Source organism: Campylobacter sp. LMG 17559 (assembly GCF_024723605.1).
Classification (GTDB): domain Bacteria; phylum Campylobacterota; class Campylobacteria; order Campylobacterales; family Campylobacteraceae; genus Campylobacter_D.
Window position 1 is genome coordinate 1 of sequence record NZ_JANQCZ010000003.1, and the last position, 57,671, is coordinate 57,671.

Consider the following 57,671-nt stretch of genomic DNA (forward strand, 5'->3'; position numbering starts at 1 on the left):
TTTTAAAAATCAAAAAGATCAAAAAAATCTACCGCCACTAAAGGCTTATGCAGACTATAAACACGCTCAAATAGCCAAAACACACTTGCCTTATCTTTTAGGTAATGCACTTTTACAAGCTTCAAGAACTCCTTTTAAAATAGGCTATTTAAGCTTGCCTTTTAAACTAAAAAAAATTGCAAAAAACTATAAAAAGAAAATTTAATCTAAACTAGTATTTTTGAAAAAATTCCCATTAACTTGGGTTTTATATATCACATAATTTCTAAATTTAGCGTGCAAAACCACATCAGGTTTATATGCTCTGCATTCTTTCCAAAAAGTATGCAAGCTTTTTTGATACGTTAGGCCTTCTATATCATAAAAGGCTTTTCCCATAACTTTTAAGGGGCTGTTGTGGTATAAAGCAGAAAGCCCTACTGTGCTATTTATAACTATAGTGCCTCTTGCATTGATTAAGAGTGTAGGTAAGTGTAAATCATGTACATATAAAATTCTACCCTCGACATTGTATTTTAAGCTCAAATCTTCTATAAGCTTAGTATAATCTCTATAACCACGATCCATAGGATGATGTTTAAAAACCAAATAAGACTTTGCTTTAGCATGATTAGCAAAAGAGATAATCACTTCTTCTATAAATTTTTCTGTAGTTTTTTTATAATGATGGGAGAGTTGAGTATCATTGTGCACTTGCAAAATAGCTAAAAAATACTTTTGTTTTAGAGAAAGAATTTTTTCATTTAAACTTTTTTCTGTGATTTTGTATTTATTTTTTCTATATACTGAGCAAAGCCAAGGTAAAAAGTCAAATAATTTTAAGCTTCTATGATGCAAAGAATTATTAAAATACCAAGAAAATAAAAAAGCAAAAAGCCAGTATAAAAACGAAGCAAAGGCCATATTTTTAAAAGTACTTGAGAAAGTTTTAAATTTAAAATCTTTATCAAATTTTTTCTGACTTAGATAAAATTCTTTTTCTCTTGGTAAAGTCGAATTTGCATTCACTCCATCTTTTTCAAAAGTAATGAAGTTTGGTCTTATATAGCCTTCTTCAAAAATCCATATTTCAATACCCATTTGTTTAGCAACATTAATGGCTATCTCATGTACTTTTCTACAATCATTATACATCAAGATAACTTGAATTTGTTTTTCTTCAAAAAGCTTTTTATAAAAGTCTTCAAGCTCGGTTAAGCTTTTAGTATAATTAATACTTTTAAAAGGGTAAAAGAAAAAATCTCCACCATTAAAATTTACTTTATAAACCTTAGCTTTTGGAATTTTTGTAGCAATTTTACGAAAAAATCCACCCACAGGTCCTTGGAGCAATAAAACATTTTTACCAGAAAATTTTTTTAACTTCTTACTTAAATTCATCTAATCAAAATAAATTCTATCAATCTTCTTATTTTTCTTAATATATAAATTCTTATATCTATAAACCAACGCAAATAAAATTTAGAAAAATAATCTTTTTGCATTTTTAACATTATATCTAATGCAAGCTCAACTTCACATAAATTTTTACTTTTTGGATGGATGTATCTTGGATAAAGGATCAAAACTCCCGCAACTAGTTCTTCTAAACTAAGCACTCTTGTACGTCTTGGGATTTCATGTAAATCGCTTGTCAAACCCCAGCCTGCATAAAAAGGCTTGCCATATACTACTACTTTTTTGCCACGCAAAAGAGCGTCAAAACCACTTGTGGAAGTTATAGTATGCACTTCATCACTTGCATTTATAGCGCTATCTATACTGACATTTTCTATAATTTCATCACAGTATTTTAAAATAATGCTTTTATCTTTTAAACCTTTACGGTTACCACTTAAAACATCAGGGTGAGGTTTAAAAACTATAAAGGCATTTTCATTGGCCTTTCTCACACTTTGTAGAAGTTTTAAAGTATCATAACCTGCACCACCTAAGATCATAGAAGCATCATCTTCTACTTGAGCAGGAATTAAAATAATTTTTTTATTGGTGTTAAAATTTAGCTTTTCATGCTTTAAGCCATTATACTTTGAAAATTTATTTTGCGTGATGGTGGTGATGAGTTTTTTAGCTCTTTGTGTTAAATTCTCATCAAAGATGTGATTTTGTAAAATATCTTCTAAATCGCTTGGCTTACTTGGATCAACATATAAGCCTTTGCTATCTATTATCAAAGAAAAAGGACGTGTAAGATCTGAACCCAAAAAAACTGAGCGTAAAAAGCCATCTTCTACTAAGAAAATTTCATTTTTAAAATCTCTAGCTAGTAAAGCTTTATCATATTTTTTACCCCAGATAAAAATTTTATCTTCAGGATTTAAATTCACTTTATAAAGCTCATCAAGTGAGTTTAAAAAAATGATTTTGTTGCTTTTGGCTTTAAAAAATGGCTTCATAAACCAACGCTTCCACAAAGTAAAACCTAAAAAATACAAAGTATTTGAATTAGCATGCTCTATCTTTTTATACTTTGCTAAAGTATGAATAGTATCAAAAATATCACTTTTTTGATTTAAGTAAGGATTAAAATATTCACTATATAAAACATAAGTAGCATAAAAAACCTCTTCTAAAGTTCTTTTTTTAAGCCTCCTTTTGCACGCTTGCTTATCTTGAGTTAAACCCCAGCCTGCATAAAATGGTACGCCATAGCACACGCATTCACATCCTAACATCAAAGCTTCAAACCCCATACCAGAAGTTTTAGTATAGACTTTTTTAAAATGACTTAGCAATTCGATGGGATTATAATTTTCTTTTATAACTACACATTTACTTGGTAAATCTTGTGCGTTAAAATCACTTTGCTTTTTACCACTTAATACATCAGGATGAATTTTAATGTATATTTTAGCATTTGGATTTTCTTTGATAGCATCATTTATAATATCTTGAGTTGAAAAACTACCAGCTAGGCCAAATTTAAGAGAAGCATCATTTGCTACTTGAGTGATGATTAATACGCGTTCTTCATTAGATCCAAAAAGCTCTCTTGGTATGCAAAGATTATTGTTATACTTGCTAAGTTTTTCTTTTTTTATGAGTTCTATGGCTTTTTTTGCTTGCTCTAATTCTTCAGAACTAAATTCGTAAGTATTTAAAATATTTTCAAGCTTAGATGGTGCAGTCGCATCGTAATAAATTCCTATATCATCTTTGACGATAGAAAAACTTGGGCTATTTTCTACACCTAAATTTAACGAACGCAAAAAACCATCTTCTAAAAGTAAAAATTTTACATTAAATTTTTTAGCTAGTTCTATAGCTTTTAAACCTGATTTTTTTCTACCCCAACCTACAAAAATATCTTTCTTTGTAATATTTTTATAGATACGATATAAAGCTATCTTATAAAAATTTTTAACATTTTCTTTTAGTTTTTTTGATATGGTATACAGTCTCATAATAGTTGTTTTATAATCATTTCAACTTTTTCATCTAAATTCTCTTGCATTGAATTATCTAGTACAAAATGCGCATTTGGTTCATCATATTTTATATCAACACCTACAACATTTTTAATTTCACCATTTAAGGCTTTTGTATAAAGTCCTTTTTGATCTCTTTTTATTAATTCTTCCATTGGACATTTAATATAAATCTCAAAATAATTTTTTAATTTTTCTCTATTGTATTTATAAATTTCATTAAACATAGATATGGTTGTTACAACTACTATCATACCTTGATCATTTAAAAATTTAGCAAATTGGGATCTTTTTAATGCTACATCTATACGACCTTGTTTATCATAGCTATAATGTCCTAGCAAATCTCTTAATTCATCTCCATCAAGATAGATAATGTTTTTATGTTCATTTTTGAATTTCTCATATAATGCTTTACCTATAGTACTTTTTCCACTACCTGCTAAACCTGTAAGCCAAATAATATATGGTTTTTTCATTCAATCTCCACTCTCAAATCGCTCATAAAATCTATCTCACACCAATTTCCATTGATTTTTATAGCTTTTGCATTTTTGTATTTATTAATTAAAATTTGTAAAAAACTTGTCATATACATATTTTTAAAATCTTTTTCATCATAAAGTAAAGTTCTATCAAGCTCATCATAAGTTTTTAAAACTTCTTTTAAAAAATGATGAGAAAATTTAAATAAGCCTATATATTGCCCTTGAATTTCATCATAACTTTTTGCTTTTTTGCCAAGCTCTACTATAAAATCATCATGTAATTTTAAAGTTTCAGCATCATCAAGTGGATTTTCAAACCTTTTTACCCATAGTTCTTTCCAAGCTTTATCCACAATAACAGCAAAATCATCTTTTGATTGTTTGAGTTTTTCTATACTATCCTTAAAATAAACTATATCAGCGTAAGAAATAATCAAATCTTGCTTATCTTCAATACAACTTTGTAAAAATTCTCTAGCGCAAAATAAAGTCTGAACCATATTAGTTTTATCATAATTTTCATTTTTATAAAATATTCCTAAATTATATTTTTCACTCACATAATCCTTTAAAACATCAAATAAATACCCACCAACTACACATATCTCATGAATGCTATTTTCTTTTAAAGCTTGAATTTCATAGTCTATAATTTTTTTATTTTTATATTCAACCATACATTTTGGATTATATTTTGTTAAAGGCATTAACCTTGAACCAAATCCTGCTGCTAAAATTATAGCTCTCATTTTATATCCTTTAACCACGCATTAAAAATACTTTTTTCACTCATACCGTTTTCTCTTTCAATATGCCACATTAGACCATAAATACTAAATTTTTTATGCTTAAAAGCTTCTATTGTTTCATCTTTTGCATTTGCTAACACCTCAAGCTCATTACCTAATGTTTTAATAGCAAAATTATGATATGAATTGACATTGATTATTTGATTATTTAAATATACTTCATGATTTCCAATATGATCTTTACAAGGACAAATGGTAGAATTAAAATAAGAAGCAATCATCTGTGCTCCTTTGCAAATTCCAAGCAAAGGGATATTATCTTGCATACAATGTTTTATAATGTTTTTCTCATATTCGTCTCTTTTTTGATTAACAAAAGAAGATTTGCAAGAATTTAAATCATTACCCCCACTTAAAATCACTGCACTAACATAAGGAATGTAGTTTTTAAAATCAATCTCATAACTTAACGGAAGTGGTAAAAAACCACTTAATTCGTTTTTTAAAAAAATCCCCCAATCAAGTGCTAGGCATTCTCTTAATTCATGATAATCTTGATTTTCTAAAATTCTTTGACTAATAGCTATAAATTTCATAGACAAAATATCTGCTCACTTTGACAATCAATTTTAATTTTTTTTGCCTGAAGATATTTTTTAAAATTCTCTTCACCTACACCAATAACAGCAGGCATAGCAAGTTCAGAAGCTCTAATAGCCATATGTGAATTTGCACCACCATAGCAAGTGATAAAACCTGCAATATCTTTAGTAAACAAATAATCATATCCAGGATCAGCTGCATAGATTAACACTATCTTGCCTTTTAAATCTTGTTCATTTTCTAAAGCAATATTAGCACTAATACTTTTTTGAGTGATAAAATTTGGATGAATATAGCTAGTAAAAAACCCAAATATTTGATGCGCATCAGTTAGCAAAGCCGGAAGTTTTATAGCTAAACTTAATTCATATTCTTGTTTGTTTTCATTAATTTCACTCAAAAATTTATCTTTTGGACTTTTTGAATACACACTAGAATATAAATTTAAAATACTCTTAATATCTAAATGAGCCATATCTTCTTTAGATATTCCATAATAATTTCCAAGATCTTCTATCAGCGATATAGCTTTGGACAAAAGTTTACTAAATTCAAATTTAACAAATTCTCGTCCTTCTATAGCTATTTTCAAAAAGCTAAAAAATTCTTTTGCATTAACTTCAATTCCATGCTCTTTTAAAATTTGATCAAGTTTTTGCAACTTATCATCGCCAATCTTAAATTCCTTTTCTTTTTGAATTTCACTTTTTTGTTTTAAATCAAAATACCCATCAAAATCCTCATCATATCTTGGAGATAAAATATTATAAGTCCCTGCTCTTAAATGGCCAAATTGTTTTAGAAAATCTTGTTTGTTATCTTCATTTAAAGTTGCTAATTCATTGCTCAAGGTCTTACTAACAGTGTGAAGAGAATTTAAAAATTCATTTTTTTCTTTTTTACTAAAAAATCCAATTTCCACCAAAGAATTAAGCATAGTCATAGCTACAAACGCAGCCCTTGCAACACCAGCAAATGGTAATGTTCCATATCTTTTACACTCTTCTAAAAGCCAATAAATTTTATCTAATAGTGAAAAATCTGAATGCATAATATTTTCATAATACGCAATCATTTGTTTTGATTTTTCTATATCTTTTAAACATAAGCCATTTTTAATATTAACAATAGAATTAGTAAGATTTAGTAAAGAAAATTCAATGCGTTTGATTTCATTTTTATTAAAACCATGATCTAATAAGCGTTCTAATTTATCAGCCATATGGAAATCATAACAAGAAAATACTATATCAAATTCTACTTTATCATGCAACTCGTGATTTTCATATAATTTATTTAAATAATAATTAACTAACTTTTTAGCAATATTCTCATCTAGTGTTTTTGGTATAAAAGAATTAAAAGAAAGTCTCACATCTACATAAGGAATACCCAAAAAAGAATGGATTAAAGGGTGTGATCTTAAATCTCTATAGCCATAGTTATCTCTTTGATAAGCCCAAATATTATCTGTAATGATTTCTTTATAAAGGCTAAAAGCTAATCTTTTTGGTCTAAGTCCTATAATTTCTGCTGGATTCCAATCAGGCATTACACCAAAAATAGCTTTATCTCCAAGCACTCTAGATCTTGGTTCTTGTAAAGATAAAAATCTTTTATAAAGTCTATGTAAAGCTTCTTTAGGCAGGTTATCAAAAAGATTGATTTTTTCTTGCATTATTAAAGGTCTAACTTGCAAGCAAAAAAGTTCATCTTGCTCATTAAAAGCAAATTCTACATCTAAAAAATTACAATCATATAAATTTTCAAGTTCTTTTAATAGCAAAATAACTTTTTGCATATATGGATCTTTTATATCTTCATTTTCACGGTAATGAAAATATGTTTTGGCATTTTTAGCACTTCCATCTGTGATAGAACTATTTGAACCATTTTCATCGTATTCTATACAAAAATATGGAGCAAAATTATCCTTATCTACACTAAAAGCAACACCACATTTTTTAATATCTAAAAGCATAGGTTGGATTAAAATTTCATCATTCTCACTAGGCATAGAATGACCTACTTTTTCCAAAGCGTTAAAAACTTGGCTTTTATCACTAATATCTACATTAGCCAAACTTAAAAAAGCTCCAGCATTGGAGCTTTTTAAACTATCTTCACTATTAGAAGAACTACGGATGATTAGTTTTTTCGCATTTAGGTTAGTAATTTTTTTAAGTACTTCTTCTTTATCTTGAATGATTTCTTTTAAAGAAGTGATAACTACATCTAAAACCTTTGCATTTTTAAGTATATTTTTTAAATTCTGTAAATTTCTTGCTTTTGTTAGAAAAACTAATCTATCCATAATATCACTCTTTTATATTTTTTTGCACTCCAAGCTCTTGTTGTATATTTAATATCAAATTCGCTTGGTAATTCTTGTTTTAACTTATCAGTGATTTTCTCAAAACTCATTGCCTTCTTTAGTCTCAAGATCCCAATAAGGATTTTTTACACTTTTCCAAGCATTGATGTAATTATCTACACTTTGATGAAAGTAAAAATCTTCTTCCAAATAAATAATATTATCAAAAAGCTCTTTATGTGCTTCTATAATAGGGCGTTGATCTTCTCTTCTTGTACCCCTTGTATAATTTGGAACAAAACTAATGATAATATCTTCTGCTATTTTTTGAATAGGATCATTTAAATCTCTATGATTCCATATACAAGTAAAATAACATCCCTTTTTGAGTAATCTATAGCTTTCTTTTAGCGCCATTGATCTATCCATTACATTAAAGCTACTTCCAAAACTCACCCAATCAAACTCTCCATCTTTTAAACTAGAGTCAATACCAGTAGCTCTTATCCATTCTATATCTTGACCTTGAGTTCTTTCTATACCAATTTCACGCATTGCACCATTTGGCTCAACCGCTACCTCTTTACAAGCTCTCTCTAAAAGCATAATACTCAAATTCCCTGTACCTACTCCAATATCCGCAACTTTTATTTTAGAACTTTGGCTAGTTCTTTTAGCAAGTTCTACTAGCATATCTATACTAAGTGGCGCATAATTTGGTCTATATGAGTAAAATTTTGCATGCTTAGTATAATCCCAAACTTGTTCTAATTTTTTTCATTTTTTCCTTTAACTTTAATAGCAAAGCTAAAAAAGCTAAAGGATTTTACTATGCCTTATGCACCGTCCATGCACGGATTTTATAAGGAATTTCAATCATATCCATAGAAGAAATTTTATTTTCTATCATTTTTAAAATTTCTTCCCATCTAGCTTTTCCAGCTTGTGCTTGAATATCATTTACAGAATGCCAAGCCCCAAGATAACGCTCTTTACTCCAAAGCTCTTTATAATCACACTCCATAAAAAAGCAATCCTTAAAATCTCCAGTACTTACTAAGATTTCTTCCCAGTTTTTAACATTTTGAGTTCCACTACTTACACGAGTAAGCTCTGGTACAATATGTTTAATTTCCTCTTCAATTTCATAAAACACAGAGCCTTTAGCTATATGGCGTGGATTCCATATGGCAGTGAAATACCCCTCCCCTGTAAGCACTCTTGCAAACTCAGGTAAGGATTTTTTAGGATCTGTCCAGTGAAAAGAACTAGCCATAATCACCCAATCAGCATAATTACTAGGCATAGTGGTTTCTTCTCCACTACCTTTGTGCCAAGTAATCTTTTGTGAATTTTGAGTAAATTTAATACCTTCTTCACGCATATTATCATTTGGCTCAACTGCATCTATACAAAGGTTAAACTCATCAGCGAGCATTTTAGTAAGCTTTCCCGTACCCGCTCCTACTTCTACAACTTTTAATGTGTTTTTATTTTGATCATTTACGCATTTTATGAGCTTTTCTATAAGCATACTTGAGTATGCTGGTCTGTTATGGTAGTGTTTTGCAACTTCGCTAAAATCACCTTGTTTCATGAAACTCCTTTGAAAATTAATTTATAATTATATCCTTTTTATCTTTCTCTGATATTAATCGCCATCTAATTCTTTACACATTCTTTCAAATTCTTGATAGTATTTCCAAGAGGTGACTATATCTGGACGATGTTTCTTGCAAAACGATAATTCTTCATGTAGTATACACTTTAATTTATTTCTTTTGTCTTGGTTTTGCTTTAGTTCATTTAATACATTCTCAATACTGATCTTATATTTTTCCTCGTTATCAATTCGGCTTAAAAGTTTACATAAAAAAAGCTTTAAATATTCCAATACCTTGTCATACAAAATACCATTCTGGCGTAGGAAAAGCAATTCATTTTTATGAATATAAACACCAAATGACGGATGTGTACAACCAAAGATAATTTTATAAAAATCATCAAAGTCATCAATATTTTGCGGCAAGAAAAAATTCTCAATAAATTTTATTGCTATCGTTTTTGTTTTATTGCTATCTAAATGAATTTTTAAGGTAACAGGAAATAGCAAATTTAAACTTCCTTTATATCTATTAACAGCAAATACCTCTCTAGCCTTAGATATAGACAAGGGTGTTAATTTTAATTCTGAAAAAAACTCATTCATTATATTGATTATCTTATCGCTTTTTATGTCACTAAAGTCAATGTAGTAAATTTTTTTAATAGAATCTTGCAATATTTCTAGATGTTTATAATGTGAAAAAATTGTCGGAAAACGCATTATTACTATATTTTTGTTATAATTTTCCTGCAAGTCTTCCTGATATACATCATCAAATAAATCATTTATTGTAAATACATTTTTTTTAATTAAATTTAGCTGCTCTTTTGTATAGCGTCTACTTCTAGAGCATACATGTTTTATTAAATCTATAGGATCTCTTGTTTGCGTTAAAATATACATATCATCTTGTCTCAACAAAAAAATGAATTTTTCCATCTCCTCTACATTTTTATACTCAATATCACTCATACCAATAACACAGTTACTATTTATATTGTTTAATATTGAATACATTTTACAATATCTATCTTTTCCTTCTCCCCACCTAAAACAATCAATAAAATATAGTCCAGAATTTCTAAAATACCACATTGTGTTTTGTGCTCCAGAGCCATGCCTGTATAGATAAATAAATTGAAATTTATTTGGCAATGGTATATTTAACTCCCACATTTGATCTATGCTGAAGCAAAAACTATTTTTTCTAAAATCTACCAATGGAGGATAGGGATGGTTTTTGTATTTATATTTTTCATAAAAATAATCCGAATTAATCCATTCATGAATTAAATCAAAGTGTTGTAAAAAAAAATCGAAATTTTTGATAATCATTTGTAACATTGGACTATAACTATGTATATCTACCAATAAATCGCCAACTATTAAAAGATTATTAGACATCAACAACTTCGAATGCAGCTCTTTTGGTAATATATTTAAAATTTGTTGTATTTTATGATATTTGCTATAAATTTTTTTATATTCAAATAGAAAATTTATATAACCTCCTTTATACCAATTATTATGCGCTCGAATATATGCTTGTCCTAACATATATGAAAGATGGAATTGATAGAGCACACTCTCATTATAATCTTTACATTGTTCTAATAATGGATATCTCATATACGGAAACACATTTACTATATCATTATAGATTTTTTTTTCTTTTATATGTCTTTTTTTAATGCTATATAGTTTATAAGGCAAAGATATTAGTTTTTTATTTTTTTTATGCTGAATAATAGCAAATCCTAATTTATAAGCAAGATGATTTTTAACTCTATCTTTTGCACTAAAAATATTCATTTTATTCCTTTTTTAACTTCTTAATTTCAAATAACAATCCAATATATCCTCCTCTATACCAAGTTTTATTAGCTTTTATAAGAGCTTGTCCTAGTTTATAAGTTAAACATTCTTTTTCTTTTAAGGCTTCTTTATAATCAGGATAAGATTCCAAAGGAGGTAGTTTTAAAGAAGGATCTTTTTGTATTTTTTCTTGATAGATTTTTTGTCCTTGTTTGTGTTTATCTTTTATATAAGATAATACAAAAGGCATTCTTATATAACCTAGAAAAGTTTTAGAATTGACTATCATAGCTTGACCTAGTTTATAAGAGAGTTGGTTATGAATGCGGAATTTGGCCGAGTTAAAATCAACTGTGGTCGTCTTAATATTCGGGCTTAATATTTTTAGTAATTGTTTGTTTTGTAATTTTTTATTAATCAAATCTTGCTCTAAAATTGAAATTTCAAGTTGTTGTTTTTTTGTGGATAGAGAATTTAAAATATGTTTTAAAGAAAGATTATCCTCTTGTATTTCTCTTTTTTCCTGCGATAGTTGATTTTTACTTTGCTCCAACAATGAAATTGTAGATTTTAATGTATTTATTTGGTTTTGCAGGGGTGTTAATTTTTTTGGATCCATTACCGAACAATACTCATCTATAATCTCTTTATACCATTCTACAGGTGGCATAAGATAACCAAAATCTTGTTTTTTAGAAATATAAGTAGTTTGGTTACTTAAAATATCAAATTTAATTTGAAAATTTTGTATAGGTTTGCTTACAAGAAGAAATCCAACAATGTCACAAAAATTGTTATTTTTTGCTTTATCATGCCAACTATATGCATGATGATATAATTCTTCACATTTTTTTGTAGTATTTAACTTTATATATGTATTAGGTTTTATAATAAAATCCTTATGCAACTCAAGGACATTTATTAAAGAATTGGTTTCTTTTATAACACTATTTTGTAAATTACTAATCTCAATACTAGAATAATTCAAAACAAATTGATCTAGTTTTTGCCATTTTTCATCCCATGGGATATGATTGTTCCAAGTATGTAAAGCAATAATTTGATAATTATAATACTTATCCGGTATTTTTACAATATCACCTGTCTCGATTCTAACCACATCTTCACCGTATGAAAAGTTACTGTGATGTATTTTTTTTACATTCCCTCTAACGACTTCTAGTTCTTTTGCAGGTAAAAAATAGTATTCTTGAAGGAAGTGATTTACATTTTTTTGAGAAATAAAAAAAGATTTTAAATTTTTTATAATATTCCTACCCAACTCCCTCATAACAAAATCAAACTCATGAACCGTATCTCTTCGTTTCCCAAACTCAAATAAATTATGATGTTCATAATATTCATACATATCTATAAAATTAAATCCAAAATATTTTATCAATCCTCTATGAATATTAATAATAAATTTATTTCTTATATCATCACGATCAAAAGGAGTTATAAGAACAAGAATTATTTTTTTTAACTTATGCAACTCTTGATAGTATAAAAATAAATTCCTATACAATATCTCTATTGGTTGTTGTTCTTTAGTACTTAAAACACTAATGCTGTCATTTATGTTAGAATTAGTAATAATCAAATCAGCAGTTTTTAAAACTTTTTGCCGCCTTACCAACTCACATAAATTTTGAATACTTGTTGTAGCTCCTATGGCATAATTATAAATAAAAATCTCTTCCTTGGATGATGCCAAGCTACCTTGCCTTAAACCTTCTTGGATACCATTTTGCATAAAAAAAGAACTTCCACCAAGTAAGACTATATTTTTTTTCAAAATTTTAATCCTTCTCTTTTAAAAAATCTATACAAAAAACGAAGAATACCAAAATATCTTTTAGTTATTTTATTTTTTATTTTATTTTGTTTTGTATTTTTTATAGTATTTTCATCATGCCAACGATAAGAAAATAAAATCTCTTTAGTAAATTTATACCTACCCAATTTAGAAAGTTGCAAATGCATAAACCAATCTTCCATAGGTGCTTTTGCTGTAAATTTCTCTATTTTTTTTAATTTTTCTGCACGAATTAAATAACCGTTTGGAATATAATTACCCTTTATGAGAGTTCGATAACTTCCAAATTTTTTCATATCTTTTGAAATTTTTTTCACCCTAGGGTGTTTATAGCAAAAATACTCCCAGAAAGTATTGTACCCTTCATTAAATTTAACAATATTTTGCTTAATATCCCAAGCTATGCGATTAGAATTGCAATCTATAATTTCACTATCTCCAACAGCCAACACTATTTTATCATCATGTGATATTATTTGATATAATATGCTTATTGCTTTTTCATTTTGAATCCTATCATCGGAAGCCAATAAATAAATATATTCGCCATTTGACAATTCAATCAACTCATTCAATGTTTCATAAATACCTTTGTTTTGTCTTGTCATTGAACTAAAATTAGAAAATCTCACTCTACATTTTTTTTCTAATTCGATTATTTTAAGCCAAGTTAAGTCAGAAGACCCATCATCTAAAATAATTAATTCTAAATTGCCATAGTCTTGACATATAACTGATTCTATACATTCTTGAATGTAATTTTGATGATTATAAGCAGGAATTAATATAGAAATCAGAGGTAAAGAGCTACTCATCGTACTGGTTAACCACCTCGATAACTTTAGAAACCTCCCATTCTTCCATAATAGGAGATATAGGTAAACTTAACACCTCATTATGAATTTGCTCAGTTATAGGAAAAGATAAATGATTCCACTCTTTATAAGCTTCTTGTTTATGAGGTGGTATTGGATAATGAATAATACTTTCGATTTTATTTTTACTCAAATAAGCTTGAAATTTATCTCTATTTTTTACACGAACAACAAACAAATGCCACACATGAGACATCTCATCTTGCATTCGTGGTAAAACAACCATCGGGTTTTTAATACCATTTAAATACCGCCTTGCTATTTTTCTACGCTCTTGATTGTCTTGATCCAAAAAAGCAAGTTTGACATTTAAAATCGCTGCTTGAATTTCATCAAGTCTAGAATTAAAACCTTTATAGATATTATGATATTTTTTATGTGAACCATAGTTTGACAATGCTTGCATTTTATAATATAACTCCTCATCATTGGTTGTGATACAACCACCATCTCCCAAACAACCTAAATTTTTTCCAGGATAAAATGAAAAAGCCGCAGCCTTTGAAAGGCTGCCAACTTTTTTCCCGTTTAATGTTGCACCGTGAGCTTGCGCTGCATCTTCAAATACTATTAAGTTGTATTTTTTTGCAATGGTGTAAATTTCTTCCATAGGTGCAGCTTGTCCGTATAAATGAACAGCCATAATAGCCCTTGTTTTTGGCGTAATTTTATCTTCAATTAATTTTGGATCAATATTGTAAGTCTCTATATCAGGTTCTACTAATATAGGTCTATAACCATTATCGCTTATAGCCAAAATTGTAGCAATATAAGTATTGGCTGGTACTATAACCTCATCATCTTGTTTTAATCCGGAAGCTTTTAACATAATTCTAAGCCCATCTAATCCATTTGCTACACCCAAACAATATTTTACACCACAGTAATTCGAGTAATTTTTTACAAATTCTTCATTTTTTTTACCATGAATATACCAACCACTATCTAAAACTTCCTTAATCTCATAATTAATTTTTTCTTGAAACCTACTGTTAATTTTATGCAAATCCAAAAACTTAATCATTTTTCTTACCTTTACTTTGGTTACTTTGTCCATAATAAGCATTATTACCATGTTTTCTATAAAAGTGCTTATTTAAAATAAATTTTGGGATGGCTTCTATAGAAAGGTTTAGGTTTAAAGTTAAGTAATTCATATAGGCAATTTGCTCAATTACTACAGCATTTTCTAAAGCTTTTTTAATGGTTTCCCCCCAAACAAAAACCCCATGTTGCTTAACTAAAATTCCTGGAATATCAAGAGCATTTCTACCTGCAATAGTTTCCAATATAACCTTCCCTGTATTTACTTCATAGTCTACCTCCACTTCTTCTTTTGTCAAGGATCTAGATACTGGAATATCACCAAAAAAATAATCAGCATGAGTTGTTCCGAGAGCTTGGATACTTTTTCCAGCTTGCGCAAATGCAGTAGCATAAGGAGAGTGAGTATGAATGATGCACTTTATTTCAGGATGTTGTCTATACAAAGCCAAATGAGTAGGTGTATCACTAGAAGGTTTTAGTTGCCCTTCCAATATTCTACCATCTAAATCCAACAAAACTATATCATTGCTTGACATCTTAGAATACTCCACACCACTCGGCTTTATTGCAACAACACCTTGATCATTAATAGCGCTAACATTACCCCAAGTTAAAACAACTAAATTTTCTTTTACCAAGGCAATGTTCGCCTCTAATACTTCCTCTCTCAAATCACCCAACATTTTTAATTTCCTTTAATATTTTTTTTGATAGCCAATGTAAAACCTACACCTTCTCTCAATGAAAATTGCGGTCTCCAGCCCAATTGTTCAATTTTATCTGAATTTAAAGTTGAATTTTGAACAGTAGAATAACCTTCTTTTTCGATATCACTAGGTTCACAAAATTCAATTTTAACATCTGCTCGATCTGCCAATGCAACAGCATAATCTTTTAATGTAATATTAGATTCTTTATTTGCAATGTTATAGGCCTCTCCATTTTTTCCGTTTATCATTAAAAACATTAGAGCCGAGACAACATCGACAACATAACAATAAGATCTAGCTTGTATTCCTTTACTCTTCATAATTATATTTTTTTGTTCTAATGCGCATTTTAAAAATTGAACATCAGCCTTACTACTACTTAAATCAACAGTAGGACCGTAAATATATCCCAATCTTGCAATAGTAATATTTAATTCATATTCTTTTATAAAGGATTGGCACAGTGTTTCACATGCTCTTTTGCTCTCAGGATAACAAGATCTTGAGAGATTAAAATCAACTTTACCTATATCACTTTCGCAAAAATATTTTTTATTTTTTTGCATTTCACCATATACTTCTAAAGTTGACAAAAATATCATTTTAGATTTACGATAATTTTGCTGCATAAATTTTAATATATTTAAAGTTCCTATAAAATTTATACACATGGTTTCAACTGGATTTTTAGCATATAATTCAGGGTGAGTATTACTAGCCGCATGTAAAATATAATCTATATTCACATCTATATTTGGAATTTCTTTGCTTAGATCGCATTCAACTATATGCAAATTACAATAATTAGCATAACTGCTAAATCTTTCAAAAGCTTTGCTTGAAAAACGTGTTACAGCATAAATATTAACATCATATTTAAAATATTCGTTTAAATACATCAAAAAATCAACAATACAAGATCCCACTAATCCTGTAGCCCCTGTTATTAAAATATTACTTGACCGTAGACTATCAAAACACTCCTTCTTAATAGTCTGAAAATTATTAATATAAATTTTATCTTGAAAATACACAATACCCTACTTTAACAATGCTTTAAAAATATCAATATCATCCATTGTTGTGATTTTAATATTTTTTTCCGAACCTATTGAAAAATAAATTTCTCCCCCTGTTTCTATCATCAATGTACATGTAGCAACAGAATCCTTAATACCCATTTTTTCCGCCTTATCATGAAGATCTTTCAGTGCTTTTAATGTTGCACCTTGAGGAGTCTGTGTTCTTTTCAGCTTTTGTCGATCATAAGTTTGTCTTGAGTTAATACCACCATCATTGCTAACTAACATTGCTTCATTGCAAGGTATTACAGATACCGCAGAGCCTTTTTCATTGATCACTCTAATAGCATCTGAAATAATCTCTTCTGAAACATTAGGTCTAATAGCATCATGTATTAAAACAATATCATCATCACTATAAAATTCTTTCAACTTCAAAATACCATTTTTTATAGATTCCTGTCCCGAATCTCCACCTTTTGTTATATGTCTTAACTTGGTGATTTTAAATTGTTTTGCATAACTTAATAATATATTCTCCCAACCATTTAACGAAACCACTACAATTTCATCTATCGCAGGATGTTTTTCAAATTTTTCCAATGTATATATAATAATAGGCTTATCATTAATACTCATAAACTGCTTTGGGATGGATTGATTCATTCTAGCACCTATGCCACCTGCTATAATCAAAGCTATATTCATTCTACAGTCCTCCTTTTTCTATATAATTCACTATTTTTTCTACTATATTTTCGGATGCATTTTTGCCATCTTTACTTATATAATATCTTTGTATAAATTCTTCTCTTGGTGTTTTATATACATCTTTACCCTCTAATACAACCTCTTTTATAAATTTCTCAATATCTTGTTTTAAATTCTGCTTTGTTTTATAACAAAATTTGTAAATTTCATTACCAAAATCATTTAATTTAATTCTAGTTGTAGACCCAACTGTATGGAATAAAGGCTTGTTAACTACCGTGTATTCGCCCATAAATGAACAAGAATCCATAATCATAGCATCAGAAGAAACAAAAAGATCTAAAAAATCACCAGGATAATATTGTCCATTTTCTAATTTTTCCCATTTATCATAATACGCCTGTTGTTTTTCTTTGCCCCATTTTAAGACCAATCTTGACTCTAAAACAGGATGCGGTCTAAATGCTATTTGAATTTCATCTTTAAATTTCAATGCCAATTCAAACATAAAATCATACAACTCATAAAATGCATTATACTGGTACATATCTTTTGGATGACCATCGGAGTAATGCGGTGCCCATATGATTCTTTTTTTAATCTTTGGCTGTGTTTTCCATACATCTTTAAAAATATGATTTTTATCAAAAATAGCATCAAGCTTTGGACTACCATTAATCAATACAGTATTTCTCCCTTTATTCTCCATTAATTCTGCTGCCATTTTCATGTGAATAGTAGTTGGTCTAAAATACATATCAACAGTATTGTTTAGTTCGAAATTTACTGTTTTTTCTTCTTGCATTACTGAAAAACCATAGTCGTTTAACACCGTCACTTTATCTAAAAAATTTGTTATATAAAAATCCTTATGAAAATGCATCTTATGAAAATCCGAATAAAAAATAATATCAGGATTGATTGTTTTTCTTAGATCGATATTTTTTTTAGTAGTAAAATCATAACCCATTATAGGATTATATCCTTTAGAAGATAGCTCATCATAAACTTCTTTAGCATACTTACACATCATAGTATATTCATATGCTGGATCTGGCGGAATAACTATAAAAATTTCAAATTTGCCATTTTTCTCCAAGGCCTTATATATATAATCAAAAATCCACATCGATGGTCTTGGTACAGCCACTAAAAGAATTCTTATTTTCCCCTTGTAGTATTTTAGCCTTAAAGATCTTTTGTATTTATAATTTGCATAACTCTTTCTAAAACCTATTATCTTTGGTTTGATTTTAGCCCAAATTCTTTGAAGTAGTAAAAAATTAACATTTATACAATTATTTTTTGATCTAATGCTCAAAAACGGCATTTTAAACATATAAATATTATAATTTGATGAATTTGAAATTTTAACTATATCTAAAATAGGAATTTTAAAGAAACAAATTTTCATTTTTCTCCTTCTTGTAAATATGACTCTCATCCTTCAATGCAACCGGAAACCGGAAGCACTTTTTCACCTCTTTACTAAATATATTAATACCGAATAAAAAGTATGTAATTTGACTACCGCTATTTTTTACTCTAAAAAATGTCATTCCTAAGAACCTATATCTTATACCATTTAAATGCTTAATCTTTAAGAAGAATGTTTTATTGAGTATTTTTTTTCTTTCAATTTCAATAAGACAATAAGGAATAAATTTTAGACATTTACTAATCTTATCAAATGTTAATGTTGAGTTTTTTAAAAAAAGCAGTACATTGTTTGCTAATTTATTTAAATCACAATGATTTTCTTTGTAATATCTATAACACAATAAACCATATTTAAGCTTACCGCTTGGCTCATTGTATACACTGTTTATAATATCTATTATACTAGTATAATTAGCATTAAAATCTTTTTTCTGTTCTATAGTTAGTGCGATACATTTTTCTCTAGAATCTTTTAACCAAAGAGCCTCATTATCAGTATATCTATTATGACTTGCAAACAATATAACACTAGGTATTTTCAAAGCCGCACTTTCTAATATACTTGCACCCATACCGAAAACTATATCAGCATTTTTAACCATATAAAAATTAGCATCATCTAAAGTTAAACTACCTGTAAAAACAAATTCAATGCATTTTTGATATTTACTAGCAAATTCTTCAACAGTTTTTCTTGAAATCCCATCACCTATAACATGCAACCTTTTTTTCTTATTTGTTGAATAATGGGCAAAAATTTCAATCAAATTTAACAATGCAGTAATTTTATCTGTATTTAATCTAGATAACCAGCATATATTAATTTCATCCTTATTTATAATCTTAAAATTACTATGGATTTTTTTAGGATCAACTGTAACATACCAATAATTTGATTTTTGAAAAGTCTTAAATGGAGGATAACGATTTAAGCTATCTTTAGAAGCCCAATCTAAAAAAGACATTGCATTACTATCATCAACCAATTTCATAAACTTATTGGTTTCATTATTTAGCATTAAAGTACTCCAACCGCAAGGAGTTGTCTCATAATGCCAAAAAAATACTTTATTATTTTTATCCATTTGCTTTAACAAAATCATTCTTGTACTATTGGTAACAACAATACATTCTTTTAATGGAAAGAAGATATCAGTATCTTTGTATTCTATTATTTCAACATCGCTATCTTTTAAAAGATAGGAAGGATATCCATTTTTATAATCCATATAGTAAATTTTTAATTGACTACATTGTGATAATAAAATAGCTAATTCGCAAAATTTTTTTGTACCACCACCTATATTTTTTGCTGGCAACATAAAACAAATATTTCTATAACCCTGTTTTAAAATTTCCTCTATTAATTTATAATTAATTATTTCCATTTAATTTACACTCTCACTTTATCTAAAAATAATTTACTTCTAAAACCATGATAGCATGGTATAAATTTCACACCACTAATCAAAGCTGCCTTTTTATCTACTTCAGTATCTCCTATAAAATAGTCAACTTTATTTTGCATTAAAATTTGTGCTTTACTCTGATATGAACTCAAATTAGAAGGTATAATAAAAATTTCATTAAAATACTCTCTAATGCCTAGTTTATCTATCTGAATATTACAGTTTTTAGAATTATTACGAGCTGTAATTAAAAAAAGTTTATTATTCTTTAAACGATTGCGAATTAGAATATTATAAGAATTAACATAGAGTCTATCTAGCTCTAAAAATCGCATATCTTCTATATGATAACACCAATAATCACAAATATTACGAATTAATTTTATATCTAAGTTTTTAGAAAGTAAGTATTTTTCATTACTCATCCCATTTCTTTTTGACTCAATCAAATCGTTTAGTTTTAAACTAATATTATTTTTTTGCAAAGCTAATCCTAAGACATATTTATGTCTAATAAAACTTTTTAATAATGTCCCATCTAAATCAAAAGCAATATTTTGCATTGTCAGTTACATTCTGTGATATAGTCACAGTATGCCCTCATAACAAAACACTCTTTATGCGAAAAACCAAAACAAGATTCTATCTTATCCAAATCACTACCTAATAAAACATGTGCTATAGCGGAAGCCTCATCCCATCCTGCAGCTTTTGAAATACTCATGCCACCAGCTAATCTTAAATTTATATCTGTAATAACAAACCTATTTTCCCTGTTTTTCATGAACTGCACATTAAAAAACATAGGGCATTCTGGTATTATTTGCGCAATTTTTTTTACCATCTTTTCTATTTCATCCATATGGCATACTTTTGCCTTTACACACACGCCTGATTTAGCTTGAATCCTTTCTCTGGTTATACATGAGATAAATTTCTGATATCTAAAACATTCAACTGTATATTCTGGCCCACTACATATTTCTTGTATTAAAAAATTACGAATATCATTTATCTTTTTAATGTCTGCACCTAATTTAATGTCTGCACCTATAGAACCATAACCTTTTTTTGGCTTAATAAAATAAAATTCATTATCTTTTATATTTTCTAGACCAAAACTTTTAGGAACTAAAAAGTGATTTTCAGCTAAAAAAACATTCATCTTTTCTTTATCGGCATACAAGCAAGTAACCTTTTTACTAAGCCCCAAGACTTTAACATTTATTTCACTTAGATCTAGATTTTCTTTATAAAACATAATTTGATCTATATCTAAAATCGGCATTAAATAATCAATTCTTTCCTTTTTGCATATATTTAAAATAAAACCGTAATATTTTTCATCTGAGCTCAAAGGAGCCACATAAAAGGAATCCAAGAAAATAGAAGAGGCTATTGTATGTTTTTCATTAATATCCACCCCAATAACTTTAATTTTATCTTGAAAATTATTTTTAATGGTTCGAATAAAATGAAAAGCTGCATTTGTACCGGCAGATAATATTAATAAATTTACCACTTTACACCTTTAAATAATATTTTAATCTAATTTATATTATAAATTGAAAATAATCTAATAATTATTAGCATCAATTCAATTATATATTTTTAAATCACATTATCTACTCTAACTATAAATCTACGAGACAATATATCTAAATTTAAATTTTAAAATACCAACATAACTTTTCTTCTATTTTTTAAATTCTAACATATTTAAAGTTTTCTAGAAAATTTTATATTAAAATTAACCAATCTATAATAACATATTTATCTACAATTTACTCTACTTTTAAAATCCAAGTAATCCGTATCATAATCATCAATATCATAATATTTAGAAGCAATCACCATTACAACACAGTCTTTCGAGAAGTTAGTAAACTCTCTCCAAATATTATTACCTATATAAAGCCCTTGACTAGGTTGATTTAGATGAATATGTTTTTGAATAATACCATTATCTAAAATAAAATCACAACTTCCTTTTACGCATATCACAATTTGCTCTAAATCTTTATGTGCATGCTTTCCTCTTATCTTGTCTTGCTGATTACCCCATATATAATAAACTCTTTTTATTTCAAAAGGTATATTTTTATTACTCTCTAAAGCCACCAAAAACCCATCATTCTGATTTCCTATGGCATTAAAGTTTATTATTTTATAAAATTCATCCATTAGTCTTCCAATATATGTTATACAAAAATCTAAAAAATAATTTAAATCGGTAAATATCATTTCTCTTTACTAGATTATATCTAAGTAATTCTAAATAATGATATAATTTTTTTGGATTTTGAATATAAGATTGAAATTTATTTATAATCAACAGATCATTTTTTTTTAAATCCTGTTTAATATTATCCAGCCAATCAAGATTTCGTTCAAGATAAGGTAAAGCTGTATTTTTCTTCTTTTTAATATTTAATTTTGAATTGCTTGTGTTGTTTTGGTGAATTCTGTACAAAACAAAAGATTCACTTAATGTTATTCGTTTTCCAAAAAGTTCACACATAATAGCTATATAATAATCATGAAAATTAATATTTTTTGAAAATGGCAATATTTTTTCTTTTAAAGCTTTATTTATCATCATAGTATTACCCATCACTCCACAAGGTCCAAGTATATGCCCCAAATCTTTTTTTAAGTTTATTTTGTATTGTTTAAATTTAAAAAAAGATTTATATAGAATTTTTTTATCCTCATCTATCATAATCAAATCACTATGACACATTATTGGTAAATTACATTTTTTTTCCATTTTGATTATTTCTTTCATTTGTTCTTCTAATTTATTAGGTAGCCAAATATCATCCTGATCGCTGAAGGCCATATAATTCTCACTACAACTTTGAAGAAGCTTTTCAAAATTCTTAATAAATCCCATATTTGTGTTATTCTGATAATATATAATCTTATCGGGATATAAATCCTTATAAGTTCTAATAATATCAATAGTGCTATCTTTTGAACAGTCATCACCTATATAAATCTTAATATCTTTATAAGTTTGATTTAAAATCGAGTCAATTTGCTCTTTTAAATATTTCTCACCATTATATGTGGCAAGCAAAATCGCAACTGTATTATTCATATTTTTTTAAATACCACTCTACTGTTTTTATTATACCTGTATCAAAATTCTCATCAGCTTTCCAACCAAGTTTATTTTCAATTTTACTAGCATCAATAGCATAGCGTCTATCATGTCCTGCCCTATCCTCCACAAAAGTAATTTGTGCTTTATAGCTAATATTTTTTGGTCTATATTGATCTAATAATTCGCATACTTTATAAGCAATCTGTAGATTTGTCCTCTCATTTCTACCACCAATATTATAAGTATGACCTGATCTTCCACCATGAAAAGCAAGATCAATGCCTTTGCAATGATCCAAAACATACAACCAATCTCGAATATTTTTCCCATCTCCATAAATTGGGATTTTATTACCCGCCAATGCATTTCGTATGATTGTAGGTATTAATTTTTCATCATGCTGTTTTGGTCCATAATTATTAGAACAATTAGTAATAACAGTATTTAATCCATAGGTTTCATGATAAGATCTTACAAGCATATCAGAACTAGCTTTGCTAGCAGAATAAGGTGAATTTGGAGCATAAGGAGTATTTTCTGTAAAAAAACCGCATTCCCCTAAAGTCCCATAAACCTCATCTGTGCTTATATGATGGAATCTACAATTTTGATATTTATCTTTATATACAAATGGCTTCTCCATCCAATGTTTGTATGCTATATTTAGCAGATTGAATGTTCCATTTATATTTGTTTGAATAAAAATTTCAGGATTTTTAATAGAATTATCAACATGCGATTCTGCAGCAAAGTGAATAACACCTTGGATGTTATATTCTTCAAAAAGAAATTGAACCAGCTCTTGATTACAAATATCTCCTCTTATAAATTTAAATCTAGGATTATTTTGACACTCCTTTAAATTTTCCAATTTACCTGCATATGTTAAAAGATCAAGATTAATTAAAATGTAATCCTTGTATTTCTCTAAAAAATACGGCACAAAATTCGAACCAATAAAACCTGCTGTTCCTGTAAGTAATAAATTTTTCATAAAATATCATCCTTCTGCAATATACTTATGCATTTTTCCAAACTATCTTTCCAATGTGGAATTTCAATATGAAATTTTTCTTTAATTTTCTGTTTATTTAACACACTATAAGAAGGTCTTGGAGCTAATGCCAAAAAATCTTTACTTTCTATAGGTTTAATATTGCAATCTAATTGCGATAACTTCATTATCTCTTTTGCAAAATCATACCAACTAGCAATACCCTCGTTAGAATAATGATAAATTTCTGGTTTATCGTTTTGTATATATGGTAAAATATTTAAAATTACTTCAGCTAAATCTCTGGCATATGTAGGTGTCCCTATCTGATCATAGACAACATTAATCTCTCCCTTTTTTTTGCCAAGATTTCTTATAGTATGGACAAAATTTCTTTTATAATTACTGTATAGCCATGATGTTCTTATGACAATTGTATTTTTTGGGCTAATATCTACAATCACTTGCTCACCTTTTAGCTTTGACTTACCATAAACATTCAAAGGCTTTGCTTTATCATTCTCCTTGTAAGGAGTACAGCTTTTACCATCAAAAACATAATCAGTAGAAATATGAATAAAAGTTAAATTATATTTTTTAGTCAAATCTGCTATATTTTCAACACTATTATAATTAAGCATATAAGCTTCTTTCTGTTTGACTTCCGCTAAATTTACATCAGTATATGCAGCACAATTAATTATATAATCAAACTTATATTTATCAATAAAATATTCTAGTAAATTTTTATCTTGTATATTTATTTGTATTTTATCAAAAAAAAACATACTATATTTTTTTTTATACAAACTAGATAATTCCTGAAAAGTCTTTCCTAATTGACCATTAGATCCCAAGATAGCAATGCTTCTACTCATAATAATCCACATTATAATCAAAAAAATCTTGAATTTGCTCAAGTGTAGGCAAATACAGATCTTTATCAGAAATTAAAACTTCGGAATCATTTACACCCCAATCAATTTTTAACTGTGGATCATTATACAATATACCTCTTTCACTCTTTGGATTATAAAAATTATCAACCATGTAAGAAACTTTTGTAAAATCCTCTAATGCTATAAAACCATGCGCAAATCCACGAGGAACAAATAACAATATATTATCTTCAGCCCTTACTGTAATCTTGATATGTTCTAAAAAAGTTGGACTATCCTTACGTAAATCCACAATTACATCTAAAATTCTACCGCTAATAACATTTATTAATTTAGTTTGTGCAAAAGGGTGTATTTGATAATGTAAACCTCTTATGGTATTTTTTTTTGAGCAACTTTCGTTTTCTTGAACAAAATCTATATTTTTACATATTTTTTCTGTAATTTTTTTTTGGTGAAAAACTTCTGTAAAATATCCTCTATTATCAAAAAACAATTCTTTCTTTATTAATTTAACATCATTAAAATTCGTATCAAGTATTTGCATCAAAACTCATTTAAAATAAATATTCTCTGATATTTTTGCTAGATATTGACCGTACTGATTTTTTAATAAAGGCTTTGCTAGCTTTAGCAATTGCTTTTTGGTGATATATCCTTTATTATAAGCTATTTCTTCTAAACATGCTATTTTTAAAGCCTGTCTTTTTTCTAATGTCTGTACATAAATATTGGCATCCAATAGAGAATCATGTGTACCTGTATCAAACCATGCATAACCTCTTCCCATAATCTCAACATTTAATCTTTCTTCTTCAAGATATATTTGATTTAACGTTGTGATTTCTAACTCCCCTCTGTCTGAAGGTTTTACCAGTTTTGCTTTAGCTATAACATCATTAGGATAAAAATACAAACCTGTAACCGCATAATTACTCTTTGGTTTTTCTGGTTTCTCCTCTATACTAATCACTCTACCTTGTTGATCAAATTCTACAACACCATATCTTTCAGGATCGTTAACATAGTAACCAAAAACAGTAGCTTTAGAATTATTTTTTGCTCTTTCTACGCTGTCTAACAGCAAATATGATAATCCTTGACCATAAAAAATATTATCGCCTAGTATCAAACAAACATCATCATTGCCTATAAATTCTTCACCCAGCAAAAAAGCTTGCGCCAAGCCATCAGGGCTTGGCTGTTCCTTGTAACACAATGTAATTCCCAACTCACATCCATCTCCTAGTAATTCTTGGAATCTTGGTAAATCTTTAGGTGTGGATATAATTAAAATTTCTTTTATTCCAGACAACATCAAAACCGATAATGGGTAATAAATCATAGGTTTATCATAAATCGGTAACAATTGTTTACTAGTACCTTTTGTTATTGGATAGAGCCTAGTGCCACTTCCACCTGCTAAAATTATACCCTTCATTACAACTCCTTATATAAAAACTACCTACACACTTCCTATTGCATAAAGTTGTATAATGCCTGCTATTTTTTCATTTTGAGTGACAACTATTTCTTTGATTTTATGTTTTAGCATAAGCTCTTCTGCTTCACTTGCCATGGCATTTGCTTCTATGGTTTTTGGACTCTCACTCATGATTTCTTTGGCTTTAAAGTCAAATCTTGGCTTATCATTTGCTCTTAATGCTCTTCTTAAATCTCCATCCGTGATAATCCCAACTAATTTTTCATTTTCAAGCACTATACAAAGTCCCAATTTACCACTAGTCATCACATCAACTAATTCATTAAAATCACTATTAGGGTTGACTATAGGTAGATTATTTGATACCATCAAATCACCCACCCTAGTTAAAAGCTTCCTACCCAAGCTTCCCCCTGGATGAAATAAAGCAAAATCATCAGGTCTAAAATTCCTTGCTCTCATCAAAGCTACTGCTATTGCATCACCCATCGCTAAAGTAGCCGTGGTAGAAGAAGTTGGAGCAAGTTGAAGCGGACAAGCTTCTTTTTTTACTGCTATGTTTATAAAAATATCTGCTTGTTTAGCTAAAGTAGAGTTTTGATTACCTGCCATAACAATTAAAGGAATTTTTCTTTTTTTAATCACTGGTATGAGTTTTAAAACCTCTTCAGTCTCTCCTGAATTTGAAATAGCCAAAAGCACATCCTCGCTTGCAAGCATACCAAGATCTCCATGTAATGCTTCACCTGGGTGCATAAAAAAGCTTGGAGTGCCTGTACTAGCTAAGGTCGCAGCTATCTTAGCTCCTATATGGCCTGACTTACCCATGCCACTTACAACACATCTACCTTTGATAGATAAAATCAGCTCAACCGCTTTATTAAAACCTTCATCTAAATTATCGCATAAATCTAAAATCGTTTTTGATTCTATCTCAAAAACTTCTTTGGCTATTTTAATTGCATCGATTTGGCTCATCTAAATTCCTATATATTTAACACTACATTAGTTGCAATAGCTATTTGGTATAAAATTTGTGTTAACATGCTAAAGATTTGTAAATTTTGACTATCTACTTTTGGTAAAACTAAAATAGAATCTCCCGCTTTGATATCTGCTGAGCTTCTACCGCTGTATTTAGTTGCTTTACCATTAGCATTGATTACCAAAACTCTTGATATATCTGCTCTATCGCTAAAACCACCTGCTAGGTTGATATAATATCTTAATTTTTCTTTATCCATATACACAAATGCACCTGGTATAGAAACTTCACCTTGAACTAAAACAAGATTATTTTTACTAGGCACATTCACTACATCACCTTCTTCTAGTACTATAGAATTATACGCTTTGACATTGTCTATAACGATTTGTCCTTTTGGTTGGGCTTGTTTTGCACGCGCAATAAATTCTAAAATCGTCTTAGCTTGAGTAGCTCTAATGCTAGCTTGCTCAGCATTAACTGAAGAGCTTGTTAGAGCTAGTGTTTCAAGCTCTTTAAGCTGGGCTTCAATAAGTTGTTTTTGAGTAGCTGCTACACTTTTTCTAAAAACCTGTAAGGCGTTAATATTTGATTGATCATTAACTGTAATCATTTTAGCAAGTTCAGCTAAGGTTGTGCCTTTTTTTATTACCATAGAATGCAACCCGCTATGCTCACCTTCTATGCTAATGCTAATATTTTGCGCAGTATAATCAGGTCTAAATTCTATCTCATCACCATTATATAATTTCACACCTAAAAACTGCTTTTTACTATACGCATCTACGTGTAATTTATGATCATCTCTATAGCTTTTTACCACTGCATTAGTTACTATAGGCTTAGCTCCTGCAACTTTGGCTATATCTTCTAAATTTAAAATATCGTTACTTAACTCAAATCTAAAAGGTTTTTGCACATCTCCTTCTACAAAAACATACTTTTGCACACTACCTACTAAAATCACATCGCCCATTCTAAAAGGGAAAAGATCAAGCTGACCTTTAAGTAAAAAGTCATATAAATCTATCTTTTTAATGACTTTATTATCTCTTAAAATTTGAATATCTCTAAAACTACCATATTCTAAATTAATTCCACTTGCTTTATCTAAATACTGTATAATAGAATCTGAACTTAGTCCTTGATAAAGGCCTGGTTGATTCACATTTCCTGTAACAAATACCGATACATTTTGATAAATATCCATATCCGCATACACATAGACATTGCTTTTATAGATTTTATTAATAGCTTTTGTAATAACTTGAACCAAAGCACTATTTTTCACACCCAAAAGATTAATCGCACCTACTTTTGGTATAAAAATATTTCCTTGAGAGTCTACTGTTAAGGTTTGTATAAACTCTACTGCGCCCCAAATTTTTACATTAATCCTATCGCCTACTGCTAATTTATAATCAGGATTGTAAACATGTTGGGTAAATTTAGTAAAATTACCATTAAATAAGTGAGCACCAAAAACTTTAGTTATCGGAACTTGAGTTTGATTAAAATCACTTTGGTTGTTATCATAATTTATAATTTGTGGCTCTAAAGATGGAGTTAATGGTTGATTTTGAATTTTCGCAATTTGAGAAACATCTACCGCTGAAAATAAAAACAAAGGTAAAAGTAAAAATAAAAATATCTTTTTCATTAGTATCTATGCTCCTCTATAATCATTTTAATAAATTTAACAATTCCATAAATCAAAGATAAAATCATAAAAGCCGTGAGTATATTATACAAAGCTTCTGGGTATTTAGCACTTTGAGGTAAACTTGGACTTTGCACTATAACTACTTGTTTTATCTTTCTTAAAGCCTCTATCCTAGCACTCTCATAAGCTTTTAATGCAGCTGTATAAGCGCTTTCTGCAAAACCTGCTTCTATGGTTAGATCTTGAAATTTAGCTGCAAGATCGTTAAGCTTTTGAGAGGATTTTGGCGATGAAACTTTGGATTTTTCTTTTTGAAGTTGTTTTTTTAAGGCTGTGATTTCACTTTTTATAGTGACAATTTGTGGTGCATTATCATTTATATAACTTTGCATCATCAAAAGCTCAGCTTCTTTAGCTGCTATTTTTGATTCAAGTTCGGCTATGAGTTTTAGAGTGCCTTCTGCTTGTTTGAGTGGATCAAATACCCCATATTTATTTTGAAAAGCTAAAAGTTCATCTTTAGCCTTTTGATATCTTTTTTTAAACTGCAAAAGCTCTTCTTCGGCAAATTGCATTTGATCTCTTGCAGCCTTGTGTGAAATTTCATTGATAAATTTTTCACTTTCTTTAACTATAGTTGAAGCAATTAAATGTGCACTTTGTGGGTCAAAACCTTCAACTTCTACACGCAAAAGCCCATTGGCTGAGTTTTCTTGAATAATCTTAACACGGTTTTGATAATACTTTAAAAAATCCTCTTGGTCAGCTGATGAAGAAATACTATAAAAAAAATCAAGTTTTTGTTTTTGATATAACTCACGAATTTGAATTTTTTCTTCTAAGATATTTAACATATCTAAAGAATGAATATAAGATTTTAAGAAAGTTATATCCTCGCTTGAAAAAGAATTATTAGTTAAAAGTGCAGCAATTCCGGTGATAGCTCCGCTATCTCCTGTGGTTGATTTCACACTTAAAACACTTTCACTCACATAACGATTTGCTGCTATAAAAACATAATAAAATACAACAAATGCCGTCAAAATCAACACTATTTTGAAAGAGTTAAGTATCTTTAAATTTTTAAATTTTTTTAATAAATCATTTTGCATTTATTTTTCCTTGATACACCGCTATACCCTCATCTACATCATCATATATAGTAGCTTGTCCATCTTGCATAAATATAATTTTATCACACCATTGTTTAATTTCAGCTACATTGTGTGAAACCATGATAACTTTTGATTGGCTTAATTTTTCTTTATAGATTTTAGAGCTTTTTTCTCTAAATTTAGGATCTCCCACAGCACCTGCTTCATCAATCAAATAATAATCAAAATCAAATGCCATACTTAAGCCAAAAGATATCCTAGCACTCATACCTGCTGAATAAGTATTCATAGGCTCATCAAAAAATTTACCCAGCTCAGCAAAATCTTCAACAAATTTAATCTTTTCTTCTAAAGCTTTTCCTTTATAACCATATACTCTAGCCACAAAGCGTGCATTGTCCCTTGCTGAGAGTCTGTGTTGAAAAGCACCTGCCAAACCCAAAGGCCAAGATAATTTTTTATTAGTGATAATCTTACCTCTATCAGGAAGCAAGGAACCACTTAAAAGTTTCATTAAGGTTGATTTTCCAGCACCATTGCGCCCCATTAAGCCTATACTACAATTTTCAGGAAATTCAAAACTTAAGTTTTTAAAAACATAATGCCTTCCACCGTTACGCAAAGGAAAAGATTTGGTTAAATTAACTAATTTTATCATCGCACCGCTATCAACTTTTCTCTAGTAAAATAATAAAAAAACAATCCCAAAAACAAAATCACACTCAAACATATAATAGGATAGTAATAATTATAATCATCAAGCAATGGATAATTTTGAAAAAAATTATATTTTAAAAGTTCCATAATATGCAAAAGTGGATTATAATATAAAATGTCTAAAATGGGTTTTGGAACTATCCATATAGGAAATACCACCAAGGCTGTCCAGTATAAAACTATATTTAAATAATTTAAAGCCATTTTTAAAGGCTCTGCAAAATGTCCTGCTATAGCAAAACACATCCCCATAGCAAAACCAAAGACCACAAGCAAAAAAAGCGAAAACATCACTTCTAAAAAATGCTTAGGTATAACTTGCATATGCAAAAACCAACCTGCTAAAAACATTACACAAATAAAAATAGTAAAATAAATGCAAAACTCAAGCAATGCTCTTGCAATAAAAACATGAATAGGACGAATAGGCTTATAAGAAAAAAGAGCTAAATTAGCCCCAATACCGTGCAAAAGCTGATTAATGATACTTCTAAACATAAAAAAAGGTATAATCCCTACTGCTAAAAATAAAAAGATAGAAACACCTTCAGGCATGATTTGATGATGAAATTCTCTTATAGCTGTTATAATAGAAGTGATTACCAAAACCACCATCATAGGCTCACCGATTACCCAGAAATAGCCCAAATATTTATTAATACCAAATCTTGTCTTTAACTCTCTAAAAAAAAGAGCATATATGACATTAAACATATTTTTAGCAAACCTTTTTAAAATTTCAAAATTTCTATATTATACTTTTTTATCTTATACAATATTTAACAAGGTTTAAAAATGAAAAGAAATTTCTTTGAGGAATTAGAAAAAATTTTATATCACAAAGATATTTTTAAAAAGATTGAATTATTTAATGAATTTTATGAAAATTTTAAAGCTAATTTGTATGATTTTAATCATTCCCATGAAGCGATCATTTGTGAAAACTCACAAGTTAAAATCCTTCATCCTATGAAAATAAGACGTCCAAAAGAAGCAAACAGCACTTTATCTTTAGCTAAAATATTACATTCAGTTGCACATATAGAATATAGTGCTATAAATTTGGCTTTAGATGCTAGTTATAGGTTTAAAAAATTGCCATTGAGGTTTTATCAAGATTGGCTTGAGGTGGCTGATGAGGAAATTAAGCATTTTTTACTTTTAGAAAAAACTTTAAATGAACTTGGTTTTAAATATGGAGATTTCCATGCGCATGATAATCTTGAAAAAGCCTTGTTTTTAACCAAAGATAATCTTGCTCACAGAATGGGTATAGTACATAGAGGACTTGAAGCAAAAGGACTTGATGCTAATCCTTTTGTCTTAGAAAAATTAAACACAACTAATCATCCTATAAAAAGTTTATTTAGTGAAATTTTTACCATTATACTAAATGATGAGATTAAACATGTAAATAAAGGGGATTTTTGGTGGAATTATGCAAAAAACGAAAACGATAGTTACCTTGATCTTTGCGCCAAATATAAAGAATTTAATCTTTTAGGAAAAGTATATAACAAAACAGCTAGAATTCAAGCAGGATTTAACGAAAATGAACTTCAAGAATTAGATGATTTTTATAATAAAAAATGAATGGTGGTTAGAGGCAGAATCGAACTGCCGACACGCAGATTTTCAGTCTGCTGCTCTACCGACTGAGCTATCCAACCACTGAATTGAAGTTATAATTATACAATAGTTTTTTTAAAAAAAGTTGAAATTTACATAAAAATACAAATTATTCAGAAAAAGCTCCAAATTTAAAGATTTTTTGCATTCTTAATGCAGCTAATTCGCGTTTATCGTATTGTTCTAATTCTTCTATAGCTTTTAAGACATAATCACTTAAATTTTTAATCGCATTTTCTTTATCTCTATGAGCTCCACTCATTGGCTCTTCGATAACATCATCAATCAAACCTTGAGTTTTTAAATCATCAGCAGTTACTTTCATGGCTTTAGTAGCAGCTTCACTTTTTGATGGATCATTCCATAAAATAGCAGCACAACCCTCAGGTGAAATCACAGAAAAAACTGAATTTTTCATCATAGCAAGTTTATCAGCTACTCCTATGGCTAAAGCACCGCCACTTCCACCTTCACCTATAACTACTGCTATAGTGATTGTTTTAAGAGCACTTAATTCATATAAATTTCTAGCTATAGCTTCACTTTGACCACGCTCTTCAGCACCCACTCCTGGGTAAGCACCCGGGGTATCTACCAAAAATAACACCGGTATGTCAAATTTTTCAGCCATTTTTGCTACTCTTAGAGCTTTTCTATAACCTTCAGGATGAGGCATACCAAAATTTCTATGAAGTTTATCTTTAGTACCTCTACCTTTTTGCTCACCTATAACAATAACTTTTTTGCCACCTATATAGCCTGCATAACACACAATAGCAGGATCATCTCTAAAAGCACGATCGCCATGAATTTCATAAGCATCACTTAATATAGCTTGAATATAATCAAGCGCATAAGGACGATCAGGATGTCTTGCAAGCTGTAAGCGTTGGTAATCACTTAAATTTTTATAAACTTTTTGAGTTTCTTTTTCAAGATTTTTTTCTAAAATTTTTACTGCTTCATCATCGCCTTTGATTTTAGCATTTGCTAAATCTTCATCAATTTGCTGGATATTTTTTTCAAAATCTAAATAAGAAGCCATATTAATCTACTTTTTTGAAAATCACACAACCATTTGTTCCACCAAAACCAAAAGAATTGCTCATTACTACATTAACTTCGCTTTTTCTTGCAGTATTTGGTATATAATCAAGATCACAGTTTTCATCTGCTACGATTTGATTGATAGTTGGCGGTAATATACCTTGATCAAGTGCCATTAAAGAAATAACAGCTTCAATAGCTCCAGCAGCACCTAAGCAATGGCCTGTTTGACCTTTTGTAGAACTAACTAAAGGAATTTGATCTTTGAAAAGTTCTTTAATAGCTGCCGTTTCATTTTTATCATTTACCGGAGTAGAAGTTCCGTGCGCATTAATATAATCTACTTTTGGATTTCCTGCCATTTTTAAAGCTTTTTTCATAGCACGCAATGGCCCTTCTAAAGTAGGCGAAGTGATATGATGTGCGTCCGCACTTTCGCCAAAACCTACTAACTCAGCATAAATTTTAGCTCCACGCTTTTTAGCAGCCTCATACTCTTCAAACACTAAAGCACCAGCACCCTCGCCCATCACAAAACCATCTCTTTCTTTGTCAAATGGTCTTGAAGCTTTAGCTGGATCATCGTTTCTAGTAGAAAGAGCTTTCATAGCAGCAAAGCCACCTATACCCACAGCACAAATGGCTGCTTCAGCACCTACTACAAGCATTTTATCTGCATTGCCCAAAGCTATGCTTTTATAAGCTTCGCCTATAGCATGGGTTCCTGCTGCACAAGCAGTTACACATGAAATATTTGGTCCTTGTAATCCATGCTCGATTGAAATAATCCCACCAAGCATATTAACTAAAGCTGATGGTATGAAAAAAGGAGTAATTTTACGTGGTCCACGCTGTGCGCAAGTAACGGAATTTTTTTCTATATTTGGTAAACCACCTATACCAGCTGCTGAAACTACACCAAATTCTTCTTTGTTTAAAGTTTCATCAAATTTAGCATCTTCCATAGCTTCTCTTGCTGCTTTAATGCCAAGTTGTATAAAACGATCTATTTTTTTAACCTCTTTAGCATCACAAACACTTAAAGGATCAAAATTTTTTACTTCAGCAGCAATTTGCACTGGAAAATCAGTGGTATCAAAAAGAGTGATTTTATCAACACCACTTTTGCCATCACAAATTGCTTTAAATGAGCTATCTTTGTCTAAGCCAAGGGCATTGATCATTCCTATACCTGTTACTACAACGCGTTTCAAACCGCACTCCTTATTTTAAAAATTAAAATTATTTTTGAAGATTTTCTATATAATTAACAACATCTTCGATTTTTACTAGTTTTTCAGCATCGCTGTCTGGAATTTCTACATCAAATTTTTCTTCTAAAGCCATAACTAATTCAACAACATCTAAAGAATCTGCACCTAAATCTTCAATGATTTTAGATTCCATTTTAACTGCATCTTCATCAACACTAAGTTGCTCAACAACTACTTTTTTTACATCATCAAAAATTGCCATTTTTATCTCCTAGTTTAAAAAATTAAACCACATTTTACAATAAAAAAATAAATTTCTTGTTTAAAAAGTTAAAAATTAAAGATTATTACTAAAAATTTAATTATCTGTGTTTAAATAAAAGCTTAATTTTTAACAAAGGAAATTAATGCTTTTGGATAGACTTATAAAAGAAAATAAAAAAACTTGGGATCAATACATCCATCATGAATTTGTAAAAAAACTTCAAAACGGCACTTTAGAAAAAGATGTATTTTTATTTTATCTTAAACAAGATTATATCTTTTTAAACAATTACGCAAAATGCTATGCCCTGCTTGCTTTAAATGCAAATAATGCTAAAGAAATTCAATTTGCCATTAAAAATCAAAACTACACTTTAGAAGGAGAATTGGAACTTCATAGAAGTATTTTAAAACTAGGTATTGATGTAGAAAAACTTGACCATAAGGATGAAAGTTTAACTAATATTGCTTATACAAGATATTTACTAAGTGTGGGGCAAAATGGAGATTATTTAGATATGCTATGTGCTTTGAGTGCTTGTGCTATAGGTTATGCATACATGGGAGAAGAAATTTATAAAGAACTTAATAAACAAAACTTAGAAAATCATCCTTACAAAGAATGGATTTTAACCTATGCGGGTAAAGAATTTCAAGATGAAATCAAAGAATTTAAGGACTTTTTTAATTCTTATGCAAATAGCATTAGTGAAGAAAAATTTAAAAAGTTAAACGAAATTTTTTATACTACCGTAAGACTTGAAACAGCCTTTTGGCAACACTCTTTAGAGCAAAAAATGGAAATTTAATCATCATAAAGATGATTAAATTATCAATTTAGCAATATTAATCCCCAAAAAAGCAACCAAATACGCACATAAAGATGTAAATACAAAAAGATACCATGCATATTTTTTATTTCCCGCTTCTTTAGCAAAAACTATAGTTGCTGCAAAACAAGGATTATAAATCATAACAAAAAGTATAAAAGCTACTGCTGTATTAAAAGGGATGTTTTCTTTTATAGCTTCTTGTAAATTTAAACTTGTTTCATCAACTTCATCACCTAAAGAATAAAGCACACCCATAGTAGAAATCATCACTTCTTTAGCAGCTAAACCACTTACCAAAGATACACTAAGTTTCCAATCAAAACCAAGTGGTGCAAAAATAGGCTCTATTGCTTTACCAAATTGTCCAAGATAACTATTTTCTATCTGAAGCTCTTGAGTTAAAGCATCTTGAGTATTATTTTCTTGTGCAGGAAAATTACTCGCAAACCAAATAAGCAAAGAAGCTATCAAAATAAATGTTCCTGCTTTTTTTAAATACATTTTGGCTTTGTTAAACACCATAAACCATACTAAATTCCAATTTGGCATTCTATATTTTGGCATTTCCATTACAAAAGGTTCATCTTGTCCTTTAAAAGCACTCATTCTTAAAATCTTAGCTGCAATCAAACCTAAAAACGCACCTAGAAGATAAATCCCAAAAAGATAATTTCCCGCCACATCAGCAGGAAAAAACACTCCAACAAAAAGCACATATACAGGAAGCCTTGCACCACAACTCATAAAATTAATAATAAAAAGAGTTAATAATCTATCTTTTTTATTTTTTAAAGTTCTTGTAGCCATAAATGCAGGTACTGAGCAACCAAAACCCGTGATTAAAGGGATGAAACTTTTACCATGTAAGCCAAATTTATATAAAATTCCATCTAATAAAAATGCAACCCTAGCCATATATCCAGTTGTTTCAAGCAAGGCTATACCAAAAAATAAAATCATAATATTTGGTAAAAAAGTTATAACCGCACCAACCCCACCTAAAACACCATCAGCTAAGGCTGAAGCGATAAATTCATTGCTAATATTATTTTTTACCATATCACCTAAATTAGCAAAAAACATTTCTATATAATCCATAGGAATTTGACCTAAAGTAAAGGTTAGTTGAAATAAAGCCCACATAAAAAATAAAAATATAGGGATTCCTAAAAATTTATTGATTAAAATAGAATCTATTTCTTTGGTATGATTTTTATACTTAACACCCTTACTTAAAACCTTAGCACATATACCATTTGCAAAAGCAATTAGTTCTTCTTTAAAAATACTTTCTATATCTTTGCTATGATATGCCATGTAAATTTTTTCTAAAGCTTCATCAAGTATTTTTCTCAAAGCGTGTGAAATGACTATATTAGCTTCATTTTTAAGTAAAGCAAGTGCCAAATCTTTTGTAGAAAAATCTAAATATGTAATTTCATTTTGATTTAAAAATTCACTTATTTTTGCAAGTTCTTCTTCTATAATATCACTATAAACACGCTCTTTGGCTTCAAATTTAGCTTCATGGGTTGAAATGATTAAATCCAAAAGTGCATTTAGATTTTCTTTAGTTTTAGCACACACGCCAAGACAAGGCGTATTTAGAAGTTGGGATAAAATTTTAAAATCTATACTAAAACCTTCATTTTTAGCTTCATCTTGCATATTTAAAGCCATAATCATTTTGATTTTAGCTTCTATTAAAGATGCACTCAAAATCAAATTACGCTCTAAATTTGTAGAATCAAGCACATTTACTACAAGATCAAATTCACCTTTTTTTAAAAAATCTTTTGTAATTTTTTCTTCTTCACTATAACCATCTAATGCATAAGTTCCTGGTAAATCTATAAATTTAAACTCATAATTTTTATAAATTAATCTAGCCTCAGCCTTTTCAACCGTAACACCGCTAAAATTTCCAACTTTCATATTAGCTTTGCAAAGTGCGTTAATTAATAAACTTTTACCAACATTTGGCTGACCTACTAAAGCAATGATGATTTTTTTCATTAAAACTCTTTTGAAATTTGTATTATTTTTGCTTCACTTGAGCGTAAAATCACGCAAGTTGTATCAAGTTCTACCATGATAGTAGAATTTGCTATAGAAGAGCGAATTTTTTTAACTTTTTTGTTTTTTGCAAAACCAAAACTAAAAAGTCTTGCTTGGAGTTGTTTATCTGCTTCAAAGCCTACTATAATAGCTTCTTCATTATCTTTTAATGTATCTAAAGTCATGTTTTTCCTTACAAAAACTAAGATAAAACATTATATAAAAAATTAAATTATTTCTTTTTTAAAATAATAAGCAATCTCAAAAAATGAGATTGCTAGAAATCAAAATCATTTAGATTTTCTAAATTTTGAAGCTTTTTGACTAATTCCTCAGCCTTTTCTAAAGAAAGTGCTATGCTAGCATTAGAAAGAAATTTATCTTTTAATTCATCAAAACTTAAAGGATTATCAAAATTTCCTTTATTAATCAGTACATCTTTTTTAATTACTCTTCCATCATTTAAAACAGCTTCTAAATGTCCTGGAAAGTATTTAGGGAAACCACTAGATTTTTTCTTTTCATAGCTAATTTTTTTAGCAAATTCTATTAGTTCAGCTCTATTTAAATTTTCATAAGATTTTAAAGTGATCTTACCATCAAAAAATGCCAAAGCCATTAAAAAAGGCATGGAAAATTTAGCAGCATAAGCACTTTGTGGAGTGTATTTTGCTTCTATTGGATCACAGATAAATGAAATTGGCACCTCATCTACAAAACAATGTATACTTTTGATATCTTGTGCTTTTAAGCCATCATTTCTTAAACTCATAGCACAATCAATAAGCCCATGTGCAAAATGACAACTTGGATAAGGTTTTAATGATACTTGCATTACTTGCCAAATTTCATTCAAGCCCTTACAAAGTTCATTTTTATCACACTCATCTTCTAAGCCAAAAGTTCTAAAAATATTATCCCTTCCTTCAAATATACTCAAAGGGCCGCTCATATTAGCTTTTGCAAAATTTGCTACTAAAATTCCATTTTTCAAAGCATTAGCTATGTGTAAAACTTTAGAATTAGAACCATTAGATAAAAACTCATTTACCCCACTTGCAAAACTTCCTGCTAAACCTAGCGCATTGATGATTTGTTCTTTGTTTAAATCAAGTAAAACACAACTTGCAGCTACACTACCAAAAATTCCTGCTATAGCTGTAGTATGAAAGCCGCGTTTATGGAAACTTCCTTTGCTTGCTATACCCACTCTAGCAGCAATTTCCCAACCAACAATAAAAGCTTTTAAAACTTTTTTTCCATCTTTACTTACACTAAATCCATAAGTTAAACAAAGCGGAGTTAAAATAGCACTAGCGTGCAAAATAGCTTCAGTATGAGTATCATCAAAATCAAGGGCATGCGCTGCAATAGCATTTACCATCGCAGCATAAATTACATCAAGCTTTTTATCTTCACTCCAAATTTTTTTACTAGGATTTACGCTTAAAGCTTCAAAAGCCTTAGTTGCATTTAAAACACAAGCTTCATTTTTAGCAGCCAGGGCTGTTCCTAGTGCATCAAGCATAAGTTCTTTTGCTCTTTGTTTTACTTCACTAGGAATAGCTTCATAGTCTAAATTTACGATAAATTCGGCTAGTTTTTCACTTAAATACATTTTTTCCTACTTTAGAATTGGTGCATTAGCAATTTTTTCTAAGAACTCATCAACTAATTTTGGTGCATAACCTACATAAGTTGTAGCATCCATTAAAACATCAATATCTTTTTCACTTAAAACCTTACTCACACGCTCATCTTCAAGTAAAACTTCTTTGAAAGTTTTATGATTTTCTATACCTCTCATGGCATTTTCATAAACAATTTCATGTGCATGTTGCTTACCATAATGATCGCTTAAAGCAAACATCACGCGTTCTGCTAATACAAAGCCATTAAGCGTATCAAGATTTTTTAGCATTTTGTCTTTTTTAACTTCTAAATCATCAAAGACAAATTTCATATTTGCTAATACCACTGAAAGCATTAAAAACGCTTCTGGTAAAAGCTTCCATTCCATTTTCCAAACTTGGCCATCTCTTTCATGCTCATGTCTTTCTATATCGCTTAAAATTGCAATATTAGCTCTTAGAGCATTACTTACAGTCACTGCATTTTCACTTACTGCAGGATTTCTTTTATGAGGCATAGTAGAGCTTCCTACTTGACCTTTTCCAAAGGGCTCAGCAATTTCATCGATTTCATTATGAGCTAAGATTAAAAGCTGATGTGCGATTTTGTTAAAGGTTGCATTGATATTACCTAGAACATAACCAAGCTCAATAAAACGATCTCTTGCTGGTTGCCATGAGATATCAGGAACTTCTAAACCTAAGCTTTCTAAAGTAAGTTTTTCTACTTCATTAGCCTTGTCACTTAAACTTGCTTTAGTTCCTACTGCACCTACGATTAATCCTACATATAATCTTTTTTCAAGCTCAATAATTCTTTCATAATGGCGATTAAGCTCACTTAGCCAAATTGCAACTTTGTGTCCAAAAGTTATAGGTAAAGCTTGTAAAGCTAAGGTTCTTCCCATCATCGCAGTATTTTTATGCTCTTTTGCGATTTTTGCTAAATTTTTAGCTATATCTTTTAAATCTTGCTTGATTAAAGTCATAGCTTCTTTAAATTGTAAAACTAAGCCTGTATCAATGATATCTTGAGTTGTTACACCAAAATGTACATATTCACCAAGACCATTTTCACAAGCTTTTTCTAAACCACGCACAGTAGGTACTAAAGGGTGTTTGGTCTTTTTAAACTCAGCAAAAATAAAATCCATATCCATAAATTTATAATGCGCTTTTTTAGCTATTTCTATAGCTGCTTCATTAGGGATAATGCCAAATTTTGCTTGAGCTTTTGCCAAGGCAGCTTCTACATCAAGCCATTTTTGAATTCTATTTTCTTCACTAAAAATAGCTCTCATTGCAGGAGTGCTCCAAGAATCTTGAAGCAACCTCATATCAAATACACTCACACCCATGTTTTATCCTTTAAAATTTATTTTTTCAAATGCTTGTTTTAAATCAGCAATCAAATCCTTGCTATCTTCAAGACCTATATGAAATCTCACAAAAGGCCCTCTAGCACTCCAATCTGTTGCAGTTCTTGGTGGAGTAGTAACAGTAGCTAAACTCTCATATCCACCCCAGCTTGCACCGATTGAAAAATACTCTAAATTATCTACAAACTCAATAGCTTGTTCTTTTGAAATACCATCTGCAAATTCAATCGTTACCATACCATTAGTACCTTTATGATCGCGCATAAAAACTTCATGGTTTGGATGGGTTTTTAATTTTGGATAAAAAATTGTTTTAACTTCTTTTCTACTTTGTAAAAACTCTACTACCTCATCTGCACTTTTTTCATGCGCTTTCATTCTTACATCTAAAGTTCTCATACCACGAAGCACCAAATAAGCATCATCAGGACTTGTAGTAAATCCTAAAGCTTCTGGTAATTTGTCAAAATTTTTCCATTCTTTTTCATTAATCACTACTATACCCATAGTAACATCTGAATGCCCACTTAAGTACTTAGTCGCTGCAATCACTGAAATATCAACGCCAAGCTCAAGCGGATTTAAAAAATACCCACTTGAATAAGTATTATCAATCGCTACTGGTATGTTATGTTTGTGTGCAATTTCGCATAGTTTTGGTAAATCTATAATTTCATAAAGTATAGAACCTGGGCTTTCACAAAGGATTAATTTTGTGTTTGGTTTGATTTTTTCTTCTACATCAGAAGCATCAGCTTTTAAAAAGTCAATTTCTACACCCATTTTAGTTAAAAATAAATCACAAATTGTTCTAACAGGTCCATAAATAGCATCAGTGATTAAAAAATGAGCATCTTTGCTAGCATAATTTAAAAGCACCATAGCTAGCGCTGCAAGTCCTGTTGGGAAAAGTTGCGCTCTATGGCCTCCTTCAAGCGCACAAATTAGTTTTTCAAGTTCAAAATTAGTTGCTGTTCCTCTAGCACCATAACTTAAAACACGATCTGTTTTTCTTAACTCGCGGTATTTTTGCCAAGTTGCATGATCTTTAAAAAGTATAGTTGATGCACGCATTAAGGTTGGATTAACTGATCTTACTTCAGCATTTTGATCGCCTCTTCCTAGATGGATTAATTTAGTTTTGTTGTTCATTTTGTACTCCTTTTTATAGATAAATATAAGTCATAATCACATTAACAATAGCAGCTACAAGCATAGGAATGGCTGTTCTTTTTACAACTTGTAATGGATTTACTTTAGCCATAGCTGAAATTGCCAAAATAGCAGGTGCGATAGGCGAAACACATCTACCAAAACCTGTCATGATTTGAATAGGTGCTATCATAGCTATGGTTTCAACGCCAAAAGATTTTGCTATATTTGGGATAAGTGGCGCAAAAGAGAAAAATGCTGCATTTCCTGAACCCATTAAAAATGCACATACAGCAAGCAAAATAGAAACTGCTATAATAATAGCAAGCACTCCAAAACCTGCATCTTTTGCAAAACCTATTAAAGTATCTACAAAGCCAACTGATAAAAGTCCGCTTGCAAAAACTTGACCACAAACGATCAAAGAAACTGTGATTACAAACAAATGTCCCATACCTTTGAAAAATACCATGATAGAATTTAAAGTATCAATCAAACTTCTATAACGAATGATTTCAAAAATAATTGCTATAAAGGTTGAAATCATCATAGCAACCGGCACATTCATTTTAATAGCAGTAGATGAAGCTGCTTTAACTTCTTCCATAGTAGTAAGCCCCATTAACACCATAATGCTATCTAAAACACTACTAAAACCCAAAATTAACACTAACGGTATAATAGGTAAAATCGCATAAATTCTAGGTGGCTTTTTAAGCTCTTCACTTTTGCCATCATGCTCTGCTAATTCTTTTTCAACATCATCACGGTTAAATGTGAAATTTTCTTTTTTATCAAAATATTTTGAGCAAAAATAAATCGCAATACCTACTGCTATGATAATAGGCACAGTTGTAGGAAGCTGATAATGTACAAAATACACCGCTGGATCAATTTCAGCTGTTTTTGCAGCCAAAATAACATTACCACTACCTGGGCCATGGTCAATGTATTGACAAATAGCAATAATTGAAAGTGCAGAAAGCTTAGAAACTCCTGAGCGCACCAAAATAGGATACATTGTAACCATAAGTAAAAGTGCTAAACCTGCATGTGAAGGTATAAAAAGCACTAAAAACTGGATTACAAAATATGAAACTAGCAATAAAATATAAGGTGATTTTACTGCTTTTAAAGGTCTTTCAAATACTTTAAATAAAGCATAACTTGCACCCACATGATCCATATAAGCAGAAAATCCTGCTATACACATTAAAGTAAGTCCAAGCCCTGCTAGAGTACTTGACATTTTGGTATTTACTACTTGGAAAATATCAAAAAGACCTAAATGTAAAGATTGCTTTTCACTAATAATAGGAGAAAGTCCAAAAATTCCTGCTAGAGATAGCAAGAATAAACCACTTAAAAGCAACGCCATATGGGCGTTGATTTTTTTATAGAGCATAAAAACAAGTAAAAATACAGAACATCCTGCAAAAAATAAACCCAACATGCTCTATCCTTTATGAGCAATAACCTCTATCTCCACTTTAGCACCCTTAGGAAGATCTTTTACCGCAAAAGCACTTCTTGCAGGATATGGAGCTGCGAAAAATTCAGAATAAACCTCATTAAAAGCCACAAAATCATCAATATTTGCTAAAAAGCAAGTAGTTTTTACCACATTGTTAAAATAAAGATTATTTTCTTCTAATATAGCCTTAATATTTAACAATGACTGTCTTGTTTGTTCTTTTACATCTTCACTTTCTATATTTCCACTTTCTGGATTAATAGGAAGTTGTCCTGAAATAAATAACAAACCATTAGCTTCTCTATAAGCTGAATATGGTCCTATAGCCTTTGGATAATTTGCCATGTATACTCCTTGTGTTTAAATGAAATCATAATATAATATTATCATCATAATAATAAATTGTCAATATTTTTTTATCATAATAATAATTTTTTTTATTGTTATAATTATTAACAACTTTGATGAAAATATTATGTAAAATAACAAAAAACAACAAAAAGGTCTAGATCATGGATGAGCAACAAAAAGAATTATTTATCAAACTCACTCAGTTTTTAGGGCAGGTGCTTGGGGATCAATATGAAATAGTTTTTCATGTGATTGCACCTGAGGGTTCATACATAGCAGCCATTGCAAATAACCACATTAGTGGAAGAACCATTAATTCTCCATTAACTTCTTTTGCAAGTGAGCTTGTACAAGAAAAAGAGTATTTAAATAAAGATTTTTTATGTGATTATAAAGCAAAGGTTGGAAAGTCTAAGATTGTTACTGGATCAACTTTTTTCATTAAAAATCAAAATAAAATCGTGGGAATTTTATGTATAAATCACGATACCACAGAGCTTAGAAATGCTATTAGTAAAATCATAGAACTTGAAAAAATCAATGATTTTAGTGATTTGTTAGATATTCATAATCAAAACAATGTAAATTTGCATAATGTGAGTAATATAGAAACACTTAGTCATTCTATAGAAGATATTTTAGCTGAAAACATAGACTTAAAATATTTAAATTCAGGATATAGCTTAAGCACTGAGCAAAAAGATGAAATTATTAAAAAGCTTCATTCAAAAGGAATTTTTAACATTAAAGGAAGCATACCTATAGTTGCTAAATCGCTTAATATATCAGAACCTAGTGTTTATAGGTATTTACAAAAACTTAAAAACAATCTCTAAGCTAAAATACAAGCTTAGAGATAAAATAACCTGCAATAGTCGCACTAATAATCAAAACAAAACCTGGTCTTAAATAAGAGTGATTGATCACAAATTTACCTATTTTTGTTGTGCCTGTTCTATCAAAAGCCACACATGCTATTTGATTAGCTCCTGGGACTATAAAATCTCCGCTCACACAAGGATAAAGCACAATAAGAATTTGAGGAGGAATTCCCAAGCTCACACCCAAAGGCATCAAAGCAGCTACTGTTGCTGAAGGAGAAAAAATCACCATAGAAAAGGCAAATAAAGCCACCCCGAATAAATACGGATAATCCTCTACAATATGCGATAAAGAATCACTAAATAAAGGCTTATAAGCTTCAAAAAATGTTCCTGTCATCCAAGCTATACCAAAAACCCCTACAACTCCTATAAGTCCTGATCTAAATACCGAAGCTTCACCAAGCTTATTAGCAGGAACTTTAGCAAAAAGCATAATCAAACAAGCCGTTGCAAGCATAATCATTTGGATTAAATTGGGAGTAGAAAGTCTTTCTATTTTGCCATTTGCAAGCTCATAGTGAGGCAATAAATTCGTAAAAGTTCCAAAGAAAATAATAGTTAAAATCCCTAAAGCAAAAATATACAAAGACCTTCTAGCCATAGGATCATGTTCGCTATCTTTGTTTTGCAAATCTTCACTTAAAAAATGATATTCTCCTGCTTTTACCCTTCTTTGAAACTCCTCATCTTGCTCAAGCTCTTTTCCTCTTTTAAAAACACTCAAACAAGCAAGAAACACACCTATAAAAAAGGCTGGCAAACTTACCATTAAAATTTGCACTATTGTTGTACCACTAAAGGCTAAAACAGCCACCATAGCAGCAGTAGCTGCACTCATAGGTGAAGCTATAACACCAATTCCTGCTGCTACAACTGAAACCGAAAGCGCTCTTTCGGGACGAATTTTAGCATCAGCTGCCACTTCAGCAATCACTGGATAAATAGAAAAAGCTACATAGGTAGTACCGCAAAAAATCGTAAAAGCAGAGCTAATCAAAGGTCCCATAAAAACAATAGCTTGAGGTTTTTTCTTTAGAATTTTCTCTGCTATTTTTACTAGCAAATCAAGCCCACCTGCGCTTTGTAAAACACTCACACAAGTAATCACAGCAAGTATAATAAACACAACACTCACAGGAAGTGAAGCTGGTTGCATACCAAAGACCAAAACCAAAATACACATACCAAGCCCACCTGCAACCCCAAGTCCTATACCACCATATCTACCACCTATGGCTATCATAGAAAAAATGATGAAAAATTCTAATATAAAAATAACATCCATTAATCTTGTGCCTTATATTGCTCCAAAAGCTCTTTTGCGTGTTTAATTTGCTCTAATACTACTTTAGTTCCTGTACCACCATAAGATACTCTTGCGTCTATACAAGTTTCTAAAGCAATTGCCTCATAAATATCTTCTTGGATATTTTCATTAAATTGATGAAATTCCTCCATGCTAAGTTCTTCAAGCATTTTTCCATGTTTAATACAATAATTCACAGCCCCGCCAACTATACTATGAGCTTCTCTAAATGGTATATTTTTTCTTACTAAATAATCAGCCATATCCGTAGCATTTGAAAAGCCTTTTGCAGCAGCTGCTCTTGTATTATTAGCATTTACTTGCATTTTTTCTATCATAGGAGTTATGATTTTTAAACTTGCCATTAGAGTATCCATAGAATCATAAACTTGAGCCTTATCTTCACTCATGTCAGTATTATAAGCTAGTGGAATACCTTTCATAATAGTTAGCATTGCCATAACATTGCCATACATTCTACCTGTCTTACCACGCATTTTTTCAGCTACATCAGGATTTTTCTTTTGAGGCATTATGCTTGAGCCTGTGCAAAAATCATCACTTAATTCTATAAATTTAAAATCTTGACTTGAAAAAAGTATAAGCTCTTCACAAAAACGACTAAGGTGCATAAAGCACATTGCAGCCACAGAAGTAAATTCAACCATATGATCTCTATCACTAACGCTATCAATGCTATTTTCTGTTGGTTTTGCAAAACCTAGTTCTTTGGCGCAAAAATGTCTGTCTATATTAAATGTGGTTCCACCAAGCGCAGCTGCTCCTAAAGGACACTCATCCATTCTTTTATATAAATCTTCAAAACGAGAATAATCCCTACTTAACATCCAAAAATACGCCATGATCCAATGTGAAAAAAGCACCGGTTGACCGGTTTGTAAATGTGTATAACCTGGCATAATAGCTTTGATATTTTTTTGAGCTTGATTGATGATTTCTTCTTGCAAAGCAATAATTTGATTTAAAATTTCTTTTATAACGGCTCTCATATGCATTTTTGAATCAAGCGTAGTTTGATCATTTCTACTTCTTGCAGTGTGAAGCTTTCCACCTACTGGGCCTACAATTTGTGTCATTCTTTTTTCTACAGCCATATGAATATCCTCATCAGCTATATCAAAAACAAAGGTTCCATTTTGAATTTCTTCTCTAACTTGCTCTAAACCCTTGATGATAGTTTTTGCTTCATCTTCTTTTATAATGCCTTGTTTTGCAAGCATAGTGCAATGAATTATACTTCCTTGTATATCAAAAGGAGCAAGTCTTGGCTCAACTAATAATGAAGCAGTGTATTCTTCAACTAATTTATTTGTAGGTAAATCAAAGCGTCCACCCCATAATTTCTCTGCTTTTTGTGACATATTTATCCTTCTATTTGCAAATAAAAGGATAATTTTATAATTTTTATTTTTTCAAAGAGTTTAACTTTTCTTTCTTTTAAAAATTTTCAACACAGCAAAAGCTATTTTTTTAAGAAAACTTTTTTTAGAATGCTTTGTTAAAAACTCTACTATATCTCTATGTCCAAACATTAGTGCAAAAGTAAAAGGTGTCATACCAAGACCGTTGTTTTCATCAATATTTGCCCCATATTCTACCAAAAGCTTACACATAGGCAAATACCCTTTAAAACACACCCCCGCTAATGGAGTTTGCCCTCTATCATTTTTCTCATCTACTCTAGCATTATTTTCTAGTAAAAACTTAGCGCATTCATAAGCATTGTGATAACTTGCAAGCATTAAGAGACTATCGCCTTTGTGATTTTTTAAATTCACACTCAAACCTGCTTCTATCATAATCTTTAAATTTTGCAAATCATTTTTTCTTGCAAAGTCAAAAGCCATAGTACAAAGTTCTTGAATTCTTTTTTCTTCTTCGTTGCTAAACATTTTTTTCCTTTTATAATCTTTAGTTTGCCACTTTTAAAGTGGCAAGTAAAAATTACATTTTCAAAGCTTTTTTAACACCATTTGCATATTCACTTGAAATTTTTTCAAAATGACTTAATGCTCTAGCAATAATTTTTTCATCAACCCCGCTCATAGAAGTTGCTATATTTTTAAATAACTGCTCTTTTTGATCTTGGTTCATTATATCAAACAAGGCTCTTGGTTGAGTATAAAAATCATCATCAAGTGGAGCATATCTTTGCGCAATACCTTCAAGTGCTAAGTCAGGCTCAAGATAGCTTTTATCTTCTTTTGGACTATCATCATAACTATTTGGCTCATAGTAAGCTGCGCCATTTTTATAAGTGTCAAAATTCATAGCTCCTGCTACATTATAAGTATTTACTTCACTTTTTGCACGATTAACTGGCAATAAATGATAATTTGTCCCTATGCGATATCTGTGTGCATCAGGATAAGAAAAGATTCTAGCTTGCAACATTTTATCAGGACTAAAACCAATACCAGGAACGATATTACTTGGACTAAATGCAGCTTGTTCTACTTCGTTAAAGTAATTTTGTACATTTTTATTAAGTACTAATTCACCTACTTCTATTAAAGGCACAATGCTATGTGGCCAAACTTTAGTTAAATCAAAAGGATTAAAACCTAATTTTTCTGCTTCATCTTCTTTTAAAACTTGAATTTGGAAAGTCCATTTTGGAAAATCTCCTTTTTCAATAGCCTCATATAAATCTCTTTGATGACTTTCTCTATCATTTGCTATTAAATTCGCCGCTTCTTCGTTGGTTAAATTTTTAATACCTTGCTTGGTTTTAAAATGAAATTTCACCCAAAATCTTTCATTTTTATCATTAATCAAACTATAAGTGTGACTTCCAAAACCATGCATATGACGATAACTTGCAGGAATTCCTCTATCGCTCATTAAAATAGTAACCTGGTGTAAGCTTTCAGGACAAAGGCTCCAAAAATCCCATGCAGCATTATTACTTCTTAAATGAGTTCTTGGATCTCTTTTTTGAGTATGGATAAAATCAGGAAATTTATACGCATCTCTTATAAAAAATGTCGGAGTATTATTACCTACTAAATCCCAATTTCCTTCTTTGGTATAAAATTTAATCGCAAAACCCCTTACATCTCTTTCTGCATCAGCTGCACCTGCTTCACCTGCAACGGTTGAAAATCTTATAAATAAAGGCGTATTTTTTCCAAGCTGTAAAACTTTTGCTTTGGTATATTGAGAAATATCTTTAGTAATTTTAAGTTCTCCATAAGCACCGCTTCCTTTTGCATGTACCGTTCTTTCTGGAATTCTTTCTCTATTTTGATGAGCAAGTTTTTCAAGCAAAATATAATCTTGCATTAAAAGTGGACCTTTAACACCCGCACTTAGTGAATTTTGATTATCAGCTATGATATTTCCAAAATCATTTGTTAGTTTTTTCATTGTGTCTCCTTTTTAAATAATAATTTTTATTATTTGATAAATTATATTCCTATATTATTAAAATAAAATTAAACGATAAAAATTATCATTATTTAAAAAATGATTATAAAATTCTTATTTTTAAAAAAATAATCTTTTTTTAAGCATAAATATTTTTATTTTGTAATAAAATTGTTAAAAAATAAGAATAAGCATTCTTATTTTAAATATTTTTACTACAAAATTAATAAAAAAAGGAGAGCTTATGGATAAAGAAACAAGAACTTATTATATTAAATTAGTTAAATTTCTTGCAGAAGCCTTGGGTAGAAATTATGAAATAGTCTTGCACGATGTAAGCGAAGATGGAGCCAATATAGCAGAAATTGCTAATAACCATATTAGTAAAAGAACTATAAACTCACCTCTAACTGGTTTTGCCATTGAAATGATTAAAAATAAAATCTATTTAGAGCGTGATTATATAACACATTATAAAACTTCAGCTAAAAGCTCACAAGCAATGTCAGGCTCTACTTTTTTTATTAAAAAAGATGAAAAACTCGAAGGTTTGCTTTGTATTAATCATGATACCTCAGCGTTTAAAAAAATCTCTGATGAAATTTTAAATCTTGGAAATATTTATGATAATGCTTATGAAAACCCTGAGCAAGAAAATAAAGAATATATTAAACTTGATTTAGAAGAAATTGTCGAAGATATTTCGGGTATGGATATAGAAAGTTTTAAAAATAAAAGCTTAAAACCAAAAGAAAAGCAAAAAATGATAGCTAGTTTATATGAAAAAGGTGTGTTTAATGTAAAAGGTGTTATTCCTAAGGTTGCTGAACTTTTAGGTATTTCTGAACCTAGTGTTTATAGACATTTACAAAAGATTAAATAATCATAATTTAAAAAAATTGTAATTTTTGATACAATAACACTTTAATTTTAATAAAAGGAAAAATATGGCTGATGATATGATGGATGAACAAGGCGAATCAAAGAAAAAAGGTGGCAATACTTTAGTAATTATTATCGTTGTATTTTTATTTGTATTTTTACTTGTGATTGTAGGAGCGATTGCTTATTTAATGTTTAGCGGTGGTTCTGAAGAAAATCCTGCTCCACAAGCTGAAGAAAGCGCACAAGTTGCACAAGCTCCTAAGAAAACAAATGCAGTAGCAGCTAGAGGAAGTGATTATGCAAATATTGGAGTGATGTATCCTTTAGCACCTTTTACACTAAATTTGTTAAGTGATGGTGGATCAAGATATGTAAAATGCACCATTCAACTTGAACAAAATGTTGAAACTCTAACCCCAGAACTTGATAAAAAAGTTGCTATTATTAGAGATATTATCATTAGAACTTTAACTTCAAAAACCTTTGAAGAAGTAAGCACCACAAAAGGCAAAGAAAGATTAAAAGATGAATTAACTGGTAAAATCAATGAGGTTTTAACTGATGGTTTTATCAAAAATATTTATTTTACTGACTTTGTAGTATCTTAATGATAGGCTGCGACATAGTTGTATGCTCTCGCGTAGAAAAAATTTATGAAAGACATAAAACACTTTTCTTGGATAAATTTTTATCCAAGCAAGAGCAAAGTTATATAAAAAATACCAACACTCTGGCCGGATTTTGGGCTATTAAAGAAGCTGCTTCTAAGGCTTTGGGGGTTGGAATTTCTAAAGAATGTTCTTTTTTTGACATCATCATCTCTAAAGATGATAAAAATGCCCCACATATTAGTTTTTCTCAAAAAGTCATGCAAGAATTTAAAATCAAATCAGCAAGTGTAAGCGTAGCACATGATGGGGGTTTTGCTATAGCAGTAGTGACTATAGAAACCAAGCAAGGTTAAAACCTTGCTTTTACATATAAAGCCCACCGTTGACTTTTAAAATTTCCCCTGTAATATAAGAAGAATGATCGCTTAATAAAAATGCCACAACTTGAGCTACTTCACTTGCATCTGCAAAACGTTTTAAAGGGATATTATTAATATAATTTTGTTTTATTTCATCACTTAAAACTTCAGTCATATCACTTTTTATAAAACCTGGTGTAATACAGTTATATCTTATATTTCTTGCTGCACCTTCTTTAGCAAAAGATTTTGTTAATGCCATCATGCCACCTTTGCTAGCGCTATAATTAGTTTGACCTGCATTTCCCATTTCTCCAACTATAGAAGCAATATTAACAACCGCACCAAAACGCTTTTTACTCATAGTTTTTAATGCTTCTCTACAACCTAAAAAGCTTGAATTCAAATTAGCATTAATCACTGAAGAAAAATCATCCATGCTCATTCTAAGTGCTAATTTATCATTTGTAATACCTGCATTATTAACTAAATAACTAAGTTCACCATCACTTTCTATTATGGTTGCAATAGCGCTTGTAAATTCTTCTTCAACACTTGCATCGAATTTAATCACAGCCGCAGTGCCGCCATTTTTTTCTATCTCTTCTTTTAACGCATCAGCAAGTTCAGGTTTACTTCTATAATTAATCCAAACTTTTAAACCATGACTTGCTAATTCTTTAGCTATTGCTGCACCTATACCTTTACTTGCACCTGTTATTAAAACATTTTTTCCACTAAATTTCATTGTTCTCCTTTAAATTAAAATAAAGCCTCATCCATTTCTTTTGGAATAGGCAAGTTTAAAATTTTAAGCACGCTTGGCGCTATATTACTAAGTCCCATGCCTTCTTTGAGTTTATCTACTCCTTTAGCTTCTACAAAAGCAAAAACATCAAAGGTTGTGTGATTAGTGAGCATATTTTCATTTTCATCCCTCATTGCTTCACAGTTTCCATGATCTGAAGTAATAATAAAAGCATAATCATGCTCTCTTGCTTTAGCAATAACCCTACCCAAACATTCATCCACACATTCAACCGCACTAACTGCAGCTTCAAAATCACCCGTATGTCCTACCATATCACCATTTGCAAAATTGACTACGATAAAATCCATACCATTTTCTATACCCTTAATCACTTCATCTGCGACTTCTTTAGCGCTCATTTGAGGTTTTTCATCGTATGTTTTTACCTTAGGACTTGGGATTAAAACTCTTGTTTCATTACACTCTAATTCTTCTTTTCCCCCATTAAAGAAAAAGGTTACATGAGCGTATTTTTCTGTCTCAGCTGTGTGAAGTTGGCTTAAATTTGCATTAGCTATCACAGAAGCTAAGGTATTATTTAATTCTTCTTTTTCAAACATCACAGGCAGTTTAAAACTCTCATCATACAAACTCATAGTAATAGCATTTTTTACAAGTACTTCTTTTGGAAATTCATTAAAACTTTCTTGGGTTAAAGAAGCAACTAATTGACGCATTCTATCATTTCTAAAATTGATAAAAATCACACCATCTTCAGCCTTAATTCCATCAAAGTTTTGACTAATAACTGGGCTTAAAAACTCATCTGTAATATTTTCATCATAGCTTTTTTGTATAAATTGCACAAAATCATCACACTTTGGTGCCTTAGCAAATAAAACATCATAATAAGACTTAACCCTATCATAGCGCTTATCTCTATCCATAGCATAAAATCTTCCTGATAAAGAAGCAAAATTAATCCCTTCTTTTTCACAAAATTCCTGTAAAGATTTTATAAATTCTAAACCTGAATTTGGAGGACAATCTCTACCATCACTAATTGCATGCGCAAAAACTTCTTTATTTTCTTGCTTACAAATTTTTAAAAGCGCATTAAAATGTGTATGCATAGAATGCACCCCACCATCACTATAAAGCCCTATAATATGCACTCTTTTGCATTTTTGCAATAAATCTTTCAAAGCCTTATTATCTTTTAAAGTGTCATATTCTATGGCTTTATTTATCTTGACTAAATTTTGATAGATTATGCGTCCACTACCTATACACATATGCCCTACTTCGCTATTACCCATTTGACCTTCAGGTAGGCCAACTGCCAAGCCACTTGTTTTTATCAAAACATTAGGGGTATTTTCAAAAAGCTTATCATAAGTTGGCTTTTTAGCATGAAAAAAAGCATTATAGTTTGAATTTGTATTATGTCCTATACCATCTGTGATTATCAAAATACATTTTTGGCTCATTTTTTACTCTTTTTTATAATTTATTTATGTGATTTTACTAAAATTATGCTTTTAAAAAACAAATACAAGGTTAAAATTTTGCTTTATCTTACAGAATATACAAATTATATGTTTTTTTCTTATATTAGCGTACGTGCTGGTTTTGCATTTTTTATCGCTTTGTTTTTGAGTTTGTATTTAATGCCAAAATTTATCAAATGGGCTCAAAATAAAAAAGCAAATCAACCTATTTATGAATACGCTCCACAATCACACCAAGCTAAATCTCACACTCCTACTATGGGTGGGCTTGTTTTTATCTTTGCTACTATCATAGCAAGTGTTTTAAGTGCTGATTTAAATAATAGTTTTGTAATTGTTGGATTATTATGTTTGGTATTATTTTGCACTATAGGTTTAGTGGATGATTTAGGGAAAATTTTAAAAAAAGATAATCACGCAGGACTAAGCCCAAAAATGAAACTTCTAGGACAATTTAGCGCTGCTTTTATCTGTGTTGGATTATTGTATTTATTTGATATAAATACTGAATTTTATTTACCTTTTTATAAACATGCTATTTTTGATGGTGGTATGTTTATGTTGTTTTTATGGATTTTAGTTATTGTATCAAGCTCTAATGCTGTGAATTTAACCGATGGACTTGATGGGCTTGCAACTGTGCCTTCTATATTTTCTCTTTTAAGCCTTGGTGCTTTTTTGTATTTAAGCGGAAATGCTATTTATAGTTCTTATTTATTTTTACCTAAAATTCAAGGTCTAGGAGAACTTGTGGTATTAAGCGCGGCTTTAGTTGGTGCGCTTATGGGGTTTTTGTGGTATAACTGCTATCCTGCACAAGTTTTTATGGGAGATAGTGGGAGTTTAAGTATAGGGGCGTTTTTAGGCTATCTTGGTATAGTAAGTAAAAATGAAATTTTGCTTTTGCTTATAGGTTTTGTATTTGTTTTAGAAACTATTTCAGTAATTTTACAAGTAGGAAGTTTTAAAATCTTTAACAAAAGAGTATTTAAAATGGCACCTATTCATCATCATTTTGAAAAAATAGGTTGGGTGGAAAATAAAATCATTGTGCGATTTTGGATGATAGCCTTACTTGCAAATATTATTGCATTAATTAGTATAAAGTTAAGATAATGAAAATTTCACTTTTTGGATACGGAAAAACAACTAAAGCTTTTGCACAGCGTTTTGGAAATTGCGATATTTATGATGATCATTTTACAAGTATAAGTAAGGATGAATTTAACAATACACTTTTACCACCTTGTGAATTTGATCCTTTAAAAAGTGACTTAGAAATTCCAAGCCCTGGTTTTCCAAGTGATCATCATCTCATACAGCAAGCAAGAAATTTAAGCAGCGAGTATGATTTTTTTTATGATGGCATGCCAAAAAGCGTTTGGATAAGTGGAACAAATGGCAAAACCACCACCACTCAAATGACACACCATCTTTTAAAACACATCAATGCACAAATGGGAGCAAACATAGGAACTCCTTTAGCACAAATGGATACTAATGCTAAATTATGGATTTTAGAAAGTTCATCTTTTTCACTTTTTTACACCAAAATAGCTAAACCTGAAATTTATGCGCTTTTACCTATCACACCTGATCATCTTTCTTGGCATAAAAGCTTTGAAAATTATGAGCGAGCAAAGCTTAGCGTGCTTGAAAGAATGAATGAAAATGATGTGGTAATTTTACCTAAAAAATATGAGGCTTATCCAACCCATGCTTATGTTATAAGCTATGAAGATGAGCAAGATTTAGCTAAAAAAATGCAAATTGACTTAGAAAAAATTCATTTTAAAACTCCATTTTTACTTGATGCACTTATTGCCTTAAGTATAGAAAAAATCATACTAGATCGTTGTTCTTATGAGCTTTTAAACGAGTTTAAAATAGAAAAAAATAAACTTGAAGAAATATTTGATCATAAAAATAGACTTTGGGTAAATGATACTAAAGCGACTAATCTGGATGCAAGTTTAGCTGCTCTTAAACGCTATAAGGATAAAAAAATTCATCTTATCATAGGTGGGGATGATAAGGGAGTGGATTTAAGTGCTTTATTTGCTTTTATGAAAGAGCTTGATATAGAGCTTTATGCCATAGGAAAAAGCACTAATAAAATGCTTGAATACGCTAAAAATGCTAATTTAAAAGCACATTTTTGTGAGTTTTTACCTAAAGCAGTAGAAAAAATCAATCAAAATTTAACTAATGATGAAGTAGCCCTGCTAAGCCCTGCTTGTGCAAGCTTAGATCAGTTTAAGTCTTATGAAGAAAGAGGGGAGCTTTTTAAAAAATGCGTTCAAGAACTAAACTAAATCTTTTTGAATGTAAAGTTTTAAAAACTCACATAAATTTATAAATTTCTTGCTTGGTTCTTTATTTTTATGATAAATCAAGCAAAGCTCTCTTGAAATTTTAAAATTTTTTAATTTCACTTCAAATAAGCTTTTAGCTTCAAGCTCTTCTTTGACGCTAAATTTAGGTAAAACTGCTAAAAAATCACCTTTTTTAACTAACTCTTTTATCATAGCAGTTGAGTTTAGCTCATAGACTAAATTAAGCTTTACATCTTTAGGTAAAGCATTTAAAAACACTTCTTTTGCACCTGAACCTTGCTCACGACTTAACCATTTAAAATCCTTTAATTCATCTATGAAAAATTCTTTTTTTAAGTCATTTTTACTCACTACAATAAGCTCATCATCACAAATTTTAATCTTTCTTATATCTTTATCTTTGCAAATCCCTTCAATCAAACCTATATCGATTTCTTTATCTAAAATATCTTTGATGATATTTTGGCTATTATCCAAAGACAAATTTAACTTGATATTTTCTGCCTTTTGATCTAAAAAAGATCCTAGTAAGTAAGTACCTACATTTTGACTCACTTTCATACTTATTTCATAGCTTTGATCATCTTGCATTGCTTTTTCAATGCGCTCAAATTCTAAAATTAAAGGAGTGATTTGTTTTAAAAAAACCTTTCCTTTTTCATTTAAGCTTAAAAATTTAGCATTTCTATCAAAAAGCTTGGTGTTTAAACTTTTTTCAAGTTCAAATATAGCTAAAGACAAAGCAGATTGAGTTATATTTAATTCTTTAGCACAAGCTCTTAAGTTTAAATTTCTACACAAGGCTTGAAAATATTTTATTTGTTTAAAAGTCATAAGCACTCTTTTGATAAATATTTTTAATCATTATATCAAATAAAATTAATTTTACTTATCATAAAAAAATCACTAAGATTACAAAAAAACAAAAAAGGAAAACTCATGCATAAAAATATATATAAAAATAGAAAATTTGAAGCTTTTTTACTGCTTTTTACTCTTGCTTTTTGTGCTTTTGCTATTTCTGAGCTTAATTTTTTTAAAAATCTTGGAATTTCAGCTTTAATCATAGCCGTGATTTTGGGAGCTTTAATAGGAAATTTAGCTCATCAAAATGCAAATTTACTCAAAAAATCAGGAGTTTTAAACATAGCAACAAAAGAAATTTTAAGACTTGGGATTATACTTTATGGCTTTAGAATTACTTTTAATGATTTAGAAAAAGTTGGATTAAATGGGATTTTACTAGCATTTTTAGTGGTATTTTCTACCTTTTTTATGGGACTTTTACTAGGAAAATTATTTAAACTTGATCTTAAAGAAAGCATACTTATAAGTAGTGGCTCAAGCATTTGTGGAGCAGCTGCTGTGATGGCTAGCGAGAGCATTGTTAAAGGTGGCTCTGCTAAAGTTGGCGTGGCAGTTTGCACTGTGGTTGTGTTTGGAACTTTGGGGATGTTTTTATATCCTTTGGCTTGGAATTTAGGCTGGTTTGATTTTTTTAGTTTAAAGCAAATGGGGTATTTCATGGGAGCAAGCTTGCATGAAGTTGCACATGCTGTTGCAGCAGGTGAAGCTGTGCAAGCAGGGGATGGCGCTGTCATAGAAAAAATGATGCGTGTTTTAATGCTAGTACCTTTTTTAATT

At 29.8% G+C, this 57,671-nt stretch carries 55 protein-coding genes, 1 tRNA gene and 2 pseudogenes (1 of these 58 running past the window's edge); 10 read left to right on the plus strand and 48 right to left on the minus strand.

What is annotated here, in order from left to right; translation table 11 throughout:
• A pseudogene (locus CAMP5082_RS01825) lies at positions 1–205 on the plus strand (hypothetical protein); the annotation flags it as partial.
• Here CAMP5082_RS01825 and kpsS read toward each other — a convergent pair.
• From kpsS to kpsM, 30 genes and pseudogenes are all read right to left on the minus strand, one after another.
• A complete protein-coding gene (gene kpsS / locus CAMP5082_RS01830; protein WP_337205749.1) occupies positions 202–1,380 on the minus strand; it encodes a capsule polysaccharide modification protein KpsS in 1,179 nt (392 codons plus the stop codon). The pseudogene CAMP5082_RS01825 and the gene kpsS overlap by 4 nt on opposite strands.
• On the minus strand, positions 1,377–3,404 hold the full coding sequence (locus CAMP5082_RS01835) for a capsular polysaccharide biosynthesis protein (RefSeq protein WP_337205750.1): 2,028 nt from the start codon (positions 3,402–3,404) through the stop codon (positions 1,377–1,379). The genes kpsS and CAMP5082_RS01835 overlap by 4 nt, the downstream gene beginning before the upstream one ends.
• Positions 3,401–3,907, minus strand: a complete 507-nt coding sequence (locus tag CAMP5082_RS01840; RefSeq protein WP_337205751.1) for an adenylyl-sulfate kinase — start codon at positions 3,905–3,907, stop codon at positions 3,401–3,403. The genes CAMP5082_RS01835 and CAMP5082_RS01840 overlap by 4 nt, the downstream gene beginning before the upstream one ends.
• Positions 3,904–4,665 carry a phosphocholine cytidylyltransferase family protein gene (locus tag CAMP5082_RS01845; RefSeq protein ID WP_337205752.1) on the minus strand — a complete coding sequence of 254 codons (762 nt, stop codon included), beginning with the start codon at positions 4,663–4,665 and terminating at the stop codon, positions 3,904–3,906. Before CAMP5082_RS01845 ends, CAMP5082_RS01840 begins: the two co-directional genes overlap by 4 nt.
• Positions 4,662–5,261 carry a gamma-glutamyl-CDP-amidate hydrolase gene (locus tag CAMP5082_RS01850; protein ID WP_337205753.1) on the minus strand — a complete coding sequence of 200 codons (600 nt, stop codon included), beginning with the start codon at positions 5,259–5,261 and terminating at the stop codon, positions 4,662–4,664. The genes CAMP5082_RS01845 and CAMP5082_RS01850 overlap by 4 nt, the downstream gene beginning before the upstream one ends.
• Positions 5,258–7,582, minus strand: a complete 2,325-nt coding sequence (locus tag CAMP5082_RS01855) for a PEP-utilizing enzyme (RefSeq protein ID WP_337205754.1) — start codon at positions 7,580–7,582, stop codon at positions 5,258–5,260. The genes CAMP5082_RS01850 and CAMP5082_RS01855 overlap by 4 nt, the downstream gene beginning before the upstream one ends.
• Positions 7,570–8,359: pseudogene (locus CAMP5082_RS01860) on the minus strand (class I SAM-dependent methyltransferase); the annotation flags it as partial. The pseudogene CAMP5082_RS01860 and the gene CAMP5082_RS01855, both read right to left, overlap by 13 nt.
• A gap of 52 nt (positions 8,360–8,411) precedes the next feature.
• The gene (locus CAMP5082_RS01865; protein WP_337205755.1) at positions 8,412–9,179 is read right to left on the minus strand and encodes a class I SAM-dependent methyltransferase; all 768 of its coding nucleotides are present in this window, start codon (positions 9,177–9,179) and stop codon (positions 8,412–8,414) included.
• 54 nt (positions 9,180–9,233) lie between these two features.
• Positions 9,234–11,000, minus strand: coding sequence for a DUF2972 domain-containing protein (locus CAMP5082_RS01870; RefSeq protein WP_337205756.1), 1,767 nt, complete (start codon positions 10,998–11,000; stop codon positions 9,234–9,236).
• Position 11,001: 1 nt separating this feature from the next.
• Positions 11,002–12,801, minus strand: a complete 1,800-nt coding sequence (locus tag CAMP5082_RS01875; RefSeq protein WP_337205757.1) for an SGNH/GDSL hydrolase family protein — start codon at positions 12,799–12,801, stop codon at positions 11,002–11,004.
• Positions 12,798–13,637 (minus strand): glycosyltransferase family 2 protein, encoded by an 840-nt coding sequence (locus CAMP5082_RS01880; RefSeq protein WP_337205758.1) that lies wholly within the window; start codon positions 13,635–13,637, stop codon positions 12,798–12,800. The genes CAMP5082_RS01875 and CAMP5082_RS01880 overlap by 4 nt, the downstream gene beginning before the upstream one ends.
• Positions 13,630–14,721 (minus strand): DegT/DnrJ/EryC1/StrS family aminotransferase, encoded by a 1,092-nt coding sequence (locus CAMP5082_RS01885; protein WP_337205759.1) that lies wholly within the window; start codon positions 14,719–14,721, stop codon positions 13,630–13,632. The genes CAMP5082_RS01880 and CAMP5082_RS01885 overlap by 8 nt, the downstream gene beginning before the upstream one ends.
• Positions 14,714–15,427 (minus strand): L-ribulose-5-phosphate 4-epimerase AraD, encoded by a 714-nt coding sequence (gene araD / locus CAMP5082_RS01890; RefSeq protein WP_263664818.1) that lies wholly within the window; start codon positions 15,425–15,427, stop codon positions 14,714–14,716. Before araD ends, CAMP5082_RS01885 begins: the two co-directional genes overlap by 8 nt.
• A gap of 2 nt (positions 15,428–15,429) precedes the next feature.
• Positions 15,430–16,488, minus strand: a complete 1,059-nt coding sequence (locus CAMP5082_RS01895) for an NAD-dependent epimerase/dehydratase family protein (RefSeq protein ID WP_263664817.1) — start codon at positions 16,486–16,488, stop codon at positions 15,430–15,432.
• Between the two features lie 6 nt (positions 16,489–16,494).
• On the minus strand, positions 16,495–17,184 hold the full coding sequence (locus tag CAMP5082_RS01900) for an IspD/TarI family cytidylyltransferase (RefSeq protein WP_263664816.1): 690 nt from the start codon (positions 17,182–17,184) through the stop codon (positions 16,495–16,497).
• Between the two features lies 1 nt (position 17,185).
• Complete coding sequence (locus tag CAMP5082_RS01905; protein ID WP_337205760.1) at positions 17,186–18,601, minus strand: CDP-glycerol glycerophosphotransferase family protein; 1,416 nt, start codon at positions 18,599–18,601, stop codon at positions 17,186–17,188.
• Entirely contained in the window at positions 18,582–20,015 is a 1,434-nt protein-coding gene (locus CAMP5082_RS01910) for a hypothetical protein (protein ID WP_337205761.1), read from the minus strand. Before CAMP5082_RS01910 ends, CAMP5082_RS01905 begins: the two co-directional genes overlap by 20 nt.
• 5 nt (positions 20,016–20,020) lie before the next feature.
• On the minus strand, positions 20,021–20,599 hold the full coding sequence (locus CAMP5082_RS01915) for an HAD family hydrolase (RefSeq protein ID WP_337205762.1): 579 nt from the start codon (positions 20,597–20,599) through the stop codon (positions 20,021–20,023).
• A 2-nt stretch (positions 20,600–20,601) separates the two neighbouring features.
• Complete coding sequence (locus CAMP5082_RS01920; protein WP_337205763.1) at positions 20,602–21,558, minus strand: ATP-grasp domain-containing protein; 957 nt, start codon at positions 21,556–21,558, stop codon at positions 20,602–20,604.
• Between the two features lie 251 nt (positions 21,559–21,809).
• Positions 21,810–22,220 carry a sugar 3,4-ketoisomerase gene (locus tag CAMP5082_RS01925; protein WP_337205764.1) on the minus strand — a complete coding sequence of 137 codons (411 nt, stop codon included), beginning with the start codon at positions 22,218–22,220 and terminating at the stop codon, positions 21,810–21,812.
• A complete protein-coding gene (locus CAMP5082_RS01930) occupies positions 22,213–23,139 on the minus strand; it encodes a glycosyltransferase family 2 protein (protein WP_337205765.1) in 927 nt (308 codons plus the stop codon). The genes CAMP5082_RS01925 and CAMP5082_RS01930 overlap by 8 nt, the downstream gene beginning before the upstream one ends.
• Positions 23,132–24,139 carry a dTDP-glucose 4,6-dehydratase gene (gene rfbB, locus CAMP5082_RS01935; protein ID WP_337205766.1) on the minus strand — a complete coding sequence of 336 codons (1,008 nt, stop codon included), beginning with the start codon at positions 24,137–24,139 and terminating at the stop codon, positions 23,132–23,134. Before rfbB ends, CAMP5082_RS01930 begins: the two co-directional genes overlap by 8 nt.
• Positions 24,136–25,017: a dTDP-4-dehydrorhamnose reductase gene (rfbD, locus tag CAMP5082_RS01940; protein ID WP_263664807.1), complete on the minus strand. Its 882-nt coding sequence runs from the start codon at positions 25,015–25,017 to the stop codon at positions 24,136–24,138. Before rfbD ends, rfbB begins: the two co-directional genes overlap by 4 nt.
• Complete coding sequence (gene rfbC, locus CAMP5082_RS01945; RefSeq protein WP_337205767.1) at positions 25,010–25,585, minus strand: dTDP-4-dehydrorhamnose 3,5-epimerase; 576 nt, start codon at positions 25,583–25,585, stop codon at positions 25,010–25,012. Before rfbC ends, rfbD begins: the two co-directional genes overlap by 8 nt.
• A gap of 6 nt (positions 25,586–25,591) precedes the next feature.
• A complete protein-coding gene (gene rfbA, locus CAMP5082_RS01950) occupies positions 25,592–26,479 on the minus strand; it encodes a glucose-1-phosphate thymidylyltransferase RfbA (protein ID WP_263709502.1) in 888 nt (295 codons plus the stop codon).
• Positions 26,480–26,503: 24 nt separating this feature from the next.
• A complete protein-coding gene (locus CAMP5082_RS01955) occupies positions 26,504–27,460 on the minus strand; it encodes a KpsF/GutQ family sugar-phosphate isomerase (protein ID WP_442863317.1) in 957 nt (318 codons plus the stop codon).
• An 8-nt stretch (positions 27,461–27,468) separates the two neighbouring features.
• On the minus strand, positions 27,469–29,127 hold the full coding sequence (locus CAMP5082_RS01960) for a polysaccharide biosynthesis/export family protein (RefSeq protein ID WP_337205768.1): 1,659 nt from the start codon (positions 29,125–29,127) through the stop codon (positions 27,469–27,471).
• Positions 29,127–30,242, minus strand: a complete 1,116-nt coding sequence (locus CAMP5082_RS01965; RefSeq protein ID WP_263736777.1) for a capsule biosynthesis protein — start codon at positions 30,240–30,242, stop codon at positions 29,127–29,129. The genes CAMP5082_RS01960 and CAMP5082_RS01965 overlap by 1 nt, the downstream gene beginning before the upstream one ends.
• Positions 30,232–30,903: a capsular polysaccharide export system, ATP-binding protein gene (locus tag CAMP5082_RS01970; protein ID WP_039617525.1), complete on the minus strand. Its 672-nt coding sequence runs from the start codon at positions 30,901–30,903 to the stop codon at positions 30,232–30,234. The genes CAMP5082_RS01965 and CAMP5082_RS01970 overlap by 11 nt, the downstream gene beginning before the upstream one ends.
• Complete coding sequence (gene kpsM / locus CAMP5082_RS01975) at positions 30,900–31,676, minus strand: capsule polysaccharide transporter KpsM (protein WP_337205769.1); 777 nt, start codon at positions 31,674–31,676, stop codon at positions 30,900–30,902. The genes CAMP5082_RS01970 and kpsM overlap by 4 nt, the downstream gene beginning before the upstream one ends.
• Before the next feature lie 81 nt (positions 31,677–31,757).
• Here kpsM and CAMP5082_RS01980 point away from each other — a divergent pair, with 81 nt between their 5' ends.
• Complete coding sequence (locus CAMP5082_RS01980; RefSeq protein ID WP_337205770.1) at positions 31,758–32,555, plus strand: ferritin-like domain-containing protein; 798 nt, start codon at positions 31,758–31,760, stop codon at positions 32,553–32,555.
• A gap of 1 nt (position 32,556) precedes the next feature.
• Here CAMP5082_RS01980 and CAMP5082_RS01985 read toward each other — a convergent pair.
• From CAMP5082_RS01985 to acpP, 4 genes are all read right to left on the minus strand, one after another.
• Positions 32,557–32,632, minus strand: a tRNA-Phe gene (locus tag CAMP5082_RS01985).
• Positions 32,633–32,700: 68 nt separating this feature from the next.
• Complete coding sequence (locus CAMP5082_RS01990) at positions 32,701–33,636, minus strand: acetyl-CoA carboxylase carboxyltransferase subunit alpha (protein WP_039617520.1); 936 nt, start codon at positions 33,634–33,636, stop codon at positions 32,701–32,703.
• A 1-nt stretch (position 33,637) separates the two neighbouring features.
• Positions 33,638–34,852 carry a beta-ketoacyl-ACP synthase II gene (locus tag CAMP5082_RS01995; RefSeq protein WP_039627924.1) on the minus strand — a complete coding sequence of 405 codons (1,215 nt, stop codon included), beginning with the start codon at positions 34,850–34,852 and terminating at the stop codon, positions 33,638–33,640.
• 28 nt (positions 34,853–34,880) lie between these two features.
• Positions 34,881–35,114, minus strand: coding sequence for an acyl carrier protein (gene acpP / locus CAMP5082_RS02000; RefSeq protein WP_039617517.1), 234 nt, complete (start codon positions 35,112–35,114; stop codon positions 34,881–34,883).
• 145 nt (positions 35,115–35,259) lie between these two features.
• On the opposite strand from acpP, the gene tenA reads away from it, so the two are divergent.
• Positions 35,260–35,925, plus strand: coding sequence for a thiaminase II (gene tenA, locus CAMP5082_RS02005; RefSeq protein WP_337205771.1), 666 nt, complete (start codon positions 35,260–35,262; stop codon positions 35,923–35,925).
• Positions 35,926–35,940: 15 nt separating this feature from the next.
• On the opposite strand, the gene feoB is transcribed toward tenA, so the two are convergent.
• The 7 genes from feoB to CAMP5082_RS02040 all read right to left on the minus strand — a co-directional run bounded on the left by feoB (position 35,941) and on the right by CAMP5082_RS02040 (position 43,988).
• Positions 35,941–37,965, minus strand: coding sequence for a ferrous iron transport protein B (gene feoB, locus CAMP5082_RS02010; protein ID WP_337205772.1), 2,025 nt, complete (start codon positions 37,963–37,965; stop codon positions 35,941–35,943).
• Positions 37,965–38,192, minus strand: a complete 228-nt coding sequence (locus CAMP5082_RS02015; RefSeq protein ID WP_039625344.1) for a FeoA family protein — start codon at positions 38,190–38,192, stop codon at positions 37,965–37,967. The genes feoB and CAMP5082_RS02015 overlap by 1 nt, the downstream gene beginning before the upstream one ends.
• A gap of 92 nt (positions 38,193–38,284) precedes the next feature.
• Positions 38,285–39,625, minus strand: a complete 1,341-nt coding sequence (locus tag CAMP5082_RS02020) for an MmgE/PrpD family protein (RefSeq protein WP_337205773.1) — start codon at positions 39,623–39,625, stop codon at positions 38,285–38,287.
• 6 nt (positions 39,626–39,631) lie between these two features.
• Complete coding sequence (purB, locus tag CAMP5082_RS02025) at positions 39,632–40,996, minus strand: adenylosuccinate lyase (RefSeq protein ID WP_337205774.1); 1,365 nt, start codon at positions 40,994–40,996, stop codon at positions 39,632–39,634.
• Positions 40,997–40,999: 3 nt separating this feature from the next.
• The gene (locus tag CAMP5082_RS02030; RefSeq protein ID WP_337205775.1) at positions 41,000–42,169 is read right to left on the minus strand and encodes a trans-sulfuration enzyme family protein; all 1,170 of its coding nucleotides are present in this window, start codon (positions 42,167–42,169) and stop codon (positions 41,000–41,002) included.
• Between the two features lie 13 nt (positions 42,170–42,182).
• Complete coding sequence (gene dcuC, locus CAMP5082_RS02035; RefSeq protein ID WP_337205776.1) at positions 42,183–43,622, minus strand: C4-dicarboxylate transporter DcuC; 1,440 nt, start codon at positions 43,620–43,622, stop codon at positions 42,183–42,185.
• A gap of 3 nt (positions 43,623–43,625) precedes the next feature.
• Positions 43,626–43,988, minus strand: coding sequence for a Rid family detoxifying hydrolase (locus tag CAMP5082_RS02040; RefSeq protein ID WP_012661024.1), 363 nt, complete (start codon positions 43,986–43,988; stop codon positions 43,626–43,628).
• A gap of 167 nt (positions 43,989–44,155) precedes the next feature.
• Here CAMP5082_RS02040 and CAMP5082_RS02045 point away from each other — a divergent pair, with 167 nt between their 5' ends.
• Complete coding sequence (locus CAMP5082_RS02045) at positions 44,156–44,830, plus strand: YheO-like PAS sensor domain-containing protein (RefSeq protein ID WP_039617503.1); 675 nt, start codon at positions 44,156–44,158, stop codon at positions 44,828–44,830.
• Position 44,831: 1 nt separating this feature from the next.
• Here the strand turns inward: CAMP5082_RS02045 and CAMP5082_RS02050 are convergent, their stop codons facing one another.
• From CAMP5082_RS02050 to CAMP5082_RS02065, 4 genes are read right to left on the minus strand one after another with little or no spacing between them, the layout of a single operon-like run.
• The gene (locus CAMP5082_RS02050) at positions 44,832–46,163 is read right to left on the minus strand and encodes an anaerobic C4-dicarboxylate transporter family protein (protein ID WP_337205777.1); all 1,332 of its coding nucleotides are present in this window, start codon (positions 46,161–46,163) and stop codon (positions 44,832–44,834) included.
• On the minus strand, positions 46,163–47,566 hold the full coding sequence (gene argH / locus CAMP5082_RS02055) for an argininosuccinate lyase (protein WP_263724403.1): 1,404 nt from the start codon (positions 47,564–47,566) through the stop codon (positions 46,163–46,165). The genes CAMP5082_RS02050 and argH overlap by 1 nt, the downstream gene beginning before the upstream one ends.
• A 60-nt stretch (positions 47,567–47,626) precedes the next feature.
• A complete protein-coding gene (locus tag CAMP5082_RS02060; RefSeq protein WP_337205778.1) occupies positions 47,627–48,097 on the minus strand; it encodes an ankyrin repeat domain-containing protein in 471 nt (156 codons plus the stop codon).
• Between the two features lie 52 nt (positions 48,098–48,149).
• Positions 48,150–49,574 (minus strand): catalase, encoded by a 1,425-nt coding sequence (locus CAMP5082_RS02065; RefSeq protein ID WP_337205779.1) that lies wholly within the window; start codon positions 49,572–49,574, stop codon positions 48,150–48,152.
• A 244-nt stretch (positions 49,575–49,818) separates the two neighbouring features.
• Here CAMP5082_RS02065 and CAMP5082_RS02070 point away from each other — a divergent pair, with 244 nt between their 5' ends.
• The 3 genes from CAMP5082_RS02070 (at position 49,819) to acpS (ending at position 51,423) form a co-directional block, all read left to right on the plus strand.
• Positions 49,819–50,457 carry a helix-turn-helix transcriptional regulator gene (locus CAMP5082_RS02070; protein ID WP_257403836.1) on the plus strand — a complete coding sequence of 213 codons (639 nt, stop codon included), beginning with the start codon at positions 49,819–49,821 and terminating at the stop codon, positions 50,455–50,457.
• Positions 50,458–50,521: 64 nt separating this feature from the next.
• Positions 50,522–51,067 (plus strand): flagellar basal body-associated protein FliL, encoded by a 546-nt coding sequence (gene fliL, locus CAMP5082_RS02075; protein ID WP_404842191.1) that lies wholly within the window; start codon positions 50,522–50,524, stop codon positions 51,065–51,067.
• Positions 51,067–51,423 (plus strand): holo-ACP synthase, encoded by a 357-nt coding sequence (gene acpS / locus CAMP5082_RS02080; protein WP_337205780.1) that lies wholly within the window; start codon positions 51,067–51,069, stop codon positions 51,421–51,423. Before fliL ends, acpS begins: the two co-directional genes overlap by 1 nt.
• A 10-nt stretch (positions 51,424–51,433) precedes the next feature.
• Here the strand turns inward: acpS and fabG are convergent, their stop codons facing one another.
• A complete protein-coding gene (gene fabG, locus CAMP5082_RS02085; RefSeq protein WP_337205781.1) occupies positions 51,434–52,177 on the minus strand; it encodes a 3-oxoacyl-ACP reductase FabG in 744 nt (247 codons plus the stop codon).
• Between the two features lie 14 nt (positions 52,178–52,191).
• Positions 52,192–53,670, minus strand: coding sequence for a 2,3-bisphosphoglycerate-independent phosphoglycerate mutase (gpmI, locus tag CAMP5082_RS02090; RefSeq protein ID WP_337205782.1), 1,479 nt, complete (start codon positions 53,668–53,670; stop codon positions 52,192–52,194).
• A gap of 78 nt (positions 53,671–53,748) precedes the next feature.
• Here gpmI and mraY point away from each other — a divergent pair, with 78 nt between their 5' ends.
• Complete coding sequence (gene mraY / locus CAMP5082_RS02095) at positions 53,749–54,807, plus strand: phospho-N-acetylmuramoyl-pentapeptide-transferase (protein ID WP_039625318.1); 1,059 nt, start codon at positions 53,749–53,751, stop codon at positions 54,805–54,807.
• A complete protein-coding gene (gene murD, locus CAMP5082_RS02100; RefSeq protein WP_337205783.1) occupies positions 54,807–56,006 on the plus strand; it encodes a UDP-N-acetylmuramoyl-L-alanine--D-glutamate ligase in 1,200 nt (399 codons plus the stop codon). Before mraY ends, murD begins: the two co-directional genes overlap by 1 nt.
• On the opposite strand, the gene CAMP5082_RS02105 is transcribed toward murD, so the two are convergent.
• On the minus strand, positions 55,998–56,861 hold the full coding sequence (locus CAMP5082_RS02105) for a LysR family transcriptional regulator (RefSeq protein ID WP_337205784.1): 864 nt from the start codon (positions 56,859–56,861) through the stop codon (positions 55,998–56,000). The two genes, murD and CAMP5082_RS02105, sit on opposite strands and share 9 nt — an antisense overlap.
• A gap of 105 nt (positions 56,862–56,966) precedes the next feature.
• Between CAMP5082_RS02105 and CAMP5082_RS02110 the strand changes: the two genes are divergently transcribed.
• A protein-coding gene (locus tag CAMP5082_RS02110; protein ID WP_337205785.1) for a YeiH family protein crosses the window boundary here: on the plus strand, positions 56,967–57,671 show its 5' portion. 333 nt of this gene lie beyond the right edge of the window; the window shows 705 of its 1,038 coding nt (coding positions 1–705); its start codon is at positions 56,967–56,969; its stop codon lies beyond the right edge, outside the window.

Coding starts and splice junctions, on each gene's coding strand:
- CAMP5082_RS01955 (WP_442863317.1), bottom strand. CDS start 27,460: ATGAGCCAAATCGATGCAATTAAAATAGCCAAAGAAGTTTTTGAGATA.
- CAMP5082_RS01960 (WP_337205768.1), bottom strand. CDS start 29,127: ATGAAAAAGATATTTTTATTTTTACTTTTACCTTTGTTTTTATTTTCA.
- CAMP5082_RS01930 (WP_337205765.1), bottom strand. CDS start 23,139: ATGAATAATACAGTTGCGATTTTGCTTGCCACATATAATGGTGAGAAA.
- CAMP5082_RS01865 (WP_337205755.1), bottom strand. CDS start 9,179: ATGAAACAAGGTGATTTTAGCGAAGTTGCAAAACACTACCATAACAGA.
- CAMP5082_RS01980 (WP_337205770.1), top strand. CDS start 31,758: ATGAAAAGAAATTTCTTTGAGGAATTAGAAAAAATTTTATATCACAAA.
- rfbD (WP_263664807.1), bottom strand. CDS start 25,017: ATGAGTAGAAGCATTGCTATCTTGGGATCTAATGGTCAATTAGGAAAG.
- CAMP5082_RS01900 (WP_263664816.1), bottom strand. CDS start 17,184: ATGAATATAGCTTTGATTATAGCAGGTGGCATAGGTGCTAGAATGAAT.
- rfbC (WP_337205767.1), bottom strand. CDS start 25,585: ATGCAAATACTTGATACGAATTTTAATGATGTTAAATTAATAAAGAAA.
- acpS (WP_337205780.1), top strand. CDS start 51,067: ATGATAGGCTGCGACATAGTTGTATGCTCTCGCGTAGAAAAAATTTAT.
- CAMP5082_RS01970 (WP_039617525.1), bottom strand. CDS start 30,903: ATGATAAAATTAGTTAATTTAACCAAATCTTTTCCTTTGCGTAACGGT.
- CAMP5082_RS02030 (WP_337205775.1), bottom strand. CDS start 42,169: ATGAACAACAAAACTAAATTAATCCATCTAGGAAGAGGCGATCAAAAT.
- CAMP5082_RS01905 (WP_337205760.1), bottom strand. CDS start 18,601: ATGAAAATTTGTTTCTTTAAAATTCCTATTTTAGATATAGTTAAAATT.
- kpsS (WP_337205749.1), bottom strand. CDS start 1,380: ATGAATTTAAGTAAGAAGTTAAAAAAATTTTCTGGTAAAAATGTTTTA.
- CAMP5082_RS02045 (WP_039617503.1), top strand. CDS start 44,156: ATGGATGAGCAACAAAAAGAATTATTTATCAAACTCACTCAGTTTTTA.
- argH (WP_263724403.1), bottom strand. CDS start 47,566: ATGTCACAAAAAGCAGAGAAATTATGGGGTGGACGCTTTGATTTACCT.
- CAMP5082_RS01870 (WP_337205756.1), bottom strand. CDS start 11,000: ATGAATATTTTTAGTGCAAAAGATAGAGTTAAAAATCATCTTGCTTAT.
- feoB (WP_337205772.1), bottom strand. CDS start 37,965: ATGAAAAAAATCATCATTGCTTTAGTAGGTCAGCCAAATGTTGGTAAA.
- CAMP5082_RS02060 (WP_337205778.1), bottom strand. CDS start 48,097: ATGTTTAGCAACGAAGAAGAAAAAAGAATTCAAGAACTTTGTACTATG.
- rfbA (WP_263709502.1), bottom strand. CDS start 26,479: ATGAAGGGTATAATTTTAGCAGGTGGAAGTGGCACTAGGCTCTATCCA.
- CAMP5082_RS01835 (WP_337205750.1), bottom strand. CDS start 3,404: ATGAGACTGTATACCATATCAAAAAAACTAAAAGAAAATGTTAAAAAT.
- CAMP5082_RS01845 (WP_337205752.1), bottom strand. CDS start 4,665: ATGAGAGCTATAATTTTAGCAGCAGGATTTGGTTCAAGGTTAATGCCT.
- CAMP5082_RS02020 (WP_337205773.1), bottom strand. CDS start 39,625: ATGTATTTAAGTGAAAAACTAGCCGAATTTATCGTAAATTTAGACTAT.
- CAMP5082_RS01885 (WP_337205759.1), bottom strand. CDS start 14,721: ATGATTAAGTTTTTGGATTTGCATAAAATTAACAGTAGGTTTCAAGAA.
- CAMP5082_RS02015 (WP_039625344.1), bottom strand. CDS start 38,192: ATGACTTTAGATACATTAAAAGATAATGAAGAAGCTATTATAGTAGGC.
- CAMP5082_RS01965 (WP_263736777.1), bottom strand. CDS start 30,242: ATGCAAAATGATTTATTAAAAAAATTTAAAAATTTAAAGATACTTAAC.
- gpmI (WP_337205782.1), bottom strand. CDS start 53,670: ATGAGCCAAAAATGTATTTTGATAATCACAGATGGTATAGGACATAAT.
- CAMP5082_RS01925 (WP_337205764.1), bottom strand. CDS start 22,220: ATGGATGAATTTTATAAAATAATAAACTTTAATGCCATAGGAAATCAG.
- CAMP5082_RS02065 (WP_337205779.1), bottom strand. CDS start 49,574: ATGAAAAAACTAACAAATGATTTTGGAAATATCATAGCTGATAATCAA.
- CAMP5082_RS02050 (WP_337205777.1), bottom strand. CDS start 46,163: ATGGATGTTATTTTTATATTAGAATTTTTCATCATTTTTTCTATGATA.
- CAMP5082_RS01880 (WP_337205758.1), bottom strand. CDS start 13,637: ATGAGTAGCTCTTTACCTCTGATTTCTATATTAATTCCTGCTTATAAT.
- araD (WP_263664818.1), bottom strand. CDS start 15,427: ATGTTGGGTGATTTGAGAGAGGAAGTATTAGAGGCGAACATTGCCTTG.
- acpP (WP_039617517.1), bottom strand. CDS start 35,114: ATGGCAATTTTTGATGATGTAAAAAAAGTAGTTGTTGAGCAACTTAGT.
- CAMP5082_RS01850 (WP_337205753.1), bottom strand. CDS start 5,261: ATGAAATTTATAGCTATTAGTCAAAGAATTTTAGAAAATCAAGATTAT.
- tenA (WP_337205771.1), top strand. CDS start 35,260: ATGCTTTTGGATAGACTTATAAAAGAAAATAAAAAAACTTGGGATCAA.
- CAMP5082_RS01855 (WP_337205754.1), bottom strand. CDS start 7,582: ATGGATAGATTAGTTTTTCTAACAAAAGCAAGAAATTTACAGAATTTA.
- dcuC (WP_337205776.1), bottom strand. CDS start 43,622: ATGTTGGGTTTATTTTTTGCAGGATGTTCTGTATTTTTACTTGTTTTT.
- fabG (WP_337205781.1), bottom strand. CDS start 52,177: ATGAAATTTAGTGGAAAAAATGTTTTAATAACAGGTGCAAGTAAAGGT.
- murD (WP_337205783.1), top strand. CDS start 54,807: ATGAAAATTTCACTTTTTGGATACGGAAAAACAACTAAAGCTTTTGCA.
- CAMP5082_RS01915 (WP_337205762.1), bottom strand. CDS start 20,599: ATGCAAAATATTGCTTTTGATTTAGATGGGACATTATTAAAAAGTTTT.
- purB (WP_337205774.1), bottom strand. CDS start 40,996: ATGGGTGTGAGTGTATTTGATATGAGGTTGCTTCAAGATTCTTGGAGC.
- CAMP5082_RS02105 (WP_337205784.1), bottom strand. CDS start 56,861: ATGACTTTTAAACAAATAAAATATTTTCAAGCCTTGTGTAGAAATTTA.
- CAMP5082_RS01840 (WP_337205751.1), bottom strand. CDS start 3,907: ATGAAAAAACCATATATTATTTGGCTTACAGGTTTAGCAGGTAGTGGA.
- rfbB (WP_337205766.1), bottom strand. CDS start 24,139: ATGAAAAATTTATTACTTACAGGAACAGCAGGTTTTATTGGTTCGAAT.
- CAMP5082_RS02040 (WP_012661024.1), bottom strand. CDS start 43,988: ATGGCAAATTATCCAAAGGCTATAGGACCATATTCAGCTTATAGAGAA.
- CAMP5082_RS01910 (WP_337205761.1), bottom strand. CDS start 20,015: ATGGAAATAATTAATTATAAATTAATAGAGGAAATTTTAAAACAGGGT.
- CAMP5082_RS02070 (WP_257403836.1), top strand. CDS start 49,819: ATGGATAAAGAAACAAGAACTTATTATATTAAATTAGTTAAATTTCTT.
- CAMP5082_RS01990 (WP_039617520.1), bottom strand. CDS start 33,636: ATGGCTTCTTATTTAGATTTTGAAAAAAATATCCAGCAAATTGATGAA.
- kpsM (WP_337205769.1), bottom strand. CDS start 31,676: ATGTTTAATGTCATATATGCTCTTTTTTTTAGAGAGTTAAAGACAAGA.
- fliL (WP_404842191.1), top strand. CDS start 50,522: ATGGCTGATGATATGATGGATGAACAAGGCGAATCAAAGAAAAAAGGT.